A 57075-nucleotide genomic window follows, 5' to 3' on the forward strand; every position below is an offset into this window, starting at 1 on the left:
TCCGCTCCTTCGGGTTCGGGGGTTCGAATCCCTCTCTCTCCATGTCTAAGAAACTGAATCGGGATAGTCGATATCAAGTACTTAGATGTTTTTTTATAGCATTTTGCTATTGGGGTATAGCCAAGCGGTAAGGCAAGGGACTTTGACTCCCTCATGCGTTGGTTCGAATCCAGCTACCCCAGTAAAAGGTATCGGGTGCATTGGCACCGTCTATGTTAACCATTGTCTTTGCGGGTACCTTTAAAAATATATTGTTATCAAGGGTCAGAATTGGCTGGCTCTTGTTGGAGGATCTTTTTAGAATGAACGAATTTGAAGAATTGCTAAACAGTGTTAGCGAAGTTAACACAGGTGACGTTGTAACAGCTGAAGTTATCTCAGTAGATAATGATCAAGCAAATGTTGTTATCGAAGGAACTGGTATCGAAGGTGTTTTGACACGTCGTGAATTGACAAACGACCGTGACGCAAACGTTGCAGACCTTGTTAAAGTTGGTGAAACACTTGAAGTGCTTGTTCTTCGTCAAGTTGTTGGTAAAGATACTGATACTGTAACTTACCTTGTATCTAAAAAACGCTTGGAAGCTCGCAAAGCTTGGGATAAACTTGTTGGTCGTGAAGAAGAAGTTGTTACTGTTAAAGGAACACGCGCTGTTAAAGGCGGACTTTCAGTTGAATTTGAAGGTCTTCGTGGATTTATTCCAGCTTCAATGATTGATACTCGTTTTGTTCGTAACACTGAACAATTTGTAGGTCAAGAATTTGACGCTAAAATTAAAGAAGTTGATCCAGCTGAAAACCGTTTCATCCTTTCACGTCGTGAAGTTGTTGAAGCTGAAGCTGCAGAAGCTCGTAAAGAAGTCTTCTCTAAACTTGAAGTTGGTTCAATCGTAACTGGTAAAGTTGCTCGTTTGACAAGCTTCGGTGCTTTCATCGACCTTGGTGGTGTTGACGGACTTGTTCACGTGACTGAATTGTCTCACGAACGTAACGTTTCACCTAAATCAGTTGTATCTGTAGGTGATGAAGTTGAAGTTAAAGTTCTTGCTATCGACGAAGAAGCAGGACGTGTATCACTTTCACTTAAAGCAACAACACCTGGACCATGGGATGGCGTTGAACAAAAACTTGCTGCTGGTGATGTTATCGAAGGTAAAGTTAAACGCTTGACTGACTTCGGTGCTTTCGTTGAAGTATTGCCAGGTATCGATGGACTTGTTCACATCTCTCAAATTTCACACAAACGTGTTGAAAATCCAAAAGATGTTCTTTCAGTAGGTCAAGACGTTACTGTTAAAGTTCTTGAAGTAAACGCTGATGCAGAACGTGTATCACTTTCTATCAAAGCGCTTGAAGAACGTCCAGCTAACGCTGAAGGCGAAAACAACGAAAAACGTCAATCACGTCCACGTCGTCCAAAACGTCAAGAAAAACGTGACTACGAACTTCCAGAAACTCAATCTGGATTCTCAATGGCGGATCTTTTCGGAGATATCGAATTGTAAGATAAAAAAGAGGCATGGAAACATGTCTTTTTTTCTATTTTAGAGTATGCTATAATAGTATACTGTTAGCACCCTTAGTGTAATGGATATCACGTAAGATTCCGGTTCTTGAGATAGGGGTTCGATTCCCTTAGGGTGCAAAAAGGAAAACGTTGAAAGATTTGTTCGCTCAACGTTTTTTTAGTTGCTAAGTTTTAGTGAAATTATTATGTAAAATCTTTTAGTGTTGAAAGGAAAAAGGCAAACATACAGATGAATGGCTACTAGCTTATCCTAAAATCAAAGTTGACTACTGTATTAGCGTCTCTATAGTGGATTTATTGGGGGAGACAGTTTGGCTAATCTTTTGCAATTTATTAAAGAATTTGATATAATACTCAGTATCTCATATTGGGGTCGTTACGGATTCGACAGGCATTATGAGGCATATTCTGCGACTCGTGTGGCGACGTAAACGCTCAGTTAAATATAACTGCAAAAAATACTAATTCTTACGCTGTAGCAGCCTAAACACCTGCTCGCGTGACTTCTAGCAGATAGCTTATGTTTGTTTAGAGGTTTTATTGATTTATAAGCTACGTTTGACCATTGCCTAGCTGGTTGAAAAGAGATTTATAGGCTCGCAGATAGAAGGCTTGAGTTATGTGTCGTCTATCTGTTAAATGAAAGACATAACCTATGGTTGTAGACGAATATGTTGGCAGGTGTTTGGACGTGGGTTCGACTCCCACCGGCTCCATAAATACTTGAGGCGTCAGCCTTTTATTTGTGTATATAGGAATTTATTATGAAAAAACTTTTGTCTTTGACCGTTTTAGGTCTCTCACTTTTTACTCTAGCTGCTTGTGGAAAATCTTCGTCTAAAACTGAGTCGAAGGGATCTCTGGATAATGAGGCTTCAAAGATTTTAACTGTTAAGCACGGGAATGTTCGCCAGAACTTTGATAAAATCACCATGGCAAATGCTTCTCAAGAATTCTCAGGAGGCTCAAATCTTGATAGCTTGAAGGGCTGGTTTGGTGAACCCTCATCAACTGGTCAGGAGCAAGCAGGAGATGCTAAGCTTGATGTTTATAATTGGCAGTATGACAATGTTGTGGTTACAGCGAAACTCTTTAACAATAGCACTGTCGTTAAGTCAATTTCAAACTTTTCTTACGTCCGTGATCCCAAAATCACACTGAAGATGTATGAAAACCTCAAAAATGGAACTAGCTATGATGATGCTGTCAAAACGCTTGGCACACCGGATGTTTATTCAATCGCTGTCTCTTCAGATGCAACAATGACACAGGCTCTTTGGTCATCAAACCTTGTCGCTAAGAAGGGTGAAACAGGTAGCCTTACCCTTAACTTTAAAAATGGTGCCTTGGAAAACAAGTCACAAGCAAATTTGATTAACAAGTAATCACAGTAAAAAATGCCTTTCTAAATCAATGAAGGCATTTTTTTGTTATAATAAAAGGAGTGATTAAAATTGTGGAGATGTAATGACCAAAAAAAGACTATTTTTTATAGGGATAGCAGGTTTAATACTGGTGTTCTTATGGCCTCTTTTAAATAACTTCATCCCCTTAATCAAGGAATGGATCAACGCTAAGCATGATCAAGCCTTTTTAAGAGAAGTTTTTAAGCAGGCTAATTTCCAAAATGCACTTATTCTTATTAGTCTTATGATTCTGTCATCAGCTATTCCTGGAGTTTCAAGTTCTATTTTTTGTATTTTTGTTGGGCTACTCTATGGCCCTTTGCTTGCGATTCCGATGAATATTATTGGTAATACTTTTGGAAATTTGACTAGTTTTGAAATTCTGAGAAGACTTGAAAAGCCAGAGAAGTCCAAACGTATGGAGAAACTCTTAAACTATATTGAAAACTTTAAGCATCGTTTTATTGGGATTTCTTTAGCCTTCTCTATTCCTTTTATACCATCAGCTCTGGTCAATTATGCTTGAGTTCAGATGAATTTACCCACAAGGACGAGGATTTTGGCAACCCTTATTGGAGTGACGCCAGTCTCGATTGTTTATGCAGTTAGTGGAGATTTGTTGCTTAATGTCCGTCCAATCCGAATGCCATTAGTGGCAGTACTTGCCATCTTGCTTTTTATCTCACTCGTCATTTACTTTATCCATTTTAGGAAGGAAAAAAATGAGCTTCATTCAAGTAACTAAAGAAGAATTTAACACACATGCGTTTGTCCTTAGTGTTAGTCCGTTTCAAAGAGAGATTAGAAATTAAGGAGGTAAGTTGATGAAACTTGCACTATTGGGTACAGGGATGATTGTGACAGAAGTTCTTCCTGTGTTAACAACTATTGAGGGCATTGAGCTTGAAGCTATCTTGTCGACACCACGCTCACTTGATAAGGCTGAAGCCCTAGCTAAGCAATATGGTTTGTCTCAGGCGACTAGTGATTATGAGGCAATTTTGTCCAATCCAGAAGTTGATACGATTTATGTGGGAACGCCCAACCATACCCACTATGACTATGCTAAGAAAGCGCTTTTGGCTGGCAAGCATGTTATCTGTGAGAAACCCTTCACCTTACATTTGGAAGAGTTTGAAGAGCTAGCTAAGCTTGCTCAAGAAAAAGAGCTTCTCTTGATGGAGGCTATTACCAATCAATATTTGGCTAATTTTACAGCGATCAAGGAAGCCTTGTCTGATATTGGGGATGTTAAGATTGTGAATATCAATTATTCACAATATTCGTCACGTTATGATGCCTTTAAGCGAGGAGAGATTGCTCCTGCCTTCAACCCTGAAATGGGTGGGGGAGCACTTAGAGATTTGAATGTCTATAATATCCATCTCCTGGTTGGCCTTTTTGGAAAGCCTAATCGTGTGGAATATCTACCTAATGTGGAGCGAGGAGTAGATACGTCAGGAATTCTAGTTTTGGACTATGGTAACTTTAAGGCTGTTGCCATTGGAGCTAAAGACTGTAGTGCAGAGATTCGTTCAACTATTCAAGGGGATAAGGGAGCTATTACCATTTTTGGTGCAACCAATACTCTTCCTGAGATTGGAGTCACTCTCAATGGTCAGAAAGAGAGAACGGCTAATCTTAATAGTCCACAACATCGTATGTATGATGAATTTGTGGCTTTTGAAAAGATGGTGGCTACCAAGGATTTTGACAGTGTTGCCAAGCAGTTGGAACATAGTCGTCAGGTTATGGAAGTTCTGGATCAAGCTTCGAAAGCTTTGTAACATACAAAAAAACAAGCAGTGGTATTAGCCATTGCTTGTTTTGTCTTATACAGTTGTTGGGAATGAGATCTCAATCAATTTGTCAGTGTGTACTGTTCTGAGTTTGTCCATCAAAACGATATCCTTGTCGATTTTTCGTTTGAGGAAGAATTCACGGATAACTTCTAATTCATTGTCTTTAACAGCACGGTGTTTATTTGAAATCAAGAGTTCATAATGCTTAGGTGCTTGTGTAAAGACAACATCAGTATTTCCAGCAGAGTAGGTCTCTACGAGAAAGGCATCTGTATTGTCTAGTTGGTTTTGAACGAGTTCTTGGTGTGTACGGGTCGTATTAATGAGTTTCATAGTTTCCTCCTAGGATTTGCCAGTTGTTGTGTTAGTTTCTTTCCATTGTTCGATTCCCCATTTATGACTGCCACGTTTAAGTTTAGCGATGGCTTCATCAATTGGAAACCAGGCCAGGTTATTGAAATCTTCGAGAGGTTTGCCAATTTTTGAAAAATCTACAACTTCATAAATATAGGCTGGATTGTAATAGTAAGTGTCACGGTGGCTTGAATAGAAGTATTCATCGGCCTGGCCATAGTACTGGCCTAAAGTGGCTGTAAACCCAAGTTCTTCAATTAACTCGCGTTCTAATGCGCTATAGTGATCCTCGCCTGCTTCAATCTCTCCACCTGGGAGAAACCAAGCCCCGTTAGGAGCCTGGACTAAAATAATCTTTGTCTTTTCTTGGTTAGGAATCACAGCATAAACACCGTAACGTGTTTGATAATGAGCTCCCTCAACCTTGTCACCAAATGTTGGATTCATGAGTTGCTCCTTACGTTTATTTGCCTATATTATACTAAAATTTTGCTCATTTTCCTATTGATTTAGGCAGAATTAGGGATAAATTTGAAAATAGGAAATGAAAAGATAAAGAAACCAAGTCATTGCGACTTGGTTTCTTTATTTAATCAGTTTCTTTTGCTGTCTCAGCTTTCTGAGCAGTTTTTTCGGCTTTTTTAGCAGACTTAATGGTGATGTGGCCTTTTGAAGTCATGACTGCCTTGAGATCTTTTTCGTTTGGATTTTCAAGGTAGAAGTCAGTAATAGCGTCTTCAATATGATCTTGGATGGTACGACGTAGTGGTCGAGCACCCATCTTAGGATCGTAACCAAGGTCAACCAATTTTTCCTTAACTTTCTCAGTTACACTGAGGTGGATACCGTTATTAGCCAAGCGTTGGTTGACATTATCAAGCATGAGGTCAACGATAGTAAGGAGATTTTCTTTGCTAAGGGCAGAGAATTCGATAATACCATCAAATCGGTTCATGAATTCAGGGCTGAAGAAATCTCCAAGCTGGTTAAGCACAGAATTGGTACGATTTTCACGGGCAGCTCCAAAGCCAACGCTAGCTTCTACTTTACCTGTACCAGCATTTGAAGTCATGATGATGATGGTATCCTTGAAACTTACAGTTCGCCCTTGACCATCAGTCAAGCGACCGTCGTCAAGAACTTGGAGGAACATGTGAAGAACGTCTGGGTGAGCTTTTTCAACCTCATCTAGAAGAATGAGTGAATAAGGATTACGGCGGACTTTTTCAGTTAACTGACCAGCTTCGTCGTAACCGACATATCCTGGAGGGGCACCGACTAATTTGGCAACGGCGTGTTTTTCCATGTATTCTGACATGTCGAAACGGATCATACTGTCAGCTGAACCAAAGAGTTCAATAGCCAATTGTTTAGAGAGTTCAGTTTTACCGACTCCTGTAGGACCTACAAAGAGGAAGCTACCAATTGGGCGATTTGGAGCACCTAATCCGACACGATTACGACGGATAGCTTTTGCGATTTTATCAACTGCGGCATCTTGTCCAATAACATGTGATTTGAGGTCATAAGCAAGACTAAGAAGTTGTGATTGTTCTTTTTCTTTCAAATCACCGACAGGAATATTGGTTTTTTGTTCCACAATAGCTTCGATATGTTTTTCGGTGATGACAGGCATATCTTGGTCTTTGATGGTTTGTTTTTGCATTTCCTTGTATTTAGCAATTTGATCACGGAAATAGGCAGCCTTTTCAAAGTCTTCGTCACGAGTAGCTTGAGCTTTTAGGTTCTCAGCTTCAATCAAACGTTTGTCGATATCTTTAGGATCAACAAAATTGAGGGTCAAGTTCATCTTAGAACCTGCTTCATCGAGAAGGTCGATGGCCTTGTCTGGCAAGAAGCGGTCTTGAATGTAGCGGTTGGACAATTCTGCAGCTGCAGTAATAGCTTCGTCTGTGTATTTGACATGGTGGTAGTCTTGATATTTAGGTTGGATACCACGCAAAATAGTGATGGTTTCCTCAACCGTTGGTTCGTCAACCTTAACTGGTTGCATACGACGCTCTAGGGCAGCATCTTTTTCGATGATGCGGTATTCGTTGAGTGTTGTTGCTCCGACCAGTTGAAGTTCCCCACGAGCAAGAGCGGGTTTTAGGATGTTTCCAGCATCCATATTGCCATCACCAGCATTACCAGCTCCTACGATTTCATGGATTTCATCAATAAATAGGATAACATCCTGACGTTGACGAATTTCTTCCATGAGTTTTTGCATGCGTTCTTCAAATTGGCCACGAATACCAGTCCCTTGAACCAGGCTGACCACATCAAGACGGATGACTTGTTTGCCTTGGAGTTTTTGTGGCACGCTACCGTCAACGATTTTTTGAGCTAGGCCTTCAACAACAGCAGTCTTACCGACACCGGGTTCACCGATGAGGACGGGGTTGTTCTTGGTGCGGCGGTTAAGAATTTCGATGACACGAATGATTTCCTCGTCACGACCAATAACAGGATCAATGTCTCCACGACGAGCGATGTCAGTGATGTTAATGCCGAACTCTTCAAGAAGACCTTGTGGCTGTTGAGGAGCTTGTTGGCGTGGTCCTCCTGGACGGCCTGGCCCTTGTGTATTGCCACCGTTTCCTCGGTTACCACCTTCTTGTGTTGGAGGTGTATTGGGAAGATCGCCGTTAGAAGAACGGAAGTTATTTAGGTCGCTGAAGAAATCATCGAAGAAGTTGGAACCTCCTGTTTGATTGAATTGATTGAGGGGGTTCTCTGGGTCAGATTTCATGATTTTATAACAATTTTGACAGAGGTCAACTTGTTGCTGATTACCGTTTACATTGGTATACAAATGAATACTAGCTTCATTAAGGTTACAGTTTTGACAGAGCATATCAGTACCTCTTTTCTATCTGAATTGGGAAAGACCTTTATTGAAAACAATCTTGGTCAAAAAAGGTCAAATCTATGACTCCATTATAGCATGCGGAAGGTAGATTGCAAGTAAAAAGCATCTAGGTTTGGCACTCTCTTAACAAGAGTGCTAACATTGAATTTTAATTCAAAAACTCTTGTCTAAAATGTATAAATATTATATAATGTTTTTATATTATTCAGAACGAAAGAGAGATACCTATGACACAAGCTAAATCATTTTTGAAAGAAATCGACTTTACCAAGCAGGAACTTGAGGAGTTAATCGATTTATCTATAAAATTTAAACAGCTAAAGAAGGAAAGAATTCCGCATAAATATTTAGATGGCTTAAATATTGCCCTGATTTTTGAAAAAACATCTACAAGAACTCGCTCAGCTTTTACAGTGGCTGGTCAGGATCTAGGTATGAATGTGACCTACCTTGGTGCTGGAGACATTCAGTTAGGTAAAAAGGAATCTGTAGTTGATACAGCCAAGGTGCTTGGTTCTATGTTTGATGGAATCGAATACCGTGGTTTTAAGCAAGAAGATGTCGAAGACTTGGCTAAGTACTCAGGAGTTCCGGTCTGGAATGGTTTGACGGATACCTGGCATCCAACGCAAATGATTGCGGATTTCATGACTTTGAAGGAGCGTTTTGGTAGTTTGGAAGGTTTGACCATCGCCTATATTGGAGATGGTAGAAATAATATGGCCAACTCACTTTTAGTCACTTCGGCTATTTTAGGCGTTAATGTCAAGATTATTGCCCCAGAGGTGCTGCAACCCGAAGATGAGATTGTAGCCCTAGCTCAGAAACATAATAATGGTGCCGATTTAACCATTACAGATGATATTTCAGAGGTCAAGGGAGTGGATATGCTTTATACGGATGTCTGGGTGTCAATGGGTGAAGAAGTAGACTTTAAATCTCGTATTGATTTACTCCTGCCTTATCAAATTAATGCAAACCTACTTGCCAAGACGGAAAATCCAGATGTCATCGTTATGCACTGTCTCCCAGCTTTTCATGATCTCAATACCCAAATTGGGCAAGAAATCTATGACAAATATGGTTTGGCAGAGTTAGAAATCACCGATCAAGTCTTCCAAAAATACAGTGATATCATCTTCCAAGAAGCTGAGAATCGTATGCATTCTATCAAGGCCATTATGTACAATTCCTTGAAAAATATTTAAAATTCCCCCATTTTTCCCATAAGTGTGATAAAATAAGTAAGAAATACACAATTAATAGGAGAAATAACATGGAATCACATTTGGTGAGAATCATTAACCGTCTTGAAATGATGGCGGCTGATGGTGGTAATTTGAAACGTAATTTTGAACGTGAAGGAGTGGTTGTTGCCGAAGTATCATTTAGCAACGATCCTGAAAATGGTCCAGTTTTCACATTGCGTGACGTTGAAGCACGTGAATCTTATTCATTTGATAGTATCGACTTGATTGCAATGGAAATCTACGATTTGCTTTACTAATAAATTATTTTGGAACTTTACAAGGTTCCAAAAATCAGAATGCCTGAAACTATCGAGTTTCAGGCATTTTTATCAGGATGAAAGCATGGGGTGATGCTTGTATGGCTTGTCAAAACAGTCAGTGTTTCAACTCATTGGCAAAGCTTTTGGCGTGGTGTCGTCTTGGAAATACATGAGGTGTATTGCTTGAGAGTTTTGATAGCTAGGTCTATAACTTAGTTTTTATACTGAAATATCGCATTTATAAGAAAATACTTTATTATTATACAGTCTTCTGATATAATATTGAAGAATATTAGTAAGGAGTATCTAGATGAATTTTTCATTTCTACCACAGTTTTGGTCTTACTTTAACTATGGTGTCTTAGTAACAATTATGATTTCGGTCTGCGTGGTCTTCTTCGGAACCATCCTTGGGGTTTTGGTATCCTTGGCCAAGCGTTCTGGAATCAAACCTTTGGAGTGGTTGGTAAGCCTTTATGTTTGGGTTTTCCGTGGGACTCCTATGGTTGTGCAGATTATGATTGCTTTTAACCTTATCCACATGAATCTCCCAACTGTTCAGTTTGGTATTTTAAACCTTGATTTGTCACGTATCGTTCCAGGTATTATCGTCCTTTCTTTGAACAGTGGTGCTTATATTTCTGAGAGTGTGCGTGCAGGTATCGAGTCTATTCCTAAAGGTCAGGTTGAAGCTGCCTACTCACTTGGAATCCGTCCATGGAATACCATGCGTTATGTGGTCTTGCCTCAAGCTATTAAAAATATCTTGCCTGCCTTGGGTAACGAGTTTGTTACTATTATCAAGGATAGTTCGCTCTTGCAAACCATCGGGGTTATGGAATTGTGGAATGGTGCACAAACTGTTGCAACAACAACCTACTTGACCTTGACACCGCTCTTGTTCGCAGCCTTCTATTATTTGATTGTGACAACAGCTATGACGGCACTCTTGAAACAAATGGAAAAACGACTTGGGGAGGGACGTAAATAATGGCAGAAACAATTATTGAGATTAAAAATCTTCACAAGTATTTTGGTAAGAATGAAGTTCTCAAAGGGATTGATCTAGATATTAAAAAAGGTGAAGTAGTGGTTATCATCGGTCCTTCAGGATCAGGAAAATCAACCTTCCTACGCTCAATGAACTTGCTTGAGAAACCTACAAAAGGTGTTATCTCCTTTGAAGGTGTGGATATTACAGATAAAAATAACGACATTTTCAAAATGCGTGAGAAGATGGGAATGGTTTTCCAACAGTTTAACCTCTTCCCTAATATGACAGTTAAAGAAAATATCACCTTGTCACCAATTAAGACTAAAGGTGTTTCTAAAGCTGATGCAGAAGCAAAGGCTATGGAACTTTTAGAAAAGGTTGGCTTGAAAGATAAGGCAGATGCCTACCCAACAAGTCTATCAGGTGGTCAGCAACAACGTATTGCTATCGCACGTGGTTTGGCTATGGATCCAGATGTTCTCTTGTTTGACGAACCAACATCAGCCCTTGACCCAGAAATGGTTGGTGAAGTTCTTGCAGTTATGCAGGACCTTGCTAAGTCAGGGATGACAATGGCAATCGTTACCCACGAAATGGGCTTTGCTTATGAAGTGGCTGATCGTGTTATTTTTATGGATGGCGGTGTCATTGTCGAAGAAGGCACACCACAAGAGATTTTCGACAATACTAAGGAAGATCGTACCAAGGATTTCTTGAGTAAAGTTTTGTAAGATATTCATTAAGTATGTATACATTGTTTGTGAAGGCTGGAACTTTTCCGGCCTTTTCTTTTTGTGTTCTGCTTTTCTAGAATCATTCTTGTTTAGGATAATATTGCGGAAAAGATGGATAAATATGCTATAATGATGCCATATCAAAAATAATAAAGTAGGTCAAGAAATATGCTCATATATGATGCGGCCTTAAAAACGCCTTACCGGATTCTTGGCATTAACCTCCCTAAGGATAGTCTTTTACACTTATCTAACCTAGGGTTGGCTGCCGGTGAAACGATTGAGGTGGTAACTAAGACCAAGAACAGTGCTATTATTATCGTTAAAGGGAGTCGCTTAGCCTTTGATGCGTCGATTCTGGATAAGATTGATTTGGCACCTGCGGAGGAAGATCAGGAAAAGATACCTCTTTCAGAATTACCAGTTGGACGTTCGGCTATCGTAACTGATATTTTTTCAGCCAATGAAACCAAACGACGTCTTATGGATATGGGAATTACAAAGCGTACTCGAGTGTTGTTGCGTAAGGTAGCCCCTTTGGGAGATCCTCTTGAAATTAGCTTGAGAGGGTATGAATTAACCCTACGCAAGTCGGAAGCGCAAATGATTAGTGTGGTCATGCTGGATGAGGGAGAGGAAAAATGACAGAAATTGCATTAATAGGTAATCCTAATAGTGGTAAAACCAGTTTATTCAACCTGATAACAGGGAACAATCAGCGTGTTGGTAACTGGCCGGGTGTTACTGTCGAACGAAAAAGTGGTCTGGTCAAAAAGAATAAGGATTTAGAAATCCAGGATTTACCAGGGATTTACTCAATGTCACCCTATAGTCCTGAAGAAAAGGTGGCGCGCGACTATTTGTTGAGCCAAAGGGCCGACAGCATTTTAAATGTAGTCGATGCGACAAATTTGGAGCGTAACCTTTATCTGACAACGCAGTTGATTGAGACAGGTATTCCAGTCACTTTAGCGCTTAACATGAGTGATGTTTTAGAGGCTCAGGGAAAACAGATTAATGTTGATAAATTATCTTATCATCTAGGCGTCCCAGTAGTAGCTACTAGTGCTCTCAAGCAAACTGGTGTTGATCAGGTTGTGAAGAAGGCAGCTCATACGACAACCTCTACAGTTGATGATATTGCCTTTCCAATTTATGACGATAAATTAGAAGCTGCTATTTCACAAATTTTGGAAGTTTTGGGAAATTCGGTACCGCAAAGGTCTGCGCGTTTTTATGCCATTAAACTCTTTGAACACGATGCTTTAGTTGAGACTGAGCTAGACTTGTCCCCATTCCAACGAAAAGAAATCAAAGATATCATTCGTATCACTGAGGAAGTTTTCACCGAAGATGCGGAGTCAATTGTCATTAATGAGCGTTATGCCTTTATCGAACGAGTTTGTCAGATGGCTCAAAGTCATACAGAAGATTTTGCTCTGACTTTGTCGGACAAAATTGATAGGATTGTCACCAACCGTATTTTGGCCTTGCCAATTTTCGCAGCAGTTATGTATTTGGTTTATTTCTTATCTATCCAAACTGTTGGAACCATGTGGACAGACTGGGCTAACGATGTGCTTTTTGGTAAGTATGTTCCAGATTTGGTAACTTCTGGTCTTGACTATCTTCAAGTTCAGGACTGGCTTAAGTCTTTGATTGTTGATGGGATTGTCGCTGGGATTGGGACAGTACTAGGATTCCTTCCTCAAATTTTTGTGCTCTTTATCTGTTTGGGCGTGCTTGAGGACATTGGATATATGAGTCGTATTGCCTTTGTTATGGACCGTATTTTCCGTCGTTTTGGACTTTCTGGGAAATCCTTCATTCCTATGTTGATTTCTACAGGTTGTGGGGTGCCAGCGGTTATGTCTAGTCGAACCATTGAAAATGAAAGGGACCGTCGCATTACCATTATGACGGCAACCTTCATGCCTTGTTCGGCCAAGTTGGAAATTATTGCCTTGATTGCTGGAGCTTTCTTCCCTAGTAATTCTTTAGTAGCACCAAGTACCTATTTTATTGGGATGGCTGCTATTATCCTATCGGGTATTGCCCTCAAAAAGACGAGTTTTTTAGGTGGTTTAACCAGTCCGTTTATTATGGAATTGCCTGCCTATCACTGGCCTAAAGCCATGTCAGTCTTGCGTTATGCTTTTGGTAAGGCTATGAGTTTTGTCAAACGTGCGGGAACCATCATTTTCAGTTTGACCGTTCTTATCTGGTTTATGTCTAACTACAACTTTACCCTACATACTGTAGATACGGAAGTTAGCATTTTGGCGACTTTAGGTAAGGGCTTGTCTTGGATTTTTGACCCACTCGGATTTGGAAATTGGAAGGCAACAGTTGCGGCTCTTACAGGTTTAGCTGCCAAGGAGACCGTTGTTGCCACCTTTGGTATTCTCTATCATAATAGCAGTGAGGTGGGTCTGGCTGAGGCTCTACGAGGAGATTATTCTTCCTTAGCTGCCTTTTCCTTCTTGATTTTTAACTTGCTTTGTGCACCATGTTTTGCGGCTATTGGAGCTATTAAGCGTGAAATGGCCAATCTGAAATGGACGGTTGGGGCTATCGGTTTCCAAACAGGTCTAGCTTATTGTGTGAGTTTAATCCTTTACCAGTTTGGTCAAGTCATCCTGTACGGTAAGTCAATGACAATTTGGACTTTTGTTGCTTTCTTACTTTTAGTAACGATGATTTACTTTGTTGTTCGTAAACCACGTCAGATTAAGGATCAAATCATTAGCTTGGATAATCTTCAAGAAGCTCATATTTAGGTTTAGGAGGAATTGTTATGTCTACCTTTATCATTGCTTTCATTATTTTTGCTTTGGCTGGTCTTGGCATCCGTCACTATATCAAAGGCAAAGGCTCTTGTGGCGATTGCGAGTGTTCTTGTCCGGTTAAGGAAGAAATGCATAAGGCTAATCGCTAATAAAATAATATATAGAAAAATGGTCTCTTATTCATTTAAGAGACCATTTTCTTACGATTGTAAGAAATGTATAAAGGTATCTAGGTTGGAAGTGTGATACTATAAGATAGATAAATAATCTAAATTTTTAACAAAAAAGGGAGATGTATAAGGAATGGTTTTGAACAAAGAGATTGTCCTAATTCATGGGACCTGGTGTGATGGCAATGTTTGGGGAGAATTTGCGACAGGTCTACGTCAAATGGGATATAAGGTTCATACACCTAGCTTTCGTTACCATGACCTACCTTATCAAGAGTGTCTAGCTAAGGTTGGGACTGTTACCCTGCAGGACTATCGAGATGATTTAGTGGCCTTGATTGAAAGTCTTGACCAACCACCACTTATCTTGGGACACTCTTTAGGGTGTTTAGTGGCTCAGATGGTTGCCGAAAAAACAGAAGTAGCTGGTATGATTCTCATGGGACCAGCACCAACAGCAGATATTTTTGCCTTTTATCCAACCATGTTAGCTTGTTTTGGCAAACACTTTTTACGTTGGGGATTTTGGAAAAAAGCCATGCCTCCGTATAAAAAGGAGTTTTTCAAGTATTGCATGAATGAACAAGAGGAATCTTTGAAAGAGGAAGTTTTTGCTGATTTGGTTCCTGAATCAGGAAAAGTTTATACTCAAATGGCCCTCCATTGGTTTGATAAGACAAAAGCAGCTTACGTAGACTTTAGTCGGATTTCATGTCCTGTTCTCGTCATTTCTGGGACTAAGGATAAGATGACTCATCCTAATATTGCCAGAAGAACGGCTAAGAACTACCGTGATTCCGTTCTTGTCTCCTTAACGGGTGCAGATCATATGTATGAAAGTGGCAAATTCCAGCAGAAGACCTTGAAGGTTATTAAGGGTTGGAGTCAGCAAAATGGTTTTGTGGACTAGTCACGAAGCTTAATCAGAAAAAAGTTGGAAGGTGACTCCAGCTTCTTTTTTAAGTTTTTCATTTGAAATGTCTTTTTGAAAATTTAGAAAATTTAGTCACAAAGAGCTCTCACTATGGTATAATTGAAAAAAAAGTATGTATTGGAGAACACCCATGGCGATAATAATGGATGGTAAGGCCCTAGCTGCTAAAATGCAGGATCAATTGCAAGAAAAGGTAGCACGTCTTAAAGAAAATGAATGGATTGTGCCTGGACTCGTGGTAATCATGGTTGGTGACAACCCAGCTAGTCAGGTTTATGTGCGCAACAAGGAACGTGCTGCTAAAAAGGCTGGCTTCCATAGCCAGACAGTCAACCTTTCTGAGAGTATCAGCGAGGAAGAATTGATTGAGGTTATTGAACAATATAATCAGGACCCACTTTTCCATGGTATTTTGGTTCAATTGCCATTACCAAATCATATTAATGAAATGCGTATTCTTTTGGCTATTGATCCTAAAAAAGATGTCGATGGTTTCCATCCTATGAATACTGGTAATCTTTGGAATGGTCGCCGTCAAATGGTGCCTTGTACACCAGCTGGGATTATGGAAATCCTTCGTGAGTACAATGTTGAATTAGAAGGTAAGACAGCAGTTATTATTGGACGTAGTAACATTGTTGGTAAACCTATGGCTCAGCTTCTTTTGGAAAAAAATGCTACAGTTACCTTGACCCACTCACGAACACCGCATTTGGCTAAGGTTTGTAGCAAGGCAGATGTCTTGATTGTAGCTATTGGACGTGCAAAATTTGTAACAGAAGACTATGTCAAAGAGGGTGCCGTTGTCATTGATGTGGGAATCAACCGTGATGAAGAAGGCAAACTTTGTGGTGACGTTGATTTTGATCAAGTGAAAGATAAGGTTGGCATGATCACGCCTGTTCCAGGTGGTGTAGGCCCTATGACCATTACCATGCTTATGGAACAGACCTATCAAGCTGCTCTTCGTAGTGCGAAAGGATAGTTTATGAAAGTTGATGACGATTTAGCTAGGCAAGTGATAAAACCTCGCTTGAGAGAGTCCCATAAGGGTTCTTACGGTCGAGTGCTTTTAGTTGGTGGGCTTTACCCTTATGGTGGTGCCATCATTATGGCTGCCGTAGCTTGTGTCAATAGTGGGGCAGGCCTGGTCACAGTAGCTACGGATCGTGACAATATCACAGCCCTTCATTCCCATCTCCCTGAAGCCATGGCTTTTGACCTTAGGGAGACTGAAAGATTTCTTGATAATCTTAGGGCAGCTGATGTGGTATTAATCGGTTCTGGTCTTGGTGAGGATGGTGCAGCTAGCCAGGCTATGGACTTGGTGCTAGCAAATATTAGGACAGATCAGAACTTGGTTGTTGATGGTTCAGCTCTCAATCTTTTGGCTAAGAAGACTAAGAAGGACTTACCAGATTGTCATCTTACTCTCACCCCGCATCAAAAAGAATGGGAACGCTTGTCTGGTTTAAGGATTCCAGAGCAGGCAGTTTCTAACACTCAGAAAGCCCTGAGAGAGTTCCAAGCTGGGACAATCCTAGTTGCCAAGAGTCACAAGACCGCTGTCTATCAAGGTGAAAAAGTAGCTCATTTAGAAGTTGGTGGACCCTATCAAGCCACAGGAGGCATGGGAGATACCCTGGCTGGTATGATTACTGGTTTTCTGGCCCAATTCGCTTCAATTGACTCCTATAAAGTAGTTACAGTTGCTGTCTGGCTTCACTCAGCTATCGCAGATGATCTGGCTAAAAATGCCTATGTGGTTTTACCGACTCATATCAGTAAAGCTATTCCTAGTTGGATGAAAAAGTTGTCATTATAATCTAAAAAAACATGTCTTATATTGAGGCAAGTTTTTTTAGATTTCGACATTTTTTTAAGTTTGCTAAAGCTTATTTGTGATAAAATAAAAGAGAATTTTTATGAGAACATAGAGGAAAAAAAGTGACATCATTTTCGAAAAAACTCAGTCAAAAATGGGAAAAACGGCGCCAAAAACGGAAAGAAAAACGAGCGAATAAACCTAGAAAGCCAGTAAACATCTCCCGTCGTGTTTACTTGCTTTTTGGTGTAGTCTTTGTCCTTTTTTTGTTGCTTTTTGCACGTCTGACCTATATGCAGGTTTATAACAAATCGTTTTATACGAAGAAATTAGAGGATAATTCTAAGTATACAGTTAGGATTGCAAGCGAACGTGGGCAAATTTTTGATGCTAAAGGGGTTGCCCTCACGACCAACCAAAGTAAGGATGTTATCACCTTTACACGTAGCAATTTGGTGTCATCAGATACGATGAAGAAGGTCGCTGAAAAGTTGGCGACCATGGTGACTCTGACGGAAACGAAGGTAACAGCACGTCAAAAACGAGATTTCTATCTAGCGGATTCTGCCACTTATAAGCGTGTTGTTAATGATCTTCCAAACGACAAGAAAACAGATAAATTTGGTAATAAATTAGCTGAAGCTACTATTTACAACAATGCTGTTGATGCAGTTCCTGATGAAGCAGTGGATTACTCTGAGGGTGAACTTAAGATTGTCTACATTTACTCACAGATGAATGCTGTTTCTAATTTCTCAACAGTCACATTGAAAACAGGAGACTTGACACCTGAACAAATTGCGATTGTAGCAGCTAAACAGAAGGAACTCAATGGTATTACGGTTGCTAAGGATTGGGAACGTCATACGGTTGATTCAGCCTTGTCACCTCTCATCGGGAAAGTCTCAAGTTCAGAAGCAGGTTTGCCACAAGAAGATGCTAAGGAATACCTCAAAAAAGGGTATGCCCTTAATGACCGTGTAGGAACGTCTTATCTAGAAAAAGAATACGAGGAGAAATTACAAGGAAAACATACTGTTCGTGAGATTACAGTAGACAAGGAAGGCAAAGTTGCTAGTGATAAAATCACTCAAAAGGGCAGCAAGGGGAACAATCTGCAGTTGACCATCGACCTTGATTTCCAAAAGGGAGTTGAAGACATCCTAGGTCAACAGCTTTCTTCAGAAATTTCAGAGAATAAAGCAACCTATTCTGAAGGAATGTATGCAGTGGTTATGAATGCTGACACGGGTGCTGTGCTTGCTATGGCGGGGCAAAAACATGAGCAAGGAGCACAAGATTTTAAGGCCAATGCTTTAGGAACAATCACTGATGTCTTCATTCCAGGATCTGTTGTTAAGGGAGCGACCTTAACTGCTGGTTGGCGTTCAGGTGCTATCTATGGGAACCAAGTCTTGACTGACCAACCCATCAACATTGCCGGTTCAGCCCCTATCACATCTTGGTTTACAGACCAAGGTAGCCGTGCTATTACCGCGACACAGGCTCTAGAATACTCATCAAATACCTATATGGTACAGATTGCTATCAAACTACTTGGCCAACAGTATGTTCCAGGCATGGCCTTGTCGACTGATAATATGGATAAGGCCATGACGACGCTTCGTGACACCTATGCTGATTTTGGTATGGGAGTGTCCACAGGACTTGATTTACCTGGAGAATCAGAAGGTTACATTTCTAAGAATTACAATGTAGCCAACGTTCTGACAGAGGCCTTTGGTCAGTACGATTCTTATACAACCATTCAGCTAGCTCAGTATGTTGCTTCAATTGCCAATGGTGGTAAACGTGTAGCCCCTCATATCGTTGGAGGTATCTACGATGCAGGATCTAATGGTAGTCTAGGAACTCTAGCCTCAACGGTAGATACACGTGTATTAAATAACGTACCTCTCGATTCTGAGCAGCTGGGTATTGTCCAACAAGGCTTTAATGATGTCGTTAATTCAGGATCTAGCCTTGCAACTGGTAAAGCTATGGCAAGCTCTATCATTCCAATCAGTGGTAAAACAGGGACAGCCGAAACCTATACGACAGATAGTTCAGGTAACACAGTAAAAACATATAATCTTAATACCGTGGCCTATGCGACCGCTAAAGATGGTACGAAGTTGGCTGTTGGAATCATGTACCCACATGGTCTTGATTGGAAGAGTAAAAGCCCTCAAGTTGCGGTAAAATCTATTATGGAGCTTTATCAAAATACTCACTAAACATCTAAAATCTCTTGTGCCTTGCACGAGGGATTTTTCTGTGATATAGTGTTTGAGTATTTGTTCTTGGCTAAAGACTTATCCATGAAAGAAAAGATAAGCGATGAATAAAAAATATATAGAACAGGAGGCCTTCATGCTTTATCCTACTCCGATTGCGAAGCTGATTGATAGTTTTTCAAAACTCCCTGGAATTGGGGCTAAAACAGCGACACGCCTAGCTTTTTATACCATTAGTATGTCTGATGAAGATGTCAACGATTTCGCAAAAAACCTCTTGGCAGCAAAACGTGAATTGACTTATTGTTCGGTCTGTGGTCGTTTGACAGATGATGATCCATGTAACATTTGTACCGATGAAACCAGAGACCGTACTAAGATTTTGGTTGTTGAAGACTCCAAAGATGTTTCAGCTATGGAGAAGATTCAGGAATACCGTGGTCTCTACCATGTGCTCCAAGGGCTTATTTCCCCTATGAATGGTGTTGGGCCAGATGATATTAACCTGAAAAGTTTGATTACCCGCCTTATGGACAGCGAGGTTGACGAGGTTATCATTGCCACTAATGCAACAGCAGATGGTGAGGCAACATCTATGTATATTTCACGTGTCCTTAAACCTGCAGGAATCAAGGTGACTCGTTTAGCGCGTGGTTTGGCCGTCGGTTCTGACATTGAGTATGCTGATGAAGTGACCTTGCTAAGAGCGATTGAAAATCGAACAGAACTATAAGTAAAAAGTGTTGGTCAGGCCAGCGCTTTTTGTTTGTAGTAAGTAGGTTTCTCATTAAAAATTTGGTAAAATAAAGTAAGCGCTTTTATAACGAGGAATCATGATGCAGATTGAAAAGGTTTTAAACAACAATGTTGCCCAAGCTTTGGATAATAATGTGGAATACATTGTCATGGGTAAGGGACTAGGTTTTCAAAAGAAGGTCGGAGACCTTGTTGATAAGGAAAAGATTGAAAAGACTTTTGTTTTGGAAAATACAGAGGCAGTAGAGGAATGGTCTCGTGTTTATGTCAATTTACCTGATGGTGAAATGCAAGTCTTTTTGAATATCCTTACTTTTGCTGAGGCTGTCTTGCAAACCAAGTTTGATCCCTCTTTTTTCATCGCCCTTGCTGACCACCTACATTACGCTATTGAAAGAAGTAGAGAAGGTGTTTCTTTGCAGAATCCCTTGGCTTGGGAGGTTCGAAAATTTTATCCTCGGGAGTATGAAATTGGGAAACAAGCCCTTCGTTTGATTGCCAAGGATTTAGAAGTCCAGTTGGCAGATGATGAGGCTGCCTCTGTCGCCTTACATTTTGTCAATGCACAAAAAGATGCGGGTCTCCATGAAAAAGATCGACAGATGACTCAAATTGTGGTTGGGATTAGTGACATTGTCCGTCTTCATTTTGGTTATGATTTGGAGGAGGATAGTTTCTCGTATAACCGTTTTATGACCCATCTCCAATACCTAGCACAACGTATTGTGAGCGGAGTTAGTGGTGGCAAGAATGATGCTTTCCTTTACGAACAAGTTAAGATAAATTATCGGGAGTCCTTTATCTGTACCCAAAAGATTGCTACCTATATCAAGACAAGTTATGTCTTTGAGCTAAGTTTAGACGAACAAGTCTTTTTAACCATTCATATTCAACGTCTTAAGGATAATTTAGATAAGTAAGCGATTCCCAGAGAGGTCCTACAAAAAGCAGACAATTAGCCTTAAGTCTGCTTTTTCTGTGTCCTTATGGTATAATGAGGTGATTAATATTAGACCAAAAATACTCTGGACTAGTATTCTATGTATTTGAGTATTTGTATAAAAAAGCTAATGAGTTAGTGAAAGGAAGCGAGCGGTTCTATGCTTGAAGTGATCATAGCCGTTCCTAAAGTATCTTATGTATATTGAAATGATTGATGAGACTGGACAAGTCTCTGAGAAATTAAAAGAACAAACCTTGGAGTTGCTAGATTTTGCAGCACAAAGACTCGGCAAGGAAGACAAGGAAATGGCGGTTACATTTGTAACCAATGAACGTAGCCACGAGCTAAACCTGGAATATCGTGATACGGACCGTCCAACGGATGTTATTAGTTTGGAGTATAAGCCTGAATTAGACATTAGCTTTGATGAGGAAGAGTTGGCTGAAAATCCTGAATTAGCTGAAATGATGGGAGAGTTTGATAGTTATATCGGTGAACTCTTTATTTCTGTTGATAAGGCTCACGAGCAAGCTGAGGATTATGGTCATAGTTTCGAGCGTGAGATGGGCTTCTTGGCTGTTCACGGTTTTCTTCACATCAATGGCTACGACCATTACACCCCAGAAGAAGAAGCGGAAATGTTTGGATTACAGGAAGAAATTTTGACTGCTTATGGACTTACGCGACAATAACCCACAAAAAAAGTGGAAAAACAGAGAATTTACAGCTAGTTTTGAGTTTGCTCTAACAGGGATTATCACAGCTTTTAAAGAAGAACGCAACATGCGCAAGCATTTGGTTTCAGCTATCTTGGTGGTATTGGCTGGCTTGATTTTTCGTGTGTCTGCGACAGAATGGCTCTTTCTTTTGATGGCAGTTTTTCTCGTAATTGCCCTAGAGATTGTTAATTCTGCCATTGAAAATGTTGTCGATTTGGCCAGTAAATATCACTTTTCGATGCTAGCCAAAAATGCCAAGGATATGGCTGCAGGGGCTGTTTTAGTGGTTTCTTGTTATGCACTCATTACAGGTATGATTGTTTTTATACCTAAAATTTGGCACTTAATTTTCAATTAAAAGGAAATAGGAAAGAAGTTATATGACATTTAAATCAGGATTTGTGGCTATTATTGGCCGTCCTAATGTAGGAAAATCAACGTTTTTGAACCATGTTATGGGGCAAAAAATTGCTATCATGAGTGATAAGGCTCAAACAACCCGTAATAAAATTATGGGGATTTACACAACTGATAAGGAACAGATTGTCTTTATCGATACACCAGGGATTCACAAGCCTAAGACGGCTCTTGGAGATTTCATGGTGGAATCTGCTTATTCAACCCTTCGTGAAGTGGATACCGTCCTCTTTATGGTACCAGCTGATGAGCCTCGTGGTAAGGGTGATAATATGATTATCGAACGTCTTAAACAAGCTAAGGTTCCAGTTATCTTGGTAATCAATAAGATTGACAAGGTTCATCCAGATCAGCTCCTAGAGCAGATTGAGGATTTCCGTACACAAATGGATTTCAAGGAGATTATTCCGATATCTGCCCTCCAAGGAAACAATGTTTCTCATCTTGTGGATGTCTTGAGTGATAACCTTGAGGAAGGGTTCCAATATTTCCCAGCGGACCAAATCACCGACCACCCAGAGCGTTTCTTGGTATCGGAGATGATTCGTGAAAAAGTCCTTCAGTTGACACGTGAAGAAATTCCACACTCTGTTGCTGTTGTCATTGATGAGATGAAGCGTGATGAAGACACGGATAAGATTCATATTCGTGCGACGATCATGGTTGAGCGTGACAGCCAAAAAGGCATTGTCATTGGTAAACAAGGTTCCATGCTCAAGAAAATTGGTACCCTTGCCCGTAAAGATATTGAAGTTATGCTAGGGGACAAGGTCTTCCTTGAAACCTGGGTTAAGGTTAAGAAAAATTGGCGTGATAAGAAATTAGATCTTGCCGATTTCGGATACAACGAAAAAGAATATTAAAAAGCTGGGCATTTGCTCGGCTTTCTTGTTAGAAGGAGGAGCAAATGCCTGAGTTACCTGAGGTAGAAACTGTTAGACGAGGGTTAGAAAGATTGGTAGTAAGTCGGACCATTTCGTCTGTTGAAGTTAAGGTCCCGAAAATGATTAAGACCTCCTACGATAGTTTTTTGAATGACTTACCTGGCCAAACTATTCAAGCCATGCGACGTAGAGGCAAGTACTTGATTTTTGATTTTGGACAGTTGATTATGATTTCCCACTTGCGCATGGAAGGGAAATACCTCTTGTTTACGGATCAGGTCCCTGCTAATAAGCATTTCCATCTTTTCTTTATCTTAGATGATGGCTCGACTCTTGTTTATCAGGACGTCCGCAAGTTTGGGACCTTTGATTTATTGGCTAAAAATCAAGAGGAGGCTTATTTTACAAAGAAAAAGCTTGGTCCTGAGCCTACTAAGAAGGCTTTTAAATACGCCCCGTTTGAGAGAGCCTTGATGACCTCTGCAAAGCCCATTAAAAGTCTCCTTTTGGAGCAGAAATTGGTGGCTGGTCTAGGCAATATCTATGTTGATGAGGTGCTTTGGGCAGCCAAGGTTCATCCTGAGACGCCAGCAAAGAAACTCAGCAAGGCAGCCATGAAGCGAGTCCATGATCAAACGATTGTTATTTTACAGCTAGGAATTGAAAAAGGTGGCTCAACTATAAGGACTTATCGTAATGCCCTTGGTGAGGATGGGACCATGCAGAACTATTTGCAGGTTTACGGAAAGACGGGACAGCCTTGTCCACGCTGCGCAAGCACAATTGAGAAAATCAAGTTAGGAGGGAGAGGAACACATTTGTGTCCTCATTGTCAGAAACGATGATTATTGGGTTAACAGGTGGTATTGCTTCAGGAAAATCTACTGTTGTTGAAATGATTAAAGAGGCAGGTTACAAGGTCATTGACGCTGATCAGCTTGTACACGACATGCAGGCTCAAGGGGGCCGTTTGTACCGTGCCTTACTCGATTGGTTGGGAGAGGAAATTCTTCTTTCTAATGGGGAATTGAACCGTCCTAAACTAGGGCAACTGATCTTTTCCAATGAGGAGATGAGACAGCGGTCTGCTGAGATTCAAGGGACGATTATTCGAGAGGAACTAGCAGCGCAAAAGGATTATTTAGCTAAGAAAGAAGATGTTTTTTTCATGGATATTCCCTTGCTTATTGAGAATGGGTATCAGGACTGGTTTGATCAGATTTGGTTGGTGGCAGTGTTACCGGAGATCCAGTGCCAACGCTTGATGAAACGTAATCACTTAAGTGTTGAGGAAGCTAAGCTGCGTATTGATAGCCAGATGTCTTTAGCTGAGAAAATGCCCTATGCCAGCTTGGTTCTTGATAATAACGGTAGTCTCGATGATTTGAAGAAAAAGGTTAAGAGTGCAATAAATGATTTAACGAGCTCCTCATAGCTAGCCATTGTGATATAATGGATAGTGAATTTTAGAAAGAAGACGATTATTTGCGCCAAAAAGAGCTTAAAAGTACTGATTGGCAACGTAACCTTAAAATTGCATGGATAGGAACCTTTTTTACTGGAGCTAGTTTCTCCATTGTTATGCCTTTCATGGCCCTCTACATTGAGGAACTTGGTGTTAAAGGAGATATGGTCGAATGGTATGCTGGCTTGTCTGTTGCCATCTCTGCCTTAGCCTCTGCCTTGGTTTCTCCTGTTTGGGGACGCCTGGCTGACCGTTATGGTCGAAAGCCCATGATGATCAGGGCAAGTATGGTGATGACTTTTACAATGGGAGGTCTTGCCTTAGTCCCAAATGTTTTCTGGCTACTTTTCTTGAGAACGCTGAATGGTTTGTTTGCGGGCTATGTCCCAAATGCCACAGCATTAATTGCTAGTCAGGTTCCTCAGAACCGTTCTGGCTATGCCTTGGGGACCTTGTCTACGGGTCTAACGGCAGGTGTTCTGATTGGCCCTTTGTTAGGTGGTACCTTGTCTGAAGCGTTTGGTATGAGGGGGACCTTTTTGTTGGTTGGACTCATTCTATTTATCTGCTGCCTCTTGACGATTTTTGGTTTGAGAGAGAATTTCCAGCCTGTCGAAAAGGGAGAGATGATGACCCTTTCTCAAGTTTTTGCAAAAATTCCCAGCAAATCTATGCTGATTGGACTTTTTGTGACCAGTATGATTATCCAGATTTCTGCCCAATCGATTGCTCCTATGTTGGCCCTTTACATTCGCTATCTAGGTCAGAGGGAAAATATCCTTTTTTACTCAGGGTTAATTGTTTCTGCTATGGGCTTCTCTAGTCTCTTAAGTACCCCTTATCTGGGAAAACTGGGAGACCGTATTGGGAATCATCGCTTGCTTTTAATGGGGCTATTTTATAGCTTTCTCTTGTATTTCCTCTGTGGTTTTGCTGGTTCAGCCTTGCAACTGGGTATCTTACGTTTTGCCTATGGCTTTGGTGTGGGTGCCCTTATGCCTAGTGTCAATTCTTTATTGACCAAGATGACACCCAAGGAAGGAATCTCAAGAATATTTAGCTTTAATCAAAGCTTTTCATATATTGGACAGGTTTTAGGTCCCTTTGTTGGGTCAGCAGTTGCGACAGGACTAGGTTATCGCTGGGTCTTCTTTGTGACTGCAATGATCGTCTTTGGAAATTTCGTCTGGTCCTTAATCATCTTTAGAAAATCGCTAGGAGTCAAGAATATAGGTGAGAGTTAAAATCAATTTAAAGTGTAGTGAATGTGGGAGCATCAACTATCTCACAAGTAAAAATAAACAGAATCATCCTGAGAAAATTCAGGTACCCAAATTCTGCCCTAAGGATAGAAAAGTAACCTTACATGTTGAATCTTAAAGGGTTCTATGGTAGAATAAAAAGGACTTTTTCGGAGGAATAACTATGTACGACTTATTATTAACGCTGCTCTTGGTGATGTCAGCTATTATTGTGATTGCGGTATTCATGCAGCCACAAAAAAATCCAAGTAGCAATGTCTTTGATGGTGGTGGGTCAGAAGCACTATTTGAACGTAGTAAACCACGTGGTTTTGAAGCCTTTATGCAACGCTTTACAGGAATCATGGTTTTTCTATGGATTGTAGATGCAATCGTCCTTTCCATTCTCTCAAGTAAGTAATGAGCTGACTGAGGTTGGCTCATTTTTTGCGTTATAGTCAATAAATAAAAGAAAAGGAAATCATGAAAGAATCTATTATAAATTATTTGAAGGAGCATGGGAAATCCAGTGTAAACGACATTGCCCAGGCTCTTAATCATGCTGGGGGAGAAAAGTTCCCTCAGCTCATCAAGGCCATATCAGCCATGGAAAGTAAGGGACAGTTGCGTTTTAACCGAGATGGCTCTGTATCCTTGCGTCCTAAGAAAGAAAATCCTAATCAGGTGACTGTTGAAGGTGTCTTCCGTGCCAATAAGAACGGCTTTGGTTTTTTACATGTCGATGACAGTGAAGATGATATGTTCATTGGTCGTAATGATGTTGGCCATGCCATTGATGGTGATACTGTTGCCGTTGTCATCAAGAAGCCAGCAGATCGTTTACGTGGGACAGCAGCCGAAGCTCGAGTTGTTGAAATCGTAGAACGTTCGCTTAAGACTGTTGTAGGGAAATTTATCCTTAGCGACGAGAAAGAACCTTATGCGGGTTACATTAAGTCTAAAAACCAAAAAATTCAGCAGCCAATTTACATCAAGAAAGAACCAGTTGCCCTAGATGGTACTGAAATTATCAAGGTTGATATTGAAAAATACCCTAACCGTCACTATGATTATTTCGTAGGAAGTGTTCGTGACATTATTGGTCATCAGGGAGATGCTGGTATTGATGTCTTGGAAGTTTTGGAATCAATGGATATTGTTTCAGAGTTCCCAGAGGATGTCATGGCCGAGGCAGAAGCTGTCCCAGATGCACCGAGTCAAGAAGACCTCGTTGGTCGTGTTGACCTTCGTCAAGAAGTAACCTTTACTATTGACGGAGCCGATGCTAAGGACTTGGACGATGCGGTCCATATCAAACGTTTGCCAAATGGTAACTTTGAACTTGGTGTTCATATTGCCGATGTGTCTTACTATGTCACTGAAGGTTCTGCTCTTAACCGTGAGGCCGTAGCACGTGGGACATCTGTTTATGTGACAGACCGCGTGGTACCAATGTTGCCTGAGCGTCTTTCAAATGGTATTTGTTCACTAAATCCCAATGTTGATCGCTTGACGCAATCAGCCATTATGGAGATTACTCCAAAAGGTAAGGTGGTTAATCATAAGATTTGTCAATCTGTGATTAATACAACCTTCCGTATGACCTACAGTGATGTCAATGAGATGTTGGCTGGAAATCCAGAAAAGATTGAGCAGTTTAAACCAATCATGGATTCTGTATCAGCTATGGCAGAACTGCATAAGATTTTAGAAGACATGCGTGAGCGTCGTGGTGCCCTTAACTTTGATACATCTGAAGCTCGTATCTTGGTCAATGAGAAGGGGATGCCAGTGGATATCGTGGTGCGTGAACGTGGAACAGCCGAGCGAATGATTGAATCCTTCATGTTGGCTGCCAATGAATGTGTGGCAGAGCACTTCGCCAAGGCTAAGTTGCCATTTATTTACCGTATCCACGAAGAGCCAAAAGCTGAGAAATTGCAACGCTTCATGGATTATGCCTCTATCTTTGGTGTTCAAATTAAAGGAACTGCCAATAAGATGGATCAGCTAGATTTGCAAGAGTTTATGGCCAAAGTTCAGGGAAAACCTGGAGCAGAGGTCATGAACATGATGCTGCTTCGTTCAATGCAACAAGCCCGCTATTCAGAACACAACCACGGACACTATGGACTTGCGGCTCAGTATTATACCCACTTTACTAGTCCAATCCGTCGTTACCCAGACCTCTTGGTTCACCGAATGATTCGTGAGTACACTAACAATATGTCTCAAGAAACACGTGAACATTTTGAAGAGGTTATTCCTGAGTTAGCGACATCATCTTCAACTCTTGAACGTCGTGCCATTGATGCTGAACGTGTCGTTGAAGCTATGAAAAAAGCGGAATACATGGAAGAGTTTGTTGGTCAAGAATTCGATGGTATTGTCGGAAGTGTGGTTAAATTCGGTATGTTTGTGGAATTGCCAAACACTATCGAAGGTTTGGTTCACATCACGACCCTTCCAGAATTTTACAATTACAATGAACGTACCATGACACTTCAGGGTGAGAAAACTGGTAAGACTTTCCGAGTTGGTCAGCCTATCCGTGTCAAGTTAACACGTGCGGATAAGGAAACCGGAGACATTGACTTCCAATACCTTCCAAGCGAGTATGATGTCACTGAAAAAGTAGACCACAAGGCTCGTCAGGAACGTGAAGAAAAGGCGAAAGCCTTCCGCAATAGAGGCCCACGTCGTGACCGTCAAAATGGAGACTTCGAACGTCGTGGTAAACGTGGGGATAACCGTAACCGTCAAGATGCTAATGGTCGTAAAGGCTCTTATGACGAAAAACGTAAGTCATCTAAGAAACCCGACAAGCGTAAGAATCAAAACCGTCCTCATAATGATAACAAGGGACGTGAGAGTGGCCGTCGTAAGAAGAAAGGGAACAAACCTTTCTACAAGGACGTTGCTAAAAAACGAAAATAGGATGAGAATGGAGGGACTGCTATGCCAAAGGGTGAAGGCAATGTTGTTGCTCAGAATAAAAAGGCTAGACATGACTATAGTATCGTTGATACTATTGAAGCGGGTATCGTGCTGACAGGGACGGAGATTAAATCCGTTCGTGCGGCACGCATCCAACTAAAAGATGGCTATGCCCAAATCAAGAATGGTGAGGCCTGGTTAATCAATGTTCATATTGCTCCTTTTGAGCAAGGAAATATTTGGAATCAGGATCCAGACCGTACGAGAAAATTATTGCTTAAGAAAAAGCAAATCACCAAACTTCAAAATGACCTTAAGGGAACAGGGATGACCTTGGTTCCTTTGAAGGTATACCTAAAAAACGGTTTTGCCAAGGTGTTGCTTGGTATTGCCAAAGGGAAACACGACTACGATAAGCGTGAGTCTATCAAACGTCGTGAACAAGAGCGTGATATCAAACGTATTATCAAGAGTGTTAACCGTTAAAACGCCTATCATCTAAGACTGCTATAGTCCTAGATGATTTTTTGTTTTTGGCTTTAAGACATGATATAATGGGAGTACCATACGGTCTTTAGTTGGGATAGTAGTTATACCTAACTCTGGTCGTGATACTGTAAAGGAGATTAGCGATGCCAGTAGATGCTAAAACAAAATACAAGGCCAAGAAGACAAAGATTGTTTTCTTCGACATTGACGACACCCTTCGTGTCAAAAAGACAGGCTACATTCCTGAATCTATTAAGGCTGTTTTCAAAGGGCTTAAAGAAAAAGGAATTTTGACGGGGATTGCCACAGGACGTGGCTACTATGGTGTCGTTGAGGACATTCGAGACCTAGAGCCCGATTATTTTGTAACCATCAATGGAACTTATGTGATTAATCGAAAAGGGGAAGAAATTTATAACCAGCCCCTAGCTCGTGAGGTTACAGAAGCTTTTGTTGCTTGGTGTAAAGAGATTGGGATTGCTTGGGGCTTTGCTGGTAAGGATAAGCCAGTTGTCTCAGAGCGTTCAGGTTTGATTGATGATGCTATGAAACCAGTCTATGGTCTTTGTGATGTGGAGCCAGACTTCCACTTGTCGAACGATGTTTACCATATGTGGACTTTTGCGGAAAATGATGGTGAGCTTGAGTTACCAGAAGAACTTGCGACACATGTTCGTATGGTACCTTGGCATGAACACTCATCTGACGTCGTAGCAAATGGTATCTCAAAAGCATCTGGTGTCGAGCATGTCTTGGAGCATGAAAACCTTAAACCGGTCAATGCTATGATGTTTGGGGATGGTCCAAACGATATGGAGATTTTTGACTATGTTGGACTTAAGGTTGCCATGGGTAATGCCACACCAGAACTGAAAGAAAAAGCAGATTACGTTACAGGAACAGTAGAAGAAGATGGCATTTTCAATGCCTTGGAGGAACTCGGATTGGTAGAAAAAGAACTTCATTTCCCACAACTTGACTTGGATGCAGTAGAAGGTCCAGTCGCAACAATTAAAACAAACCATGGTGATTTGGTCATCAAGCTTTTCCCTGATCATGCACCATTAACAGTTACTAACTTTGTCAATTTGGCCAAGAGTGGCTACTATGACGGTGTGATTTTCCACCGTATTATCAAGGACTTTATGATTCAAGGTGGTGACCCAACTGGTACTGGTATGGGTGGTGAGTCAAGCTTTGGTGGTAGCTTCCAGGATGAATTTTCTGAAGAGCTCTATAACCTCCGTGGTGCGCTTTCTATGGCCAATGCTGGACCAGATACTAATGGTAGTCAGTTCTTCATCGTTCAAACGCCTGAAATTCCTTATGCTAAAAAGGAACTCGAACGTGGTGGTTGGCCAGCACCAATCGCGGAAGCTTATGCTGAAAATGGTGGAACACCTCACCTAGACCGTCGCCACACAGTCTTTGGTCAATTGGTGGATGAAGACTCTTACAAGGTGCTTGATGAGATTGCCAATGTTGAGGTTGGGGCTCAAGATAAGCCACTTGAGGATGTTGTGATTGAAACAGTTGAGGTAGCAGACTAAGATGAAAATTGGAGACAAGCTTAGGGGTGTTATCACAGGCATCAAGCCTTACGGTGCCTTTGTTTCATTGGAAAATGGTACCACAGGCTTGATTCACATCTCGGAGATTAAGACAGGTTATATCGACAACATCTACAATACCCTCAAGGTAGACCAGGAGGTCTTGGTTCAAGTTGTTGATTTTGATGAATTTACACAAAAGGCTAGTCTTTCTTTGAGAACCCTTGAGGAAGAAAAAAATAAAATCCCTCATCGTCATCGTTTCTCTGATAGTCGTTTGAACTATGGCTTTAAACCCTTGGCAGAAGCAATGCCAGGATGGATTGAAGAAGGACTTGACTATCTTAGACAAGAGCATGAGGAAAAATAGTAAAAGCTGACTCTCGATGAGTCAGCTTTTTTGGTGTTTTCGATTTGGCTACAAACAAAAAGATCTTCAATTTAATTGAAGACCCATGTTTATTAATTAGACATCAAAATAGAGCAATTCTTTTGGTGTGTGTGTGAAGACTTCAAAGCCATCTTTTGTCACATAACCACAGTCCTCGATACGAACACCAACTTTTTCAGGAATGTAAATACCTGGTTCAACAGAGAAGCACATTCCTTCTTCGATTACCAAGTCATTTCCTTCCATGATTGAAGGGAATTCATGCACATCCATTCCGATACCGTGTCCGAGGCGGTGGTTGAAGTATTCACCATAACCAGCTTTTTCAATAACATTACGTGCTGCAGCATCGACTTCGCTGGCAGTTACACCTGGTTTAATCATATCTAGGGCAGCCTGTTGAGCTTCTAAAGTCAAGTGGTAGATTTCTTTTTTGAAATCATCGGGTTTTCCAACAGCGACTGTTCGCGTCATATCTGAAGCATAGCCATTCACCATACAGCCCAAGTCGAAGAGAAGAAGAGCATCTTTTTCAATTTTGTTGCTTCCAGGAATGCCGTGTGGGTTGGCTGCATTGTTACCAGTCAAGACCATAGTTTCAAAGCTCATTTCATAGCCCAAGCGTTTGATGCCAAATTCGATTTGAGCAATGATGTCTGTTTCAGTAACGTCAAGAGAGATATTGTCGAAACCGATATTAACAGCTTTATCAGCATAATCACCGGCAACAATCATTTTTTGAATTTCATCAGCTGACTTGATAACGCGCATTTTTTGAATGAATGGTGTCAAGTTTTCAAAGCGACCTTCAAAGACTGTTTGCAATCCTTGGAACTTAGTCACATTGAGATTGTCAAACTCTGCATAAATAATAGAGCTGTCTGTACTTGCTAGACCAGCTTTGATTTTTTGCCATGGATTTTCAGAATCCACATAACCAAAGACTGGGAAGTCGAGTACAGCAGAGGCACGTGCAACCTCAAGAGCAGGAACAAAGAGGGCAGGTTCACGATTTTCGTAGACGAAGAGGAACATTTGGCGTTCATGTGGGTCACAATCAAAACCAGTAAGATAATTGACAGTTACAGGATCTGAAACAATAGCTAGCCCTGCTTTATTTTCATTCAAAAAATGACGAATGCGATCAAGTTTAGACATAGAAAAAACTCCTTTGTATTTCTTACACTCATTCTGTCACTTTTATAGGGAAAATGCAAGTTGTTTTTTGGCTTTTCATTAAATCATTTACTTTCATTGAGACTTTTTTAGGCTAGTTTTGTAAGCGATGGATAGTCTTGGAAACACGAAATGAGAGGCCTTTTTCTGAAATGGCTTTCTTCCTCGTAACCATAAAGAAGGAATCCCTTTCATTTTTTTGTAAAAAATCAGTCAAAATAATTGAAAGTGTTTTCAGAATCTGATACAATTAGCATGAATAAGTGAGCGTAAAATGAGAAAGGAAGTGTTTTTATGAATACTGATGAAACAATTACTATATACGACGTTGCGCGTGAAGCAGGTGTTTCGATGGCGACTGTGTCTCGTGTGGTAAATGGAAATAAAAATGTAAAAGAAAACACCCGAAAAAAAGTGCTTGAGGTCATTGATCGTTTGGATTACCGTCCAAATGCGGTTGCGCGTGGCTTGGCGAGTAAGAAAACCACTACTGTAGGAGTTGTTATTCCAAATATTGCTAATAGTTATTTTGCTACTTTAGCAAGGGGGATTGATGATATTGCTACGATGTACAAGTACAATATTGTTCTTGCATCTAGTGATGAAAATGACGATCATGAAGTTACCGTGATTAACTCTCTATTTGCCAAACAAGTAGACGGTATCATCTTCATGGGTTACCACTTGACGGAAAAAATTCGTGCAGAATTTTCTCGTACCCGTACGCCGATTGTTCTAGCAGGAACAGTAGACCTCGAACACCAATTACCGAGTGTTAACATCGACTATAAAGCTGCCGTTGAGGATTCTGTAACGCAGCTTGCCAAGAATAATGAAAAGGTTGCCTTTGTATCAGGACCACTAATTGATGATATTAATGGCAAGCTCCGTCTAGTTGGTTATAAGGCTGGACTTGAAAAGAATAATTTGCGCTACAATGAAGGACTTGTCTTTGAAGCTAAATATAGCTATAAAGACGGCTTTGATTTAGCACAACGTGTCTTGAACTCTGGTGCCACTGCTGCCTATGTTGGGGAAGATGAATTGGCTGCGGGTCTCTTGAATGGCCTCTTTGCTGCAGGTAAATCAGTTCCAGAAGACTTCGAAATCATCACAAGCAATGACTCACCAATTACAAGCTACACACGTCCAAACCTTTCTAGTATTAATCATCCTCTCTATGATTTAGGGGCAGTTAGCATGCGTATGTTGACTAAAATCATGAATAAGGAAGAGCTTGAAGAAAAAGATGTTATTCTTAATCACGGTATTACCTTACGTCAGTCAACAAAATAAAAAAGGAGTTGGGACATAAGTTTGTCTCAACTTCTCTTTTTTAGAAAAAGGGAGAACCAATGACTTTTGAGGATGCTTATTTTAAAAAGAAAGTCCTAAAACCTGATAGCCTAGAGCCTTTTGGTTTTACAGCTACCGAGCAAGGCTATGAGTTCAGAAAAACACTGATAGCTGAAGAACTTGAAGCTCGATTGTTTATTGATTTAGAAGGTAAGCTGACGGGACAGGTTGTCGATAGTGATTTTGATGAGCCTTATGATATCTTCAGGAGTCCTCAGGCTACTGGAACTTACGTTGGTCAAGTCAGAGAAGCTTATGGAGAACTTCTGTCACAGGTAGCTGATTCTTGTTATGAAGATCAATTATTCTCATTTCCACAAGCTAATCGCCTGGCTAAATTTTTAGCTCAAGAATTTTCAGACCAAGCAGACCAACCTTTCGAGAAGGAACCAAGCTATCTATCTTTTAGAGTTGATGGTAAATGGTATGCCTTGTTTTTTCCTCTTAAGGGAGAAAAACTAGGGCTTGATGGAGAAAAGGCAGAATTAACATATGATGTGGTTAACCTCAAGGTTAATCCGACGCAAATGGATAAGCTCTTGAAAATGGATGGCGTTTTTCCTAGCTACCATATGTCCAAGAAGACCTGGGTTAGTCTTGTTTTAGATGAGACCTTGCCGGACCAGACCATTTTTGAGCTTCTTAGTGAAAGTCGTTCCCTAGTGGCTCCCAAACATCTTAGAAAGGCTTCGGAGCCTCATTATTGGATTATCCCGGTAAATTTGAAATACTACGATATTGGGGATGAGTTTTCCGCAAATGAGGAGATTCTTTGGACACAGAAAGCTAGTATGCAAAAGGGAGATTTTGTGGCTATCTATATTACGGCACCTACCAAGGCCATCCGTTACGTCTGTCAGGTTTTAGAGGCAAATATCCCTAATCAAGGTTATCGTGAAGAGGAGAGTATTAAAGAGTTGATGCGGATTAAGCCCTTATACACTTTTAATGACACTGACTTTGATAGTGATAGACTAAAGAGTTTAGGTATTAAAACTGTTCGGGGTCCTAGACATATGACGGAAGAGTTAGTTCAGGCCTTATCCCCTTACCTAAAAGAAAAATAGAAGGAGGACATCATGCGAATTTTGATTGCACCTGATTCATTTAAGGAAAGTTTATCTGCAAAAGAGGTCGCCTTAGCTCTCAAATCGGGCTTTGAAAATGCCTTACCCGACGCTGATTTTGACCTTATGCCAATAGGCGATGGTGGTGAAGGGACCTTAGATGCTCTTGCTGAAAATCTAAATCTTGAGAAGAAAAGTATCAAGATTCCTCATGCCTATACAAGTGATGGAAGTGTTTCTTTTGCCAGTAATGGTCAGACTGCCATTTTTGAAATGGCTGCGATTTGTGGCTTAGAGCATATTTCTAAGGAAAAACGAAATCCTCTAGCTCTAACGACACAAGGCGTAGGTGAACTAATTGTTCATTTGGTTCAATCTGGCATCCGAGAGTTTATTATAGGCGTAGGTGGATCTGCTACCAATGATGGTGGTATTGGTATGGCATATGGATTGGGTTATCGTTTTTATGATTCTGAAGGACAGGAGCTTGAGCCAATAGGTGCTAATCTTGGTCTCATTAAGAAGGTATTCTCTAAAAATAAGCTTGATTTGTCTGGTGTCACCATTCGTCTGATTACTGACGTAGATAGCCCCCTGTGTGGCCGAGATGGAGCAACCTATATTTTTGGTGGACAAAAAGGCTTGTCTCCTTCACAATTTAAAAAAGTTGATCAAGATATGTCACAATTCTACACTAACTTTGCTCCAGAAGTTTTAAAACTGGCTGGTTCAGGGGCGGGAGGAGGTATGGCTGCAGGCCTGGTGGCCTTTGCAGGTGCAGAAATTAAATCAGGGATTGACTTTGTACTTGATTGTGTTGATTTTGACCAACGTGTGATGTCTGCTGATTTGGTTATAGTAGGAGAAGGACGTATGGATAGCCAGTCCTTGTCTGGTAAGGCACCGGTCGGGGTGGCTAGGCGGACACCATCAGCTATTCCTGTCATTGCTATCTGCGGTAGTCTGAAGGATGACTTGCCTGATTTTCCAGTAGCAGGTATTTCAGCTGCCTTTCCCATTATTGGACAAGTATCAGACTTAGACCAAGTTTTAGCTGCTGCCAAGGAGAATCTCTATCGAACAGGACTCAATATTGGGAATCTCATCAAGCTCAGTAAAACATTGTGATATAAGAAAAAGCTGACGTTGCGTCAGCTTTTATTTTCCAAATAGTTTAGCGAAAAATCCTTTTTTTTCAGTAACAGGTTCAGTTTCTTTAGGAGCGAGGGTATCAGGATAGAGCTCTGAAAATAACACTTTATCAAGATTCTCTGCTTGATTACTATGTACAATAAGACCGTATGGTGAATGGGCCTTGGCCTCGTCCACGATAGTAGCTGAAATGTTGAGTGCTTGAGCCGTTTTGATATAGGTAAATTGTATCTGGTCAGCTAATTTTGGCGATAGCTTGAGACTAAGATTCGGGTAAACGGCTTGTAAGTCTTTTAAGATCTGCGGAAAATGGTCAATTACAGTTTTCTTTTCAGCATTTTCCAATAGAACAGCTAGGACTACACGTTCCGCATAGGTTCCAAAATACTGACGAAGTTCATCGGGGTTAAGGCGTTTTTCGCCACTAGCGCATTGGAGTACTTTGTTTTCAAGTGAAGTCATAGGAATCTCCTCTTAGTTTTCTACTTGTATTATACAATATTTTGAATTCCTTTTCATTCAGGTCGTTTTCTGAGATTTTCAAAAACAATTGAAAATATTAAAAAATAGAAAATCGCTAGAAAATTCTGGTTTTAATTTGCTTAAGCCTTGATATTATGGTAATATATAGGTGTAAAAAATTTTAACTCATAAGGAGAGTATTGTAATGTCAATTATTACTGATGTTTACGCACGCGAAGTCCTTGACTCACGCGGTAACCCAACACTTGAAGTAGAAGTTTACACTGAATCTGGTGCATTCGGTCGCGGTATGGTTCCTTCAGGAGCTTCAACTGGTGAACACGAAGCAGTAGAACTTCGTGATGGTGACAAAGCTCGTTACGGTGGTCTTGGTACTCAAAAAGCAGTTGATAACGTAAACAACGTTATTGCTGAACACATCATCGGATTCGACGTACGTGATCAACAAGGTATTGACCGCGCAATGATCGCTCTTGACGGTACTCCAAACAAAGGTAAACTTGGTGCCAACGCTATTCTTGGTGTGTCTATCGCTGTAGCACGCGCAGCTGCTGACTACCTTGAAGTTCCACTTTACAGCTACCTTGGCGGATTCAACACTAAAGTTCTTCCAACTCCAATGATGAACATCATCAACGGTGGTTCTCACTCAGACGCTCCAATCGCTTTCCAAGAATTCATGATCGTACCTGCTGGTGCACCAACATTCAAAGAAGCTCTTCGTTGGGGTGCTGAAATCTTCCACGCACTTAAGAAAATCCTTAAAGAACGTGGACTTGAAACAGCCGTAGGTGACGAAGGTGGTTTCGCACCTCGTTTCGACGGAACTGAAGATGGTGTTGAAACTATCATCAAAGCTATCGAAGCTGCTGGATATGTACCAGGTAAAGACGTATTTATCGGATTTGACTGTGCATCATCTGAATTCTACGATGCAGAACGTAAAGTTTACGACTACACTAAATTTGAAGGTGAAGGCGCTGCTGTTCGTACTGCTGCAGAACAAATCGACTACCTTGAAGAATTGGTTAACAAATACCCAATCATCACTATCGAAGATGGTATGGACGAAAACGACTGGGACGGTTGGAAAGCTCTTACTGAACGTCTTGGTGGTAAAGTTCAATTGGTTGGTGACGACTTCTTCGTAACTAACACAGCTTACCTTGAAAAAGGTATTGCAGAACACGCTGCTAACTCAATCCTTATCAAAGTTAACCAAATCGGTACTTTGACTGAAACTTTCGACGCTATCGAAATGGCGAAAGAAGCTGGATACACAGCAGTAGTATCACACCGTTCAGGTGAAACTGAAGATTCAACAATCGCTGATATCGCAGTTGCAACTAACGCTGGTCAAATCAAGACAGGTTCATTGTCACGTACTGACCGTATCGCTAAATACAACCAATTGCTTCGTATCGAAGACCAACTTGGTGAAGTTGCAGAATACCGTGGTTTGAAATCATTCTACAACTTGAAAAAATAATTCTATAGTCATATAGAATAAAAAGAGGTTCCTTAGGGAATCTCTTTTTTTGCTTGTTCTAAAGAACTTTTGACTAAGCTAGGCACCGTCTCTAAATAGGACTTCTAGACATAAAAAGCCCCCGCAATCCTATTGACTGCGGGGATTTCGTCTTAGAATAGACCTTTAATCTTGTCTAAAGCGCCACTGACCATTTCGTTGCCTGACACAAGAGATTTAGCTTGGTCGAAGTACTCGCCCAAATCATCTTTGTTTTCATCGACAAACTTTTTAGCAGCTTCGAAATCTTTCTTTTCGATCATTTCTTTTACTTGGTTAAATAATTCCATTGGATTCATATCGGTTCTCCTTTATAAGTTTTCTTACAAATCCTATTTAATCACGCTTATAGCAAACTAGCAAGAAATATGTTTGAGGCGAGTGCTATGAGGATTATGATTTTCCAGTTAAGTACGATTGATAATTGTTTAATCTAAAAAGGCAGTCCAAATAGGACTGCTTTTAAGGCTTATTGTTGTTCCGTTGAAGAGCTACTAGACTCTGATTCACTTGAACTTGAGCTTGATTCAGATTCTGCAGGATGTAGTTCCTTGTAAGATGGGGTCTTGAATAGATCAGCTGTCGATTTATTGCCTTTTTGTTTGTAGAGGCTGGTTGATTTATCTTTCAGCTTTTTATTGATTTCTTTTAGTTGATCCATCTGTTTAGTGTAGGAAATCTTGCTAGAATCAACATGCTTCAAACCGTTTGGCGTATAGAAACGAAGAAGGTCACCTGTTTGAACAGCGTCACTCATCGAAAGCTGAGTTGCTACTGCCTTACGAATGGCTTCGTTATCCTTTTTAGTTGTCTCATCAGGGTTGGTAATTTCTTCCCCTGTTTGAGTGTTATAAAGTCGACCAGAGTAGCTGGTGTATTGAGGAGTAACATATTGACCTGAGGTTCTAAATGCGACGGTTTGCTTATTATCAGGAGATAGGAGGTCTTGTCCCATCTGGATATAAGAGCTAGTGTCAACGCCAAGAACGTGAAGGAGAGTTGGAAGGGCATCAACCTCACCACCAAAGGTGTTAGAGATACCACCACCAGTATAGCCTGGAATATGAATCATGTAAGGAACACGTTGAAGCATGGCTTTATCATAGTTTGACCAAGTTTCAGGGTTCTTACCGAGAAGTTCAGCAAGATTGCTGCTTCGTGTATCAGAGATACCATAGTGGTCACCGTACATGACAATAATCGAGTTATCGTAAAGACCGGTTTCCTTGAGGTAATCAAAGAAGTCTTTGATTGCTGAGTCAAGATAGTTAGCTGTTGCAAAATATCCGTTGACTGTTTCGTCTTTTGTTTCGGCAAGTGGGAAACCTTGTTCCTTTTCATCGCCTGAGAGAGAAGTATATGGGTAGTGGTTAGATACTGTAAGGTATTTAACGTAGAAAGGTTGTTGCATTTGTTCCAGATACTTGATGGAATCTGGGAACATGTACTTGTCATTTAGACCATACTGGAAGGAGTTTTCATCAGTTTTTTCAGTGAAGGCTGATGAGTCAAAGAAGTAGTTATAACCCCATTGTTTATAGGTATTATTACGATTCCAGAAGGATCCAGTGTTTCCGTGGAAAACAGCTGACGTATAGTCACCTGTTTGAGCTAGGATAGATGGCGCAGCATAGGCTGTATTGGTACCACCATAGTTTACCATGTATGACCCTGTGCTTAGTCCAAAGAGAGACGTTTCCATCAAGGTTTCAGCATCAGAAGTTTTACCTGATTTTACTTGGTGGAAGAAGTTTGAAAAGGCTAGAGTTTCATTTGAGTGATAAATGGAATTGATGAATGGTGTAACCTCATAGTCTTGACCGTCTACTTTGAGCTTGTAATCAATGAGGAACTGTTGGAAGCTTTCCAAGTGAATAACGATGACGTTTCTTCCTTTAGCAATTCCGTAATACTTAGGGTCAGGTGCCGCATAGTGCTCCTTAACGTAAGCCTCAACCTTTTTCATATCCTCAGCTGTTGCAGATGAACGAGCCTGTGAAGCTTGATAAGTTAAGTTACCAGAATAGGCTGTGAAGAAGGGAAGCCCCATAGCACGAACAATATAGTTATTTGAGAAACCACGTGTCAACAACTCGCCACGGTTAACTTCCGCTAAGAAGAGGTTAACTGAGAGTAGGAGTGTTGATAGTGCAGTAACTGCGAAACTAGCTCGTTTATTAAATGGCTTGCTGTCCATTTTAAGCTTTTTCCTGAAACCAGCATAGATGAAGAAAGGAACATCAATCAGGTAGAAAATATAGCTTGGCTCAAGAAGGTTCTTGGCTGAGTCTCCTAGTCCTGCTGCCGAACTAGAACTTGCTAGGATGGTATTTACAGTGATGAAGTCTGTAAACTCTCCAAAGTAAATCACATTAGCAATAAGTAAGAGGTTAAGGATGACATAGATAGCAATGGTAATGCTATAAAAGAAACGTCGTTTCTTGAAGTATAGTCCTAAACCCAGAAGCATTAATCCTAGTGGAATAGGGTTGATCAGCGAAAGCATAACCTGATATCTGCTTTCCAACTCAAGATTAATGTTGACGTAATAAGCGAATATGGTTTTTAGCCAGTAAAAGAAGAGTAACAAGAGGATAAATCCAAGTCTTGATGAAACTCCTTTCCAAAAGGCTTCAGTAATTTTTTTCAAAGTAATACTTCCTTTGATTCTATATTATCTTAATCATTATACCAAATAAGATAATGACTCTCAAAAATTTACTGCCATTGAGTGTGATATTCCTTGACATATAATTGATAAAATCTAGTCACGAAACAGAAATAATAGCATTTTTTTGGTATAATAGTAACATGAGTATATTGACGGTAAGTCCCTTTGCGGAGAAAAAAATCAAACAAGGAAAACAGCTTCTTTTAGCCGAAGATTTTCCAAATATAACTGAAAATAATCAGTTGGTTTATCTATATAGCCAATCCAAAGACTTTTTAGGAACGGGCTATTTGTCAAGTCAAAATAAGGGGATAGGATGGTTTCTGTCCCCTAAAAAACAACAATTGACAGTGACTTATTTTCAAGGACTTTTTGAAAGGGCTAAGGCCAAACGTCAATCCTATTATGATAATGAGTTGACGACAGCTTTTCGTCTTTTCAACCAAGATGGTGACGATTTTGGTGGTCTCACAATTGATTTATATGGGGATTATGCCCTCTTTTCATGGTACAATGCCTTTGTTTATTCCTTGAAAAATGATATTGTAGAGGCTTTCCAAATGGTCTTTCCTGAGGTCTTGGGAGGCTATGAGAAAATCCGCTTCAAGGGTCTTGATTTCGAATCAGACCATCTTTTTGGGCAAGAGGCGGCTGATACCTTCACCATTTTAGAAAATGGGGTAACTTATGAAGTTTTCCTCAATGATGGGCTAATGACGGGGATTTTCCTTGATCAGCATGAAGTGCGTGATGGTTTAGTTAATGGCTTAGCTTTGGGAAAATCAGTTTTGAATATGTTCTCCTATACGGCAGCTTTTTCAGTGGCTGCAGCTATGGGGGGAGCGGTTGAAACGACATCGGTTGATTTGGCTAAGCGTTCACGTGAATTATCGACAGCTCATTTTGAAGCTAATGGCTTCAGTATGGAAAATCATCGCTTGGTCGTGATGGATGTCTTCGATTATTTCAAATATGCAAAGAAAAAAGGCTTATCTTATGACCTTATCGTCATCGATCCGCCAAGCTTTGCTCGAAATAAGAAACGCACTTTCTCAGCAAATAAGGATTACCACAAGTTAATTGCACAGAGTCTTGATATTTTATCAGAGCATGGGACAATCATCGCAAGTACCAATGCTGCTAATATGACCGTGCAACAGTTTAAAAAACAACTCCGTAAGGGCTTGGGAGATGTTTCAGCGGACTTCGTTAACCTGCAACAATTACCAGCGGATTTTACCGTCAATCCTAATGATCCAACATCAAATTATTTGAAAGTATACACAATAAAGGTAAATAAATGAAAATTGTAGTTCCGATTATGCCAACTAGTTTAGAGGAGGCACAAGAGCTTGAACTGTCTCGTTTTGAGGGGGCAGACATTATAGAATGGCGTGCAGATTTTTTAGATAAGGATAGTATCTTAACGGTTGCTCCAGCTATTTTCGAGAAATTCGCAGGCTTTGAGATTGTCTTTACCATCCGTACAACGCGTGAGGGTGGCAAGCTTGAGTTAACGGATGCGGAATATGTCGCACTAATTGAGGATGTCGCTGCTATCTACTCGCCAGATTATATTGATTTTGAGTATTTCACTCGTAAGGCTGTCTTTGACCAAATGCTGGATTTTTCAAACTTGGTTTTGTCTTATCATAACTTTGAGGAGACACCTGAAAACCTCATGGAGCTTTTGTCTGAGATGACAAACTTAACGCCGAGAGTGGTTAAGGTGGCGGTTATGCCTAAGCATGAGCAGGATGTTCTTGACCTTATGAACTTCACACGTGGTTTTAAGGCCTATAATCCTGAGCAAGAGTTTGTGACCATGTCAATGGGTAAACTAGGTCGTTTGTCACGTTTTGCGGGAGATTTGGTGGGGTCATCATGGACCTTTGCTAGTCTTGATAATGCCAGTGCGCCAGGACAAATTAGTTTAGCAGACATGCGCAGAATCATGGAGGTTTTGGATGCAGATTGATGGACACACACGCTTAGCGGCTGTTGTTGCCAATCCTATCAAGCATTCCATTTCACCATTCATTCATAATTTGGCCTTCGAAAAGACACAAGTTAATGGTGTTTATGTGGCCTGGGAGATTCCAGAGTCAGACCTAGCCGAGACAGTTGAAAATATTAGACGTTACAACATGTTCGGTATCAACTTGTCGATGCCATATAAGGAAGCAGTCATTCCTTTTTTGGATGAAATTAGTCCTGCAGCTCAACTGATTGGTGCCGTCAATACAGTTGTTAATCGTGATGGTCATTTGATTGGTCATAATACGGACGGTTTTGGCTTCTTTGCTAGTCTAAAGGACTTTAGCCCTAGAGACGCTCATCTGATGATTTTGGGTGCTGGTGGTGCCGCTAAAGCTATTGTGACGCAGGCAGTTCTTGATGGTGCAAAAAAAGTCAGTGTCTATGTTCGCCCTCAGTCATTGGATAAGGCAAAAGAAAGTTTTAAGTCCTTACTTGAACAGGCAACTTGCCACTTGGAGTTTCATGCTTTAAATGATTTTGAGTATTTTCAAGAGGAACTAGGCCAGGCTGATTTATTGGTGAATGCGACGAGTGTTGGGATGGATGGCGAATCCTTGCCTATTCCTACAGACACAAAATTTCCTAAGGGACTCTTGGTTGCTGATATCATTTATCAGCCTTTTGAAACACCTTTCTTGGCCTTGGCTAGAAAACAGGGAATCGAGGCTGTGAATGGACTTGGCATGTTGCTTCATCAAGCGGCAGGTGCCTTTAAATTGTGGACCGGCAAGGACATGCCAACAGACGCCATTTGGCAGGAATTAGAAAATATTTACAATAGCTAGGAGGGGACGACTATGAAACTAGAGGTAAATTTAACACATAACCCTTATGACATTATTATTGAAAAAGGAGCCCTTAAGACCGTCGGTCAATGGGTGAAGTCACTTTGGGAACCGCAAAAGATTGCACTCATCACAGACAATCATGTGGGAGCTCTATATGCAGAAAAAGTTAAGCTTAGCTTGGAGCACGAAGGTTTTGAGGTAGTCGTTTTTGATTTCTTAGAAGGTGAAGCAAGTAAAAATCTTAAAACTGTTAATAAGGCTTATGAGTTTTTGATTAAGAATGGCATGACTCGTAGTGATGGGATTCTTGCTCTTGGTGGTGGCGTTGTTGGTGATTTGGCAGGCTTTGTCGCTTCGACCTATATGCGTGGGATTCACTTCGTTCAGGTTCCAACTAGTCTAACTGCCCAGGTGGATTCATCTATTGGTGGTAAGACGGGTGTGAACACACCATTTGCTAAAAATATCGTGGGAACTTTTGCTCAGCCTGATGGGGTTTTGATTGACCCTAATGTCCTTGAGTCACTTGGTAAACGTGAATTGATCGAAGGTATGGGTGAGGTTGTCAAATACGGTTTGATTGACGATCCTGAACTTTGGCACCTCCTTGAAAGCATTGATGGTTCGGTTCACAGTATCCTAGAAAACTCAGAAACCATTATTTACCGTTCATGTAATGTGAAGCGTAAAATTGTGGTTGAAGATGAGTTTGAAGGTGGTGTCCGTATGTACCTAAACTTTGGTCATACGATTGGGCATGCCGTTGAACAAACAGCTGGTTACGGTAAAGTCATGCACGGTGAAGCGGTAGCTATCGGAATGGTTCAGATTTCACGAGTTGCTGAGGAAAAAGGTCTGATGCCTAAGGGGATCACACGTCAAATCGCTGAGATGTGTGTCAAATTTGGCTTGCCAGTAGACTATGAGCCATGGCGTGTTGAGGAGCTCTATACAGCCCTCACACATGATAAAAAAGCTCGTGGCAATAGCATTAAGACAGTTATCGTTCCAGAGATTGGTAAGGCAGCTATCAATCAGATTCCTTTAGTTGAAATGAAAGAGTACTTGGAGAAATAAATGAGATATTTAACAGCAGGTGAGTCTCATGGCCCACGTTTAACAGCAATTATCGAAGGTGTTCCAGCTGGTCTTCCCTTGACGGCTGAAGATATCAATGCTGATTTGAAACGCCGCCAAGGTGGTTATGGTCGTGGTGGCCGTATGAAAATTGAGTCTGATAAGGTTGAAATCACTTCTGGTGTTCGTCATGGGAAAACAACAGGGGCTCCAATCACCCTTCATGTTATCAATAAGGACCATCAAAAATGGTTGGACATCATGGCTGTGGAAGACATTGAAGACCGTTTGAAAACCAAACGTAAAATCACTCACCCACGTCCAGGACATGCTGACTTGGTTGGTGGAATGAAATACCGTTTTGATGATTTGCGTAATTCCTTGGAGCGTTCTAGTGCGCGTGAAACAACTATGCGTGTGGCAGTAGGTGCTGTCGCTAAACGTATCTTGGCTGAGCTCGATATTGAAATTGCTAACCATGTTGTTGTCTTTGGTGGTAAGGAAATTGATGTGCCTGAGAATTTGACGGTGGCTCAAATCAAGGAATTGGCTCAACAATCAGAGATTTCAGTCGTTAACCAAGAACGTGAACAAGAAATTAAAGATTACATTGACCAAATCAAAAAAGAAGGGGACACAATCGGTGGTGTCGTTGAAACTGTCGTTGGTGGTGTTCCTGTTGGTCTTGGTTCTTATGTGCAATGGGATACAAAACTTGATGCTAAGATTGCTCAAGCAGTTGTATCCATCAATGCCTTCAAGGGTGTGGAATTTGGTCTTGGTTTCAAAGATGGCTACCTCAAGGGCTCTCAAGTGATGGACGAGATTCTCTGGAATGAAGAGGATGGTTATACACGTCGCACTAACAATCTTGGTGGTTTCGAAGGTGGTATGACCAATGGTCAACCAATTGTGGTGCGTGGGGTTATGAAACCCATTCCAACCCTTTACAAGCCTTTGATGTCAGTAGATATCGAAACACACGAACCTTACAAGGCAACAGTTGAGCGTTCAGATCCAACGGCCTTGCCGGCAGCAGGTGTTGTTATGGAATCCGTAGTTGCTACAGTCGTAGCTAATGAAATCTTGGACAAATTCTCTTCCGATAACATGGAAGAATTGAAAGAAGCGGTAGCACGTCATCGTGACTATGTGAAAAACTTTTAAGCAGCATCAGACAATAGATGGGAGTAGTAATGAGTAAGAAAACAATTTATATCGCAGGATTGGGCTTAATTGGTGGTTCCTTGGCTTTAGGGATTAAAAGAGACCACCCTGATTATGAGATTCTTGGATATAATCGCTCTGACTATTCTCGAAATATTGCGCTTGAGCGTGGTATCGTTGACCGTGCAACCAGTGATTTCAAAGAGTTTGCCCCACTTGCTGATGTGATTATCCTTGCAGTGCCAATTAAGCAAACTGTGGCCTACTTGCACGAATTGGCTGACTTGGATCTCAAAGATAATGTCATCATCACAGATGCAGGGTCTACTAAGTTGGATATCGTTGAGGCAGCTGAACGTTACCTAACAGGTAAAAATGTTCAGTTTGTAGGTTCCCACCCTATGGCTGGTTCCCATAAATCAGGGGCTATTGCAGCCGACGTGACGCTTTTTGAAAATGCCTATTATATTTTCACACCGACAAGTCTGACAAGAGAGACAACAATCCCAGAGCTTAAGGACATCTTGTCTGGGCTTAAGTCACGTTTTGTGGAGATTGATGCGGCTGAACACGACCGTGTAACCAGTCAAATCAGTCATTTTCCGCACCTTTTAGCTTCTGGTCTTATGGAGCAGGCGGCTGATTATGCTCAGGCTCACGAAATGACTAATCACTTTGCGGCTGGGGGATTCCGAGATATGACTCGTATTGCTGAGAGTGAACCGGGTATGTGGGCTTCCATTCTCATGACTAATGGGCCTGCTGTTTTGAATCGTATTGAAGATTTCAAAAAACGTTTGGACCATGTGGCTGACTTGATTAAGGCTGAGGATGAGAATGCCATTTGGGAGTTCTTTGACAATGGTCGTAAGAAGCGTAAAGAGATGGAAATCCACAAAAAGGGTGGCGTGGAAAGTGCCTTCGATATTTTCGTGGATGTGCCTGACCGTGAGGACGTTATCCTTAGCATTATGGAATTGTTGCGAGGAACGTCTTTGGTTAACCTTCGTATCAATGAAGAAAATCGTGAAGATATTCACGGTATCCTTCAAATTACTTTTAAAAATGAAAAAGATCGTACACATGCTAAGACTGTTATTGAAGCCAATACAGACTATCATGTGGTGATCGCCTAGGAGAATAAAATGACAAATATTTATGATTTAGCAAATGAGTTGGAACGTGGCATTCGTGCCCTTCCTGAGTACAAAACTTTGGTAGAGAAAAAAGAAGCTATTGCAGCTGATGCTGAGGCTAGTGCTCTTTTCAAAGAGTTCACTGATTTCCAAGAGGATTTCTATGCTAAAATGCAAGCTGGTACAATGCCAACAGCAGAAGAACAAGCAGCTGTTCAAGAATTGGGGCAAAAAGTGGAAGCTAATGCCCTTTTGAAAGAATACTTGGCTGCACAACAAGGCTTGTCTGTTTATTTGAATGATATTGAACGTATCATCTTCAAACCTTTGCAAGAATTGAATAGCTAATCAGAGAGGGTGTGTCAGTTGACAGGCCCTTTTCTGCATTCAAAAGAGATTGTCTAAGAATGAAGATCAAATATTAAGGAGGAGAATGATGTCTCGTAAAATTGGAATTATTGGTATGGGAAATGTTGGAGCTGCGGTAGCTCATGGAGCTATTGCTCAAGGTTTGGCTGATAGTTATGTCTTTATAGATATCAATGAGAAAAAGGCTGAGGCGGATGCCCAGGATTTTAAAGATGCTATGGCCAATCTGCCTAGCTATGCCAACATCGTGGTTAATGATTATGCAGCACTTGAAGATGCTGATGTGATTATTTCATCTCTTGGAAATATTCAGTTACAGCATAATGCCAGTGAGGACCGTTTTGCTGAATTTCCATTTACCCGAGAAGCTGTTTATCAGGTTTCTCAGGAACTCAAAAAATTGGATTTTAAAGGTATACTCTTGGTTATCTCAAACCCTGTAGATGCCGTATCAGCCCTCTATCAAGAGTTCACAGGTTGGCCAAGAGAACGTGTGATTGGGACAGGGACTCTACTTGATACAGCTCGAATGAAGGCAGCGGTAGGAGATGATTTATCAGTCAATCCAAAATCAGTATCCGGCTACAATCTTGGCGAACATGGGAATTCCCAATTTACAGCCTGGAGTCAAGTCAAGGTCAAAGGTCAAGATATTACAGCATTGACCAGTGAAGAAGAGCGTCAAAATCTTTTTATGGCTTCTATGAAGGGTGGCCACAAGGTCTTTTATGGTAAGGGCTATACTTCATACGGCATTGCCAGTGCGGCTCTTCGTTTGGTATCTATTATCCTTTCTGATGCTCAAGAAGAAGTGGCGGTATCTAGCTATCAAGCAGCCTATCAGACCTATCTTGGCTATCCAGTTATTTTAGGGCGTCAAGGGGTGGCTGCACCTGTTCACTTGTCTTTGTCGGCTGAGGAAAATCGTCTCTTGGAGGAGTCTGCTAACTTAATTCGGAACCGTTTTCAAGAGGCAGTTGCCTTTCTAAGAGAAAAGTATACTAATACTAGAGAGTGAATATTTTGACAATTCAGTCTATGGTTAGGCTTTTAATTATGGTATAATGAGAGTAACTATAAAATTTTCAGGAGTAACCTATGAAACTAGAAACCAAGGCACAAGGTCTTCATGGCAGCTTGCGTATCCCTGGTGACAAGTCAATCAGTCACCGTTCGATTATGTTCGGAAGTCTTGCTAAAGGTGTGACAACTGTTCGTGATATTTTACGAGGTGAGGATGTCCTCTCAACCATGCAGGTCTTTCGTGATCTGGGTGTGACTATCGAGGATGACGGTGATGTGGTTCGCATTCACGGTGTTGGTTTTGATGGTCTCAAGGCTCCTCAAAACAAATTGGACATGGGTAACTCTGGAACATCCATTCGCTTGATTTCAGGTGTGCTCGCTGGTCAAGATTTCGATGTAGAGATGTTTGGGGATGATTCCCTTTCAAAACGCCCTATGGACCGTGTGACCATTCCCTTGCGTCAGATGGGTGTAGAGGTATCAGGTCAGACGGACCGCGATTTGCCACCTTTGAAAATGCATGGTAGCAAGTCTCTTAAACCTATTCATTACCAATTGCCTGTGGCCTCTGCTCAGGTTAAATCTGCCCTTATTTTTGCAGCTCTTCAAGCTGATGGCGAATCTGTTATCATCGAGAAGGAAAAAACACGTAATCATACGGAAGATATGATTCAGCAGTTTGGTGGTCAGCTTCAGGTAGATGGCAAGGAAATTCGTATTTCTGGTGGCCAAACTTTCACTGCTCAAGAAGTTGTGGTTCCAGGTGACATTTCTTCAGCTGCCTTTTGGTTGGTAGCAGGACTTGTGGTGCCTAACTCTAAGATTGTCTTGGAAAATGTTGGTATCAATGAGACGCGTACGGGTATCATTGATGTGATCAAAGACATGGGGGGTAAGATTACCCTTTCAGATATTGACCAAGTTGCTAAATCTGCGACCATTACGGTTGAAACTTCAGAACTTAAAGGAACTGAAATTGGTGGAGATATCATTCCACGTTTGATTGATGAACTTCCAATTATCACACTCTTAGCGACACAAGCCCAAGGTAAGACTGTGATTCGTGATGCTGAAGAACTTAAGGTCAAAGAGACTGACCGTATTCAGGTGGTAGCGGATGCCTTGAATGCTATGGGTGCTGATATTGTACCAACTGAGGATGGTATGATTATCACTGGTAAGACGGCTCTTCATGGGGCAGAGGTTAATACCTTGGGTGACCACCGTATTGGTATGATGACAGCTATTGCTGCCCTTTTGGTTCAAGATGGTGAGGTTGACTTGCAACGTGCGGAAGCTATCAATACAAGTTACCCAAGCTTCTTTAGTGACTTGGAAGGATTGCTCCATGGCTAAGGTTTTATTGGGCTTTATGGGAGTTGGTAAGAGTTCCGTCGCCCCATACCTGGATGGTTGTTTCGTGGATATGGATCAGGTCATCGAGGAGAAAATCGGCATGTCCATTGCTGATTTTTTTGCAAAAGAAGGTGAAGCAGCCTTTCGTCAGATTGAGTCTGAGACTTTGGAGGAACTCCTTCAAGAGGGAGATGACGTCTTCATCTCTACTGGAGGTGGTGTCGTTGTGACGGAGCGCAATCGTCAGCTCTTGGCGAAAAATCGTAAGCATAACGTTTGGCTCCATGCTTCTTTCGATGTGGTCTATGATCGCATTGAAAGGGATACCAAGAATCAGCGCCCACTCTTTCTCAATCATTCCAAAGAGGATTTTAAGGCTATTTATGACGGTCGAATGGCACTCTATCAAGATTTAGCAGATTTGGTTGTCACAGTTGATAACCGAACGCCAGAAGAAGTAGCAAGGTTTATCAAATGTATGTAGGTTATTTGGGCCCTAGTGGGTCGTTTACGCATAATGCAGCCTTAAAGGCTTTTCCTGAGGCAGAATTGGTTTCTCTAGGTACCATTACCGAGGTTATCAAGTCTTATGAAGAGGGACGTGTGGATTATGCGGTCATTCCGGTGGAAAATTCCATTGAGGGCTCTGTTCATGAGAGTTTAGACTATCTCTTCCATCAGGCCGATATTCGTGCTGTGGCAGAGATTGTTCAGCCCATCAAGCAGCAGTTGATGGCGACGAAACATCATGAGAAAATTGAGAAAATCTTCTCACACCCACAGGCTATTGCCCAAGGGAAAAAGTATATTAAACAGCATTTTCCACATGCCAAGATTGAGACAACAGCCAGTACAGCCTTTGCGGCGCGTTTTGTCGCTGATAATCCAGATCAGCCATATGCGGCTATCGCTCCGCATGCAGCTGCTAAGGAATACGGTCTTCAAATCTTGGCTAAGGATATTCAGGAGATTGAAAAGAATTATACCCGCTTTTGGGTGTTGGGGAACACCGTTCCTGAGATTCCGCTCAATCAGATTGATTGCAAATTAACGCTGGCCTTGACCCTGCCTGACAATATGCCAGGGGCACTTTACAAGGCCTTATCGACCTTTGCCTGGCGAGGCATTGACTTGACCAAGATAGAAAGTCGTCCTTTGAAGACGGTACTTGGCGAGTATTTCTTTATTATTGATTGTGATTATACAAAGGAAAAGTTGGCTCAGTTCGCTCTTGAAGAGCTGACTGCAGTTGGAATTGGATATAAAATCTTGGGTGCTTACCAAGTCTATGAAATTTAAAGGGAAATCTTATGACCAAATCTAACAATGGACCGTTTACGCATCATGAACGGTTACGTTACAGCTATCTTTTAAAAAATCTTGCTCACCTGAATGGACAGCAGGCCTCAGAATTCAATTATCTTCAAGGAAAGTTGGATGCTTATGAAGCTGAGCGGCGGTATCAAGCGCAAAGAGAGGACTATCAAGCAGCATGGCACCAGCCTTATGACAATCGTTCTGACTACTATCAAGAACGTGATTATGAGTCTGTCAATCAGCTAACTGAGGATGGTTTGCCCGTCTATCGGGAGGAAGTCGCTCAAAGTAAACCTAAACGTAAAAAGGTTCAAAGAAAAGCAACTCCTTCAGCAACGTCGGCTCCAAGGTCCAAGTCGCAAGTAGCCAAGAAGAAGCGACCAAAGAAAAAGAGAAGGCTCAAGAAAGTTGTTAGGCTGGTGCTTAGTTGCTTGAGTCTTGGAGTTGTGTTCTTAGTGATAGCCATGGCCTATCAATTTTACAAGGGAACAGACCTTTCTGCTGCAGGTAATAATGGTAAATCCTATCAGCCTGCCGTAGTTGAGACCTTTAATGGTAAGGATACTAAGGATGGGGTTAATATCCTTATTCTAGGTTCTGACCAGCGAGTTAGCCAAGACTCTACCGATGCCAGAACGGACTCCATCATGGTTGTCAATGTGGGCAATAAAGAAGGTAAGATTAAGATGGTTAGTTTTATGCGAGATACCTTGGTCAATATCAAGGGGGCTTCAGAAACCGACTATTCTCAGGACTTGAAACTTAATACGGCTTTCAATATTGGTGAGCAAAATAATCATCAAGGGGCAGAACTCATGCGTGAGACCCTCAAACGAAACTTTGACATTGATATTAAGTACTATGCCATGGTTGACTTTGAAACCTTTGCGACAGGGGTCGATACCCTCTTCCCGAATGGTGTGGAAATCAATGCGAAGTTTGCGACCATTGATGGTAAAAAAGTGTCATCAGTACAAGTCCCAGATGATTTGAAGATGGACAAGAATGGTCATGTGCCAAATCAAACCATTAAAGTTGGTAAGCAGGATATGGATGGTCGCACCCTTCTGAATTATGCTCGTTTCCGTAAGGATGACGAGGGAGATTATGGCCGTACCAAGCGCCAGCAACAAGTGATGCAGGCTGTTATGAAGCAGCTTAAGAATCCACTTAATCTCTTCAATGGACCTGAGGCTTTGGGGAAGGTTTACTCACTAACCTCAACCAATATGAGTATGACGGATATGTTGGATTTGGGACTTTCAAATGCTGGTAGTTTCAAAAAAGGGATCAATTCGCAAACCATTCCTTCGGATGGTGATTGGATTGACAGTTATGATTTGTATGGCGGTCAAGGGATTGAAATTGATTTTGATACCTATCAGTCAAAATTAAAAGAACTAGGATTTAGATAAGAAAACAAAGCAGGTTCACACTGAACCTGCTTGTTTTTTGGTATTAAGAGCTTGTATAAGCGCCTTGTATAAGAGTTTTAGAAAATGATAGAGCAAATAGGTCATGATAAGAAGAATAATGACGAACTCTACCTTATAAATCAATTGGGTAGCAAGATTGACTAAACCAAGACTGGTGGTAGCTGCCTTAAAAGCATTGACACTATTGACCAAGGGAAAGCTAAAAGCTGCAAAAAGTGGTATAAAGCCTTTTCTAACCAGTTTTACAAAGAGATTAAGAGCATAGAAAAAGAATACTTGTGAGAATAAAAGTAGGGCAAGTAAAATGATAGTTGCAGGTCTTTGATTACTCTTGATTGAGCTGGTAATGAGAAGGGCCAGAGGTGCTGCTAAAATAGCAAGTATAGGCTGATATAGGTGAGGTATGGCTATCTGTCTCATTCTCCATAAAACAAGTGGAAAGAGGGCTAGAGTCGCAAATCCCGTTACTCCCAGAATAAGTCCCTTGATGCTAGTTGGAACACTAGCCGGTACTGTCACAAGACTGATAGCAGGGCCAACATAGACCACGAACCAGCTTGGATAGACTTGATTCAAAGAAAATGGGCGTAAAAAACGCAGACTGAAAAAAATAATATAGGCAATATAAAGTCCAAGGAGTCCAAGCCAAGTCACACTCAATCCTGTTTGAGCTAGTGGGAGGCGGCTGGCAAATAGAAAGGCAGCCATAAAGAAACTAGCAAAGGCCGAAGCAATGACTGGATTTCGCAAATCTTCTCTTATTTGTTCAAATCCAAGAATCAAGCGTCCCAGTATAAGTATAAAACCTATACTGGCTAAACACCAAATACCCTGAGCAATCAGGGTATAGTGGCTTATTTGATTGGATAAACTAAAGAGGGCAAGAACTAGACTAGATAGGGCCAAGGGAATTTTCTTAAAAAATACCATCATTGGTCCACCGGCCTTTCTAGCTAGCTGCAAGAATGTGACGAAGCTGCACCGCACTCGGAGATACAATTGGAAGGAAGACGCCTTCATTCCAACGACGGATAAAGCTTGACTCTGATTCTTTCAAATAGCCACGACCACCACTAGCCTGAAGTTCGAGGAGCAGGCTGTTGGCTACGACGTCGACAATATCGATACGCAATTGGAAAAGTTCACGTGGTTTGTCAATGAAATAATCGGCATCATTAAGACCTGCAAAGAGTTGGTCTTGGATAGCGAGAAGATTTTCACGTGTAGCTTCAAATTCCTCACGAAGAACGCTACGGTTACTGTTTAGACTAGCTTCAACCTCATCAAGAGAACGTTTGGCCAAACCAAAGGCAAGACCAAATTGGAAACCAAGGAAGTTCGGACGTGTTTTAGCAATATAGTCTGTACCTTCTTTTGAAAGGATCCAATTAGGATCTAACTTAACGTGATCGAAAGTAAGAGAGGCAGTGTTAGCACCTTGAAGGGAAACAAATTCCAAATCTTCAGAACGGCTGAGACCCTCAGCTTCAGATGGAATGGTGATAATCCAAGGTTGGCTACCATCTTTAAAGTCAGCAGCAAAGAGAGCAGCGAATTTATCAGAACGTAGGTTAGTTACCCAAGGCAAACGACCATCAAGATAGTAGTCATCACCTTCTTGACTAATGGTAACATTCAATTCTTCAATATCTGACAAGAATTTGACCGCATTTGACAAGCCAGTTCCACCAGCACGCTCACCGGTATACAATTCTTTCAACCATGTTTCACGAGGATAAGCATTGTCGCTAGCTAGGATATACTCGATGAAAGTACGGTGTCCCCAAGAAATAAAGGAAGCTGTCAAAGAGTGTTGTGCCAATTCATCAAGCACATCAACAACTTGAGTAGGACCACCACCTAGGCCATCAAACTCAGCAGGTACGCCGATTTTAAAGACGTCGTTTGCAGCAATTTTTTCAAGAAGTTGGTCCGCAATGGGTCCAGACTCTTGGTCAATATGGTCAGCGTTGGTATCCAACCAAGTAAGGAATTCTTTTGAAAAATGTGACATAGGCTTAGGTCCTCCTCTAGTTTATCCTTTGGTTTTGAATTAAGCGAATTCTTGAAGTTCAGGGTTGATCGGTGTTTGTGCGAGATTGTTAGCGTAGTTACACAAGCTAGCAAGGCTGACACCCAAGATAACATCAAGGGCATTTTGAGCAGTGTAGCCAGCTTCCAAGAAGTCATTGTAGGCTTCGTCACCAACAGCACCCTTGGTATTGATCACGGCAATAGTGAATTTAGCAAGGGTATCAAGTTTTGGATCGTCTTCGATTGGTGTACGGTTACGAAGAGCTTCCAAGAGTTGAGGTGTCATTTGGATTTGTTTGATTGAAAAGGCTGTGTGACCTGCCACACAGAAAGCACATCCGTTAGTAACAGCAGCTGTAATTTGAACAACCTCACGTTCAGTTGGTGTCAATGAATTGCGACGGTTGATTTCACCGACAGTACGGTAAGTTTCAAGCGCAGTTGGCGCATTAGCAAGGAGACCAATCAAGTTTGGAATGTATCCCCCATTAGCATCTTTGACTGTTTGAAGGACGTCTTTGACTTCTTCTGGTGCAGTTTCGATTGTATGAATGGTAATATCTGGCATGATTATTCTCCTTTATATAGAAACGACATCTAGACAAGTTGCTGAGTCGTTTAATTTTTTGTCATGGACCTATGATAGCACTGTATGACTTTTCTGAAAAATCTATATTATTTATGGCCAGTCATAAATTTAATTTATATGTGCTATAATGGAGGGTAGTAAAAGGCTTTTGAAGGTATGTTTAAGCCCCATAAAAGTAAAGAAAGTTGAATTATGTTAAATAAAAACGATATTGTAGAAGTTGAAATTGTCGATTTGACACATGAAGGAGCAGGTGTTGCCAAGGTGGACGGCTTTGTCTTTTTCGTGGATAATGCCCTTCCAGGTGAAGTCATCAAGATGCGCGTGCTTAAGCTCAAGAAAAATATCGGCTTTGGTAAGGTTGAGGATTATGTGACCCTTTCACCAAATCGTAATCAGGATATTGATGCGACCTACCTCCGTTCAGGGATTGCTGATTTTGGCCATATGACCTACGAGGAGCAGCTCAAGTTCAAGCGTAAACAAGTTGTGGACAACCTCTATAAGACAGCAGGTATCTCAGACGTAGAGGTCGCTGAAACATTGGGGATGGAGACGCCTTACGCCTACCGTAATAAGGCGCAAGTGCCCGTTCGCCGTGTTAAAGGTCAGCTTGAAACAGGTTTCTACCGCAAGAATTCTCACGACTTGATTCCAATTGAAGATTTCCTCATCCAAGACAAGGAAATTGATAAACTCATTGTCTTTGTCCGTGATCTTCTTCGCCGCTATGACCTCAAACCTTATGATGAGAAGGAGCAGACAGGGTTAATTCGTCATTTGGTGGTTCGTCGTGGCCACTATTCAGGTCAGATGATGCTGGTCTTTGTAACGACTAGACCAAAAATTTTCCGTATTGACCAAGTCATTGCTAAGATTACGGAAGCCTTCCCAAATGTTGTTTCTATCATCCAAAACATCAACGATAAGAACACTAACGCCATCTTTGGCAAGGAGTTCCGCACCCTTTATGGTCAAGACACCATCACAGACAGTATGTTGGGTAATGACTATGAGATTTCTGCCCAGTCTTTCTATCAGGTTAACACCGAAATGGCTGAGAAACTCTATCAAACAGCCATTGACTTCTCAGACCTAAACAGCGACAGCATTGTTATTGATGCCTATTCAGGTATCGGGACAATCGGTTTGTCGTTCGCCAAACAGGTCAAGGAAGTCTATGGCGTTGAAGTCATCGAAACAGCCGTCGAAGATGCTAAGAAAAATGCAGAACGCAACGGCATTACTAACGCCCACTATGTGGCGGACTCAGCCGAAAATGCCATGGCCAAGTGGAGCAAGGATGGCATCAAACCAGACGTTATCATTGTGGACCCACCACGCAAGGGCTTGACAGAAAGCTTTATTAAAGCCAGTGTTGCCATGCAACCTGAAAAGATTACCTACGTCTCATGTAACCCAGCAACAATGGCGCGTGATATCAAACTCTACCAAGAATTGGGATATGAATTGAAGAAAGTACAACCGGTTGATTTATTTCCGCAAACGCACCACGTGGAGTGTGTAGCTTTGCTCGTAAAAGCCTAGAACCTTTGAACGAAAGGGATAATGAAAAGCCTTGATTGCAAGGCTTTTTGCTTTATGGTGGGGAAGTATTAGAGTAAGTAATTTTTGGAGTGAGTGGAAGTGATAGTTAGGAATTCTCAAATTCTATTTCCATTTACACTGTGGGTACGTTTTTATTTCCATTGACAAGGAGTTTGAGGGAATAGAAACGTACCCACCTATATGAAAAAATCACGAAAGGTTTGATCTATGGAAATCAGTAGAAATTAGGTGATACAATAACACGTTATAAAAACCTTGAAATCAGTATGTTTCAAGGTTTTAAGTACTCTTACGGATAGCATTGGGAACATCTAACTTTCTTGAGGAGTAAAGTTTGTTTCTCAATATAGTAATCGTTAAATAGTGTCGAAGCGTTATATGATATGATAATTCCAAATAGTCCTTTGGGCTTTTTATGGCATTGTGATATTCTCTAAGAACACGAGATTGCTTCAATAATTTACAAAGTTATGGGGATTTCTCATAGCTTTTTTACTTTCTTCCTTGACAATTGAGCGAGTGTTCAACTATAATGATAATAGTTGAGTGGTTGTTCAACTGAATCATCGATTATTGAGGTATGAGATGTAATTTTTCTTCTCTATCACCAGTAATGCAAGCTTTATTAGCTGGCTTATTCAACTGGTTTTGTACCCTTATCGGTGCTAGTTTGGTCTTTTTTGTCAAAACCATTCATCAAAAATTCATGGATATGATGATGGGCTTGGCAGCGGGCATTATGACGGCAGCGGCAGTCTGGCCTTTGCTTGTCCCTTCTTTGGACTATA

The 57075-nt window shown here is 41.1% G+C and carries 57 protein-coding genes, 3 tRNA genes, 1 other RNA gene and 1 pseudogene (2 of these 62 running past the window's edge); 52 read left to right on the forward strand and 10 right to left on the reverse strand.

All coding sequences use genetic code 11. The features are described from left to right. The 9 genes from HMPREF3112_RS08220 to HMPREF3112_RS08255 form a co-directional block, all read left to right on the forward strand. Positions 1-42, forward strand: a tRNA-Tyr gene (locus HMPREF3112_RS08220); it begins 61 nt to the left of the window's first position. Between the two features lie 68 nt (positions 43-110). Then, positions 111-182 (forward strand) — tRNA-Gln (locus HMPREF3112_RS08225). 120 nt (positions 183-302) lie between these two features. Continuing rightward, entirely contained in the window at positions 303-1505 is a 1203-nt protein-coding gene (gene rpsA, locus HMPREF3112_RS08230; RefSeq protein WP_003094841.1) for a 30S ribosomal protein S1, read from the forward strand. A 68-nt stretch (positions 1506-1573) separates the two neighbouring features. Next, positions 1574-1645 (forward strand) — tRNA-Arg (locus HMPREF3112_RS08235). Between the two features lie 252 nt (positions 1646-1897). Next, positions 1898-2247, forward strand: a transfer-messenger RNA (tmRNA) gene (gene ssrA / locus HMPREF3112_RS08240). 45 nt (positions 2248-2292) lie between these two features. Further along, positions 2293-2913 (forward strand): DUF3862 domain-containing protein, encoded by a 621-nt coding sequence (locus HMPREF3112_RS08245; RefSeq protein ID WP_048675996.1) that lies wholly within the window; start codon positions 2293-2295, stop codon positions 2911-2913. A gap of 82 nt (positions 2914-2995) precedes the next feature. Next, complete coding sequence (locus tag HMPREF3112_RS08250) at positions 2996-3460, forward strand: TVP38/TMEM64 family protein (RefSeq protein WP_239682185.1); 465 nt, start codon at positions 2996-2998, stop codon at positions 3458-3460. 33 nt (positions 3461-3493) lie between these two features. After that, positions 3494-3679, forward strand: coding sequence for a hypothetical protein (locus HMPREF3112_RS11770; RefSeq protein WP_239682184.1), 186 nt, complete (start codon positions 3494-3496; stop codon positions 3677-3679). Between the two features lie 79 nt (positions 3680-3758). Beyond that, positions 3759-4721 carry a Gfo/Idh/MocA family protein gene (locus tag HMPREF3112_RS08255; RefSeq protein WP_048675993.1) on the forward strand — a complete coding sequence of 321 codons (963 nt, stop codon included), beginning with the start codon at positions 3759-3761 and terminating at the stop codon, positions 4719-4721. Between the two features lie 45 nt (positions 4722-4766). Here HMPREF3112_RS08255 and HMPREF3112_RS08260 read toward each other — a convergent pair whose 3' ends face one another. The 3 genes from HMPREF3112_RS08260 to HMPREF3112_RS08270 form a co-directional block, all read right to left on the reverse strand. Then, positions 4767-5069 carry a DUF1827 family protein gene (locus HMPREF3112_RS08260; RefSeq protein ID WP_002885967.1) on the reverse strand — a complete coding sequence of 101 codons (303 nt, stop codon included), beginning with the start codon at positions 5067-5069 and terminating at the stop codon, positions 4767-4769. 9 nt (positions 5070-5078) lie between these two features. Continuing rightward, entirely contained in the window at positions 5079-5537 is a 459-nt protein-coding gene (locus HMPREF3112_RS08265; RefSeq protein ID WP_002885978.1) for an NUDIX hydrolase, read from the reverse strand. A 142-nt stretch (positions 5538-5679) separates the two neighbouring features. Then, positions 5680-7950: an ATP-dependent Clp protease ATP-binding subunit gene (locus tag HMPREF3112_RS08270; RefSeq protein ID WP_070439201.1), complete on the reverse strand. Its 2271-nt coding sequence runs from the start codon at positions 7948-7950 to the stop codon at positions 5680-5682. Positions 7951-8192: 242 nt separating this feature from the next. On the opposite strand from HMPREF3112_RS08270, the gene argF reads away from it, so the two are divergent. The 25 genes from argF (at position 8193) to HMPREF3112_RS08385 (ending at position 30929) form a co-directional block, all read left to right on the forward strand. Next, entirely contained in the window at positions 8193-9173 is a 981-nt protein-coding gene (argF, locus tag HMPREF3112_RS08275; RefSeq protein WP_048675988.1) for an ornithine carbamoyltransferase, read from the forward strand. A 68-nt stretch (positions 9174-9241) separates the two neighbouring features. Further along, complete coding sequence (locus HMPREF3112_RS08280) at positions 9242-9472, forward strand: DUF1797 family protein (RefSeq protein WP_002885970.1); 231 nt, start codon at positions 9242-9244, stop codon at positions 9470-9472. A gap of 313 nt (positions 9473-9785) precedes the next feature. Then, the gene (locus HMPREF3112_RS08285; RefSeq protein ID WP_002886081.1) at positions 9786-10466 is read left to right on the forward strand and encodes an amino acid ABC transporter permease; all 681 of its coding nucleotides are present in this window, start codon (positions 9786-9788) and stop codon (positions 10464-10466) included. Beyond that, positions 10466-11200 carry an amino acid ABC transporter ATP-binding protein gene (locus HMPREF3112_RS08290; protein ID WP_002886191.1) on the forward strand — a complete coding sequence of 245 codons (735 nt, stop codon included), beginning with the start codon at positions 10466-10468 and terminating at the stop codon, positions 11198-11200. The genes HMPREF3112_RS08285 and HMPREF3112_RS08290 overlap by 1 nt, the downstream gene beginning before the upstream one ends. Before the next feature lie 171 nt (positions 11201-11371). Beyond that, on the forward strand, positions 11372-11848 hold the full coding sequence (locus tag HMPREF3112_RS08295; protein ID WP_037599232.1) for a ferrous iron transport protein A: 477 nt from the start codon (positions 11372-11374) through the stop codon (positions 11846-11848). Next, complete coding sequence (gene feoB, locus HMPREF3112_RS08300) at positions 11845-13983, forward strand: ferrous iron transport protein B (protein ID WP_048675091.1); 2139 nt, start codon at positions 11845-11847, stop codon at positions 13981-13983. Before HMPREF3112_RS08295 ends, feoB begins: the two co-directional genes overlap by 4 nt. 17 nt (positions 13984-14000) lie before the next feature. After that, positions 14001-14141 (forward strand): FeoB-associated Cys-rich membrane protein, encoded by a 141-nt coding sequence (locus tag HMPREF3112_RS11085; protein ID WP_002890392.1) that lies wholly within the window; start codon positions 14001-14003, stop codon positions 14139-14141. A 154-nt stretch (positions 14142-14295) separates the two neighbouring features. Further along, the gene (locus HMPREF3112_RS08305; RefSeq protein ID WP_002886229.1) at positions 14296-15072 is read left to right on the forward strand and encodes an alpha/beta fold hydrolase; all 777 of its coding nucleotides are present in this window, start codon (positions 14296-14298) and stop codon (positions 15070-15072) included. 154 nt (positions 15073-15226) lie between these two features. After that, a complete protein-coding gene (locus HMPREF3112_RS08310; protein WP_037599235.1) occupies positions 15227-16081 on the forward strand; it encodes a bifunctional methylenetetrahydrofolate dehydrogenase/methenyltetrahydrofolate cyclohydrolase in 855 nt (284 codons plus the stop codon). Positions 16082-16084: 3 nt separating this feature from the next. Then, on the forward strand, positions 16085-16921 hold the full coding sequence (locus tag HMPREF3112_RS08315) for an NAD(P)H-hydrate dehydratase (protein ID WP_048675094.1): 837 nt from the start codon (positions 16085-16087) through the stop codon (positions 16919-16921). Positions 16922-17043: 122 nt separating this feature from the next. Continuing rightward, on the forward strand, positions 17044-19158 hold the full coding sequence (gene pbp2b, locus HMPREF3112_RS08320; protein ID WP_070439204.1) for a penicillin-binding protein PBP2B: 2115 nt from the start codon (positions 17044-17046) through the stop codon (positions 19156-19158). Between the two features lie 136 nt (positions 19159-19294). After that, complete coding sequence (gene recR, locus HMPREF3112_RS08325) at positions 19295-19891, forward strand: recombination mediator RecR (protein ID WP_002889030.1); 597 nt, start codon at positions 19295-19297, stop codon at positions 19889-19891. A 103-nt stretch (positions 19892-19994) separates the two neighbouring features. Continuing rightward, the gene (licT, locus tag HMPREF3112_RS08330) at positions 19995-20834 is read left to right on the forward strand and encodes a BglG family transcription antiterminator LicT (protein ID WP_070439207.1); all 840 of its coding nucleotides are present in this window, start codon (positions 19995-19997) and stop codon (positions 20832-20834) included. Positions 20835-21051: 217 nt separating this feature from the next. After that, positions 21052-21549, forward strand: a complete 498-nt coding sequence (gene ybeY / locus HMPREF3112_RS08335) for an rRNA maturation RNase YbeY (protein ID WP_002886021.1) — start codon at positions 21052-21054, stop codon at positions 21547-21549. Then, positions 21530-21934: a diacylglycerol kinase family protein gene (locus HMPREF3112_RS08340; RefSeq protein ID WP_002885950.1), complete on the forward strand. Its 405-nt coding sequence runs from the start codon at positions 21530-21532 to the stop codon at positions 21932-21934. Before ybeY ends, HMPREF3112_RS08340 begins: the two co-directional genes overlap by 20 nt. A gap of 22 nt (positions 21935-21956) precedes the next feature. Further along, the gene (era, locus tag HMPREF3112_RS08345) at positions 21957-22856 is read left to right on the forward strand and encodes a GTPase Era (protein WP_002886016.1); all 900 of its coding nucleotides are present in this window, start codon (positions 21957-21959) and stop codon (positions 22854-22856) included. A 44-nt stretch (positions 22857-22900) separates the two neighbouring features. Then, positions 22901-23722 (forward strand): DNA-formamidopyrimidine glycosylase, encoded by an 822-nt coding sequence (mutM, locus tag HMPREF3112_RS08350; protein ID WP_021144488.1) that lies wholly within the window; start codon positions 22901-22903, stop codon positions 23720-23722. After that, complete coding sequence (coaE, locus tag HMPREF3112_RS08355; RefSeq protein WP_070439210.1) at positions 23719-24312, forward strand: dephospho-CoA kinase; 594 nt, start codon at positions 23719-23721, stop codon at positions 24310-24312. Before mutM ends, coaE begins: the two co-directional genes overlap by 4 nt. Positions 24313-24362: 50 nt before the next feature. Further along, positions 24363-25586, forward strand: a complete 1224-nt coding sequence (locus HMPREF3112_RS08360) for a multidrug efflux MFS transporter (protein WP_070439213.1) — start codon at positions 24363-24365, stop codon at positions 25584-25586. Then, complete coding sequence (rpmG, locus tag HMPREF3112_RS11090) at positions 25576-25722, forward strand: 50S ribosomal protein L33 (protein WP_002890443.1); 147 nt, start codon at positions 25576-25578, stop codon at positions 25720-25722. Before HMPREF3112_RS08360 ends, rpmG begins: the two co-directional genes overlap by 11 nt. Positions 25723-25767: 45 nt before the next feature. Beyond that, positions 25768-26004, forward strand: coding sequence for a preprotein translocase subunit SecG (gene secG, locus HMPREF3112_RS08365; protein WP_002886135.1), 237 nt, complete (start codon positions 25768-25770; stop codon positions 26002-26004). Positions 26005-26066: 62 nt separating this feature from the next. Continuing rightward, on the forward strand, positions 26067-28520 hold the full coding sequence (gene rnr / locus HMPREF3112_RS08370) for a ribonuclease R (protein WP_070439216.1): 2454 nt from the start codon (positions 26067-26069) through the stop codon (positions 28518-28520). Between the two features lie 21 nt (positions 28521-28541). After that, complete coding sequence (smpB, locus tag HMPREF3112_RS08375; protein WP_002885905.1) at positions 28542-29006, forward strand: SsrA-binding protein SmpB; 465 nt, start codon at positions 28542-28544, stop codon at positions 29004-29006. Positions 29007-29152: 146 nt separating this feature from the next. Beyond that, positions 29153-30559 (forward strand): Cof-type HAD-IIB family hydrolase, encoded by a 1407-nt coding sequence (locus HMPREF3112_RS08380; protein WP_048675114.1) that lies wholly within the window; start codon positions 29153-29155, stop codon positions 30557-30559. A gap of 1 nt (position 30560) precedes the next feature. Further along, positions 30561-30929, forward strand: coding sequence for a S1 RNA-binding domain-containing protein (locus HMPREF3112_RS08385; RefSeq protein WP_002886108.1), 369 nt, complete (start codon positions 30561-30563; stop codon positions 30927-30929). Between the two features lie 96 nt (positions 30930-31025). Here HMPREF3112_RS08385 and HMPREF3112_RS08390 read toward each other — a convergent pair whose 3' ends face one another. Continuing rightward, on the reverse strand, positions 31026-32108 hold the full coding sequence (locus tag HMPREF3112_RS08390; RefSeq protein WP_014634135.1) for a M24 family metallopeptidase: 1083 nt from the start codon (positions 32106-32108) through the stop codon (positions 31026-31028). Between the two features lie 312 nt (positions 32109-32420). Here HMPREF3112_RS08390 and ccpA point away from each other — a divergent pair, with 312 nt between their 5' ends. From ccpA to HMPREF3112_RS08405, 3 genes are read left to right on the forward strand one after another with little or no spacing between them, the layout of a single operon-like run. Further along, on the forward strand, positions 32421-33422 hold the full coding sequence (gene ccpA, locus HMPREF3112_RS08395) for a catabolite control protein A (protein WP_070439219.1): 1002 nt from the start codon (positions 32421-32423) through the stop codon (positions 33420-33422). 59 nt (positions 33423-33481) lie between these two features. Next, positions 33482-34549: an MmcQ/YjbR family DNA-binding protein gene (locus HMPREF3112_RS08400; protein ID WP_021152145.1), complete on the forward strand. Its 1068-nt coding sequence runs from the start codon at positions 33482-33484 to the stop codon at positions 34547-34549. Between the two features lie 12 nt (positions 34550-34561). After that, entirely contained in the window at positions 34562-35677 is a 1116-nt protein-coding gene (locus HMPREF3112_RS08405) for a glycerate kinase (RefSeq protein ID WP_070439222.1), read from the forward strand. A 30-nt stretch (positions 35678-35707) separates the two neighbouring features. Here the strand turns inward: HMPREF3112_RS08405 and HMPREF3112_RS08410 are convergent, their stop codons facing one another. Further along, positions 35708-36163: a YueI family protein gene (locus tag HMPREF3112_RS08410; protein ID WP_070439225.1), complete on the reverse strand. Its 456-nt coding sequence runs from the start codon at positions 36161-36163 to the stop codon at positions 35708-35710. 205 nt (positions 36164-36368) lie between these two features. On the opposite strand from HMPREF3112_RS08410, the gene eno reads away from it, so the two are divergent. Beyond that, a complete protein-coding gene (eno, locus tag HMPREF3112_RS08415; RefSeq protein ID WP_002886048.1) occupies positions 36369-37673 on the forward strand; it encodes a surface-displayed alpha-enolase in 1305 nt (434 codons plus the stop codon). Between the two features lie 152 nt (positions 37674-37825). Here eno and HMPREF3112_RS08420 read toward each other — a convergent pair whose 3' ends face one another. Beyond that, positions 37826-38011 carry a hypothetical protein gene (locus tag HMPREF3112_RS08420; RefSeq protein WP_002886071.1) on the reverse strand — a complete coding sequence of 62 codons (186 nt, stop codon included), beginning with the start codon at positions 38009-38011 and terminating at the stop codon, positions 37826-37828. Positions 38012-38181: 170 nt separating this feature from the next. Continuing rightward, the gene (locus HMPREF3112_RS08425; protein ID WP_070439228.1) at positions 38182-40362 is read right to left on the reverse strand and encodes an LTA synthase family protein; all 2181 of its coding nucleotides are present in this window, start codon (positions 40360-40362) and stop codon (positions 38182-38184) included. A gap of 161 nt (positions 40363-40523) precedes the next feature. On the opposite strand from HMPREF3112_RS08425, the gene HMPREF3112_RS08430 reads away from it, so the two are divergent. The 12 genes from HMPREF3112_RS08430 (at position 40524) to HMPREF3112_RS08485 (ending at position 52074) form a co-directional block, all read left to right on the forward strand. After that, positions 40524-41687: a class I SAM-dependent rRNA methyltransferase gene (locus tag HMPREF3112_RS08430; RefSeq protein ID WP_037597587.1), complete on the forward strand. Its 1164-nt coding sequence runs from the start codon at positions 40524-40526 to the stop codon at positions 41685-41687. After that, positions 41684-42361 (forward strand): type I 3-dehydroquinate dehydratase, encoded by a 678-nt coding sequence (gene aroD, locus HMPREF3112_RS08435; RefSeq protein WP_002886054.1) that lies wholly within the window; start codon positions 41684-41686, stop codon positions 42359-42361. Before HMPREF3112_RS08430 ends, aroD begins: the two co-directional genes overlap by 4 nt. Then, positions 42351-43208 (forward strand): shikimate dehydrogenase, encoded by an 858-nt coding sequence (locus HMPREF3112_RS08440; RefSeq protein ID WP_070439231.1) that lies wholly within the window; start codon positions 42351-42353, stop codon positions 43206-43208. Before aroD ends, HMPREF3112_RS08440 begins: the two co-directional genes overlap by 11 nt. Before the next feature lie 12 nt (positions 43209-43220). Continuing rightward, complete coding sequence (gene aroB / locus HMPREF3112_RS08445) at positions 43221-44288, forward strand: 3-dehydroquinate synthase (protein WP_070439234.1); 1068 nt, start codon at positions 43221-43223, stop codon at positions 44286-44288. Further along, the gene (gene aroC / locus HMPREF3112_RS08450) at positions 44289-45455 is read left to right on the forward strand and encodes a chorismate synthase (RefSeq protein ID WP_070439237.1); all 1167 of its coding nucleotides are present in this window, start codon (positions 44289-44291) and stop codon (positions 45453-45455) included. A gap of 29 nt (positions 45456-45484) precedes the next feature. Further along, positions 45485-46591: a prephenate dehydrogenase gene (locus tag HMPREF3112_RS08455; RefSeq protein ID WP_070439240.1), complete on the forward strand. Its 1107-nt coding sequence runs from the start codon at positions 45485-45487 to the stop codon at positions 46589-46591. A gap of 9 nt (positions 46592-46600) precedes the next feature. Further along, positions 46601-46939 (forward strand): YlbF/YmcA family competence regulator, encoded by a 339-nt coding sequence (locus HMPREF3112_RS08460; RefSeq protein WP_002890462.1) that lies wholly within the window; start codon positions 46601-46603, stop codon positions 46937-46939. Positions 46940-47027: 88 nt separating this feature from the next. Then, a complete protein-coding gene (locus HMPREF3112_RS08465) occupies positions 47028-47978 on the forward strand; it encodes an L-lactate dehydrogenase (protein ID WP_070439243.1) in 951 nt (316 codons plus the stop codon). Between the two features lie 80 nt (positions 47979-48058). Then, on the forward strand, positions 48059-49342 hold the full coding sequence (aroA, locus tag HMPREF3112_RS08470; RefSeq protein ID WP_037603974.1) for a 3-phosphoshikimate 1-carboxyvinyltransferase: 1284 nt from the start codon (positions 48059-48061) through the stop codon (positions 49340-49342). Continuing rightward, positions 49335-49826, forward strand: a complete 492-nt coding sequence (locus tag HMPREF3112_RS08475) for a shikimate kinase (protein WP_070439246.1) — start codon at positions 49335-49337, stop codon at positions 49824-49826. Before aroA ends, HMPREF3112_RS08475 begins: the two co-directional genes overlap by 8 nt. Then, complete coding sequence (gene pheA / locus HMPREF3112_RS08480) at positions 49817-50641, forward strand: prephenate dehydratase (RefSeq protein WP_002890467.1); 825 nt, start codon at positions 49817-49819, stop codon at positions 50639-50641. The genes HMPREF3112_RS08475 and pheA overlap by 10 nt, the downstream gene beginning before the upstream one ends. 11 nt (positions 50642-50652) lie before the next feature. Next, positions 50653-52074, forward strand: coding sequence for an LCP family protein (locus HMPREF3112_RS08485; protein ID WP_070439249.1), 1422 nt, complete (start codon positions 50653-50655; stop codon positions 52072-52074). Between the two features lie 15 nt (positions 52075-52089). Here HMPREF3112_RS08485 and HMPREF3112_RS08490 read toward each other — a convergent pair whose 3' ends face one another. From HMPREF3112_RS08490 to HMPREF3112_RS08500, 3 genes are read right to left on the reverse strand one after another with little or no spacing between them, the layout of a single operon-like run. Then, a complete protein-coding gene (locus HMPREF3112_RS08490; RefSeq protein ID WP_070439252.1) occupies positions 52090-53028 on the reverse strand; it encodes a TDT family transporter in 939 nt (312 codons plus the stop codon). Between the two features lie 16 nt (positions 53029-53044). Then, the gene (locus HMPREF3112_RS08495; protein WP_037603965.1) at positions 53045-54109 is read right to left on the reverse strand and encodes an acyl-CoA dehydrogenase family protein; all 1065 of its coding nucleotides are present in this window, start codon (positions 54107-54109) and stop codon (positions 53045-53047) included. 39 nt (positions 54110-54148) lie between these two features. After that, entirely contained in the window at positions 54149-54697 is a 549-nt protein-coding gene (locus HMPREF3112_RS08500; protein WP_002885920.1) for a carboxymuconolactone decarboxylase family protein, read from the reverse strand. Between the two features lie 213 nt (positions 54698-54910). On the opposite strand from HMPREF3112_RS08500, the gene rlmD reads away from it, so the two are divergent. Both rlmD and HMPREF3112_RS11775 read left to right on the forward strand, forming a co-directional pair. Further along, the gene (gene rlmD, locus HMPREF3112_RS08505; protein WP_037603964.1) at positions 54911-56266 is read left to right on the forward strand and encodes a 23S rRNA (uracil(1939)-C(5))-methyltransferase RlmD; all 1356 of its coding nucleotides are present in this window, start codon (positions 54911-54913) and stop codon (positions 56264-56266) included. Positions 56267-56867: 601 nt separating this feature from the next. Beyond that, a pseudogene (locus HMPREF3112_RS11775) lies at positions 56868-57075 on the forward strand (ZIP family metal transporter); it runs 626 nt beyond the window's last position.

This window comes from Streptococcus sp. HMSC10E12, from assembly GCF_001807855.1.
GTDB classification, from domain to species: domain Bacteria; phylum Bacillota; class Bacilli; order Lactobacillales; family Streptococcaceae; genus Streptococcus; species Streptococcus salivarius.

What these genes read in the sequence shown, in the direction of transcription:
- pheA (WP_002890467.1), top strand. Translation starts at nt 49,817, where the DNA reads ATGTATGTAGGTTATTTGGGCCCTAGTGGGTCGTTTACGCATAATGCA.
- HMPREF3112_RS08280 (WP_002885970.1), top strand. Translation starts at nt 9,242, where the DNA reads ATGGAATCACATTTGGTGAGAATCATTAACCGTCTTGAAATGATGGCG.
- ccpA (WP_070439219.1), top strand. Translation starts at nt 32,421, where the DNA reads ATGAATACTGATGAAACAATTACTATATACGACGTTGCGCGTGAAGCA.
- HMPREF3112_RS08315 (WP_048675094.1), top strand. Translation starts at nt 16,085, where the DNA reads ATGAAAGTTGATGACGATTTAGCTAGGCAAGTGATAAAACCTCGCTTG.
- argF (WP_048675988.1), top strand. Translation starts at nt 8,193, where the DNA reads ATGACACAAGCTAAATCATTTTTGAAAGAAATCGACTTTACCAAGCAG.
- aroA (WP_037603974.1), top strand. Translation starts at nt 48,059, where the DNA reads ATGAAACTAGAAACCAAGGCACAAGGTCTTCATGGCAGCTTGCGTATC.
- HMPREF3112_RS08495 (WP_037603965.1), bottom strand. Translation starts at nt 54,109, where the DNA reads ATGTCACATTTTTCAAAAGAATTCCTTACTTGGTTGGATACCAACGCT.
- eno (WP_002886048.1), top strand. Translation starts at nt 36,369, where the DNA reads ATGTCAATTATTACTGATGTTTACGCACGCGAAGTCCTTGACTCACGC.
- HMPREF3112_RS08390 (WP_014634135.1), bottom strand. Translation starts at nt 32,108, where the DNA reads ATGTCTAAACTTGATCGCATTCGTCATTTTTTGAATGAAAATAAAGCA.
- secG (WP_002886135.1), top strand. Translation starts at nt 25,768, where the DNA reads ATGTACGACTTATTATTAACGCTGCTCTTGGTGATGTCAGCTATTATT.
- coaE (WP_070439210.1), top strand. Translation starts at nt 23,719, where the DNA reads ATGATTATTGGGTTAACAGGTGGTATTGCTTCAGGAAAATCTACTGTT.
- rpsA (WP_003094841.1), top strand. Translation starts at nt 303, where the DNA reads ATGAACGAATTTGAAGAATTGCTAAACAGTGTTAGCGAAGTTAACACA.
- ybeY (WP_002886021.1), top strand. Translation starts at nt 21,052, where the DNA reads ATGTATATTGAAATGATTGATGAGACTGGACAAGTCTCTGAGAAATTA.
- HMPREF3112_RS08270 (WP_070439201.1), bottom strand. Translation starts at nt 7,950, where the DNA reads ATGCTCTGTCAAAACTGTAACCTTAATGAAGCTAGTATTCATTTGTAT.
- aroB (WP_070439234.1), top strand. Translation starts at nt 43,221, where the DNA reads ATGAAACTAGAGGTAAATTTAACACATAACCCTTATGACATTATTATT.
- HMPREF3112_RS08340 (WP_002885950.1), top strand. Translation starts at nt 21,530, where the DNA reads ATGGACTTACGCGACAATAACCCACAAAAAAAGTGGAAAAACAGAGAA.
- HMPREF3112_RS08405 (WP_070439222.1), top strand. Translation starts at nt 34,562, where the DNA reads ATGCGAATTTTGATTGCACCTGATTCATTTAAGGAAAGTTTATCTGCA.
- HMPREF3112_RS08295 (WP_037599232.1), top strand. Translation starts at nt 11,372, where the DNA reads ATGCTCATATATGATGCGGCCTTAAAAACGCCTTACCGGATTCTTGGC.
- HMPREF3112_RS08380 (WP_048675114.1), top strand. Translation starts at nt 29,153, where the DNA reads ATGCCAGTAGATGCTAAAACAAAATACAAGGCCAAGAAGACAAAGATT.
- HMPREF3112_RS08385 (WP_002886108.1), top strand. Translation starts at nt 30,561, where the DNA reads ATGAAAATTGGAGACAAGCTTAGGGGTGTTATCACAGGCATCAAGCCT.
- aroC (WP_070439237.1), top strand. Translation starts at nt 44,289, where the DNA reads ATGAGATATTTAACAGCAGGTGAGTCTCATGGCCCACGTTTAACAGCA.
- HMPREF3112_RS08265 (WP_002885978.1), bottom strand. Translation starts at nt 5,537, where the DNA reads ATGAATCCAACATTTGGTGACAAGGTTGAGGGAGCTCATTATCAAACA.
- HMPREF3112_RS08410 (WP_070439225.1), bottom strand. Translation starts at nt 36,163, where the DNA reads ATGACTTCACTTGAAAACAAAGTACTCCAATGCGCTAGTGGCGAAAAA.
- HMPREF3112_RS08485 (WP_070439249.1), top strand. Translation starts at nt 50,653, where the DNA reads ATGACCAAATCTAACAATGGACCGTTTACGCATCATGAACGGTTACGT.
- smpB (WP_002885905.1), top strand. Translation starts at nt 28,542, where the DNA reads ATGCCAAAGGGTGAAGGCAATGTTGTTGCTCAGAATAAAAAGGCTAGA.
- HMPREF3112_RS08465 (WP_070439243.1), top strand. Translation starts at nt 47,028, where the DNA reads ATGTCTCGTAAAATTGGAATTATTGGTATGGGAAATGTTGGAGCTGCG.
- era (WP_002886016.1), top strand. Translation starts at nt 21,957, where the DNA reads ATGACATTTAAATCAGGATTTGTGGCTATTATTGGCCGTCCTAATGTA.
- HMPREF3112_RS08440 (WP_070439231.1), top strand. Translation starts at nt 42,351, where the DNA reads ATGCAGATTGATGGACACACACGCTTAGCGGCTGTTGTTGCCAATCCT.
- HMPREF3112_RS08310 (WP_037599235.1), top strand. Translation starts at nt 15,227, where the DNA reads ATGGCGATAATAATGGATGGTAAGGCCCTAGCTGCTAAAATGCAGGAT.
- HMPREF3112_RS08400 (WP_021152145.1), top strand. Translation starts at nt 33,482, where the DNA reads ATGACTTTTGAGGATGCTTATTTTAAAAAGAAAGTCCTAAAACCTGAT.
- HMPREF3112_RS08420 (WP_002886071.1), bottom strand. Translation starts at nt 38,011, where the DNA reads ATGAATCCAATGGAATTATTTAACCAAGTAAAAGAAATGATCGAAAAG.
- HMPREF3112_RS08285 (WP_002886081.1), top strand. Translation starts at nt 9,786, where the DNA reads ATGAATTTTTCATTTCTACCACAGTTTTGGTCTTACTTTAACTATGGT.
- HMPREF3112_RS08290 (WP_002886191.1), top strand. Translation starts at nt 10,466, where the DNA reads ATGGCAGAAACAATTATTGAGATTAAAAATCTTCACAAGTATTTTGGT.
- HMPREF3112_RS08260 (WP_002885967.1), bottom strand. Translation starts at nt 5,069, where the DNA reads ATGAAACTCATTAATACGACCCGTACACACCAAGAACTCGTTCAAAAC.
- HMPREF3112_RS08305 (WP_002886229.1), top strand. Translation starts at nt 14,296, where the DNA reads ATGGTTTTGAACAAAGAGATTGTCCTAATTCATGGGACCTGGTGTGAT.
- HMPREF3112_RS08500 (WP_002885920.1), bottom strand. Translation starts at nt 54,697, where the DNA reads ATGCCAGATATTACCATTCATACAATCGAAACTGCACCAGAAGAAGTC.
- recR (WP_002889030.1), top strand. Translation starts at nt 19,295, where the DNA reads ATGCTTTATCCTACTCCGATTGCGAAGCTGATTGATAGTTTTTCAAAA.
- HMPREF3112_RS08245 (WP_048675996.1), top strand. Translation starts at nt 2,293, where the DNA reads ATGAAAAAACTTTTGTCTTTGACCGTTTTAGGTCTCTCACTTTTTACT.
- aroD (WP_002886054.1), top strand. Translation starts at nt 41,684, where the DNA reads ATGAAAATTGTAGTTCCGATTATGCCAACTAGTTTAGAGGAGGCACAA.
- HMPREF3112_RS08255 (WP_048675993.1), top strand. Translation starts at nt 3,759, where the DNA reads ATGAAACTTGCACTATTGGGTACAGGGATGATTGTGACAGAAGTTCTT.
- HMPREF3112_RS08460 (WP_002890462.1), top strand. Translation starts at nt 46,601, where the DNA reads ATGACAAATATTTATGATTTAGCAAATGAGTTGGAACGTGGCATTCGT.
- feoB (WP_048675091.1), top strand. Translation starts at nt 11,845, where the DNA reads ATGACAGAAATTGCATTAATAGGTAATCCTAATAGTGGTAAAACCAGT.
- HMPREF3112_RS08490 (WP_070439252.1), bottom strand. Translation starts at nt 53,028, where the DNA reads ATGATGGTATTTTTTAAGAAAATTCCCTTGGCCCTATCTAGTCTAGTT.
- HMPREF3112_RS11085 (WP_002890392.1), top strand. Translation starts at nt 14,001, where the DNA reads ATGTCTACCTTTATCATTGCTTTCATTATTTTTGCTTTGGCTGGTCTT.
- rlmD (WP_037603964.1), top strand. Translation starts at nt 54,911, where the DNA reads ATGTTAAATAAAAACGATATTGTAGAAGTTGAAATTGTCGATTTGACA.
- rnr (WP_070439216.1), top strand. Translation starts at nt 26,067, where the DNA reads ATGAAAGAATCTATTATAAATTATTTGAAGGAGCATGGGAAATCCAGT.
- HMPREF3112_RS08475 (WP_070439246.1), top strand. Translation starts at nt 49,335, where the DNA reads ATGGCTAAGGTTTTATTGGGCTTTATGGGAGTTGGTAAGAGTTCCGTC.
- HMPREF3112_RS08430 (WP_037597587.1), top strand. Translation starts at nt 40,524, where the DNA reads ATGAGTATATTGACGGTAAGTCCCTTTGCGGAGAAAAAAATCAAACAA.
- mutM (WP_021144488.1), top strand. Translation starts at nt 22,901, where the DNA reads ATGCCTGAGTTACCTGAGGTAGAAACTGTTAGACGAGGGTTAGAAAGA.
- HMPREF3112_RS08250 (WP_239682185.1), top strand. Translation starts at nt 2,996, where the DNA reads ATGACCAAAAAAAGACTATTTTTTATAGGGATAGCAGGTTTAATACTG.
- HMPREF3112_RS08455 (WP_070439240.1), top strand. Translation starts at nt 45,485, where the DNA reads ATGAGTAAGAAAACAATTTATATCGCAGGATTGGGCTTAATTGGTGGT.
- licT (WP_070439207.1), top strand. Translation starts at nt 19,995, where the DNA reads ATGCAGATTGAAAAGGTTTTAAACAACAATGTTGCCCAAGCTTTGGAT.